The 57,136-nt window shown below is 74.5% G+C and carries 46 protein-coding genes; 15 read left to right on the top strand and 31 right to left on the bottom strand.

Annotated elements, in window-relative coordinates; genetic code table 11:
- Positions 1-153 precede the first annotated feature (153 nt).
- On the top strand, positions 154-633 hold the full coding sequence (gene bcp / locus ACT7CP_RS05105; protein WP_413963914.1) for a thioredoxin-dependent thiol peroxidase: 480 nt from the start codon (positions 154-156) through the stop codon (positions 631-633).
- Positions 634-697: 64 nt separating this feature from the next.
- Here bcp and ACT7CP_RS05100 read toward each other — a convergent pair whose 3' ends face one another.
- On the bottom strand, positions 698-1,129 hold the full coding sequence (locus tag ACT7CP_RS05100) for a hypothetical protein (protein WP_413963913.1): 432 nt from the start codon (positions 1,127-1,129) through the stop codon (positions 698-700).
- A 245-nt stretch (positions 1,130-1,374) separates the two neighbouring features.
- On the opposite strand from ACT7CP_RS05100, the gene ACT7CP_RS05095 reads away from it, so the two are divergent.
- Positions 1,375-1,623: a WhiB family transcriptional regulator gene (locus tag ACT7CP_RS05095; RefSeq protein ID WP_012037746.1), complete on the top strand. Its 249-nt coding sequence runs from the start codon at positions 1,375-1,377 to the stop codon at positions 1,621-1,623.
- 123 nt (positions 1,624-1,746) lie between these two features.
- Here the strand turns inward: ACT7CP_RS05095 and ACT7CP_RS05090 are convergent, their stop codons facing one another.
- Genes ACT7CP_RS05090 through ACT7CP_RS05075 form a run of 4 tightly spaced genes read right to left on the bottom strand, consistent with a single transcriptional unit; the run spans position 1,747 to position 6,142 of the window.
- The gene (locus ACT7CP_RS05090) at positions 1,747-3,249 is read right to left on the bottom strand and encodes a sensor histidine kinase (protein ID WP_413963912.1); all 1,503 of its coding nucleotides are present in this window, start codon (positions 3,247-3,249) and stop codon (positions 1,747-1,749) included.
- A 9-nt stretch (positions 3,250-3,258) separates the two neighbouring features.
- A complete protein-coding gene (locus ACT7CP_RS05085; protein ID WP_445443612.1) occupies positions 3,259-4,836 on the bottom strand; it encodes a CpaE/TadZ family protein in 1,578 nt (525 codons plus the stop codon).
- 2 nt (positions 4,837-4,838) lie between these two features.
- Positions 4,839-5,477: an SAF domain-containing protein gene (locus ACT7CP_RS05080; RefSeq protein ID WP_445443611.1), complete on the bottom strand. Its 639-nt coding sequence runs from the start codon at positions 5,475-5,477 to the stop codon at positions 4,839-4,841.
- A gap of 56 nt (positions 5,478-5,533) precedes the next feature.
- Positions 5,534-6,142, bottom strand: coding sequence for a hypothetical protein (locus ACT7CP_RS05075; protein WP_413963909.1), 609 nt, complete (start codon positions 6,140-6,142; stop codon positions 5,534-5,536).
- A 208-nt stretch (positions 6,143-6,350) separates the two neighbouring features.
- Here ACT7CP_RS05075 and ACT7CP_RS05070 point away from each other — a divergent pair, with 208 nt between their 5' ends.
- Complete coding sequence (locus tag ACT7CP_RS05070; protein WP_445443610.1) at positions 6,351-6,938, top strand: Rv3235 family protein; 588 nt, start codon at positions 6,351-6,353, stop codon at positions 6,936-6,938.
- Positions 6,939-7,055: 117 nt separating this feature from the next.
- Here the strand turns inward: ACT7CP_RS05070 and secA are convergent, their stop codons facing one another.
- The 6 genes from secA to mtrA all read right to left on the bottom strand — a co-directional run bounded on the left by secA (position 7,056) and on the right by mtrA (position 15,857).
- Positions 7,056-9,878 carry a preprotein translocase subunit SecA gene (gene secA / locus ACT7CP_RS05065; protein ID WP_445443609.1) on the bottom strand — a complete coding sequence of 941 codons (2,823 nt, stop codon included), beginning with the start codon at positions 9,876-9,878 and terminating at the stop codon, positions 7,056-7,058.
- Between the two features lie 201 nt (positions 9,879-10,079).
- Positions 10,080-10,769 (bottom strand): ribosome hibernation-promoting factor, HPF/YfiA family, encoded by a 690-nt coding sequence (gene hpf, locus ACT7CP_RS05060; RefSeq protein WP_445443608.1) that lies wholly within the window; start codon positions 10,767-10,769, stop codon positions 10,080-10,082.
- A 70-nt stretch (positions 10,770-10,839) separates the two neighbouring features.
- Complete coding sequence (locus tag ACT7CP_RS05055) at positions 10,840-11,760, bottom strand: ComF family protein (protein WP_445443607.1); 921 nt, start codon at positions 11,758-11,760, stop codon at positions 10,840-10,842.
- Positions 11,761-11,821: 61 nt separating this feature from the next.
- Positions 11,822-13,546 (bottom strand): lipoprotein LpqB, encoded by a 1,725-nt coding sequence (gene lpqB / locus ACT7CP_RS05050; protein ID WP_445443606.1) that lies wholly within the window; start codon positions 13,544-13,546, stop codon positions 11,822-11,824.
- The gene (gene mtrB / locus ACT7CP_RS05045) at positions 13,530-15,173 is read right to left on the bottom strand and encodes an MtrAB system histidine kinase MtrB (protein ID WP_413963903.1); all 1,644 of its coding nucleotides are present in this window, start codon (positions 15,171-15,173) and stop codon (positions 13,530-13,532) included. The genes lpqB and mtrB overlap by 17 nt, the downstream gene beginning before the upstream one ends.
- 3 nt (positions 15,174-15,176) lie before the next feature.
- Entirely contained in the window at positions 15,177-15,857 is a 681-nt protein-coding gene (gene mtrA / locus ACT7CP_RS05040; RefSeq protein WP_413963902.1) for an MtrAB system response regulator MtrA, read from the bottom strand.
- A 122-nt stretch (positions 15,858-15,979) separates the two neighbouring features.
- Between mtrA and ACT7CP_RS05035 the strand changes: the two genes are divergently transcribed.
- The 5 genes from ACT7CP_RS05035 to ACT7CP_RS05015 are packed head-to-tail and all read left to right on the top strand — an operon-like array spanning position 15,980 to position 21,470.
- A complete protein-coding gene (locus ACT7CP_RS05035) occupies positions 15,980-17,254 on the top strand; it encodes a DUF7847 domain-containing protein (protein ID WP_445443605.1) in 1,275 nt (424 codons plus the stop codon).
- On the top strand, positions 17,251-17,937 hold the full coding sequence (locus ACT7CP_RS05030; RefSeq protein WP_413963900.1) for a DUF4129 domain-containing protein: 687 nt from the start codon (positions 17,251-17,253) through the stop codon (positions 17,935-17,937). Before ACT7CP_RS05035 ends, ACT7CP_RS05030 begins: the two co-directional genes overlap by 4 nt.
- Complete coding sequence (locus ACT7CP_RS05025) at positions 17,934-19,181, top strand: DUF4350 domain-containing protein (protein ID WP_445443604.1); 1,248 nt, start codon at positions 17,934-17,936, stop codon at positions 19,179-19,181. Before ACT7CP_RS05030 ends, ACT7CP_RS05025 begins: the two co-directional genes overlap by 4 nt.
- A 12-nt stretch (positions 19,182-19,193) precedes the next feature.
- On the top strand, positions 19,194-20,147 hold the full coding sequence (locus ACT7CP_RS05020) for an AAA family ATPase (protein ID WP_307502697.1): 954 nt from the start codon (positions 19,194-19,196) through the stop codon (positions 20,145-20,147).
- A gap of 15 nt (positions 20,148-20,162) precedes the next feature.
- Positions 20,163-21,470, top strand: a complete 1,308-nt coding sequence (locus ACT7CP_RS05015; protein ID WP_413963898.1) for a DUF58 domain-containing protein — start codon at positions 20,163-20,165, stop codon at positions 21,468-21,470.
- Between the two features lie 36 nt (positions 21,471-21,506).
- Here the strand turns inward: ACT7CP_RS05015 and ACT7CP_RS05010 are convergent, their stop codons facing one another.
- The gene (locus ACT7CP_RS05010; RefSeq protein WP_445443603.1) at positions 21,507-22,142 is read right to left on the bottom strand and encodes a TetR/AcrR family transcriptional regulator; all 636 of its coding nucleotides are present in this window, start codon (positions 22,140-22,142) and stop codon (positions 21,507-21,509) included.
- 215 nt (positions 22,143-22,357) lie between these two features.
- Between ACT7CP_RS05010 and ACT7CP_RS05005 the strand changes: the two genes are divergently transcribed.
- Together ACT7CP_RS05005 and ACT7CP_RS05000 are read left to right on the top strand one after the other, a co-directional pair.
- Positions 22,358-23,533: an MFS transporter gene (locus ACT7CP_RS05005; protein ID WP_445443602.1), complete on the top strand. Its 1,176-nt coding sequence runs from the start codon at positions 22,358-22,360 to the stop codon at positions 23,531-23,533.
- A gap of 95 nt (positions 23,534-23,628) precedes the next feature.
- Entirely contained in the window at positions 23,629-26,139 is a 2,511-nt protein-coding gene (locus tag ACT7CP_RS05000) for a beta-glucosidase family protein (RefSeq protein ID WP_445443961.1), read from the top strand.
- Between the two features lie 48 nt (positions 26,140-26,187).
- Here the strand turns inward: ACT7CP_RS05000 and ACT7CP_RS04995 are convergent, their stop codons facing one another.
- A complete protein-coding gene (locus ACT7CP_RS04995; RefSeq protein ID WP_445443601.1) occupies positions 26,188-27,183 on the bottom strand; it encodes a stage II sporulation protein M in 996 nt (331 codons plus the stop codon).
- A 16-nt stretch (positions 27,184-27,199) separates the two neighbouring features.
- Between ACT7CP_RS04995 and ACT7CP_RS04990 the strand changes: the two genes are divergently transcribed.
- Positions 27,200-28,072: an RDD family protein gene (locus ACT7CP_RS04990; protein WP_445443600.1), complete on the top strand. Its 873-nt coding sequence runs from the start codon at positions 27,200-27,202 to the stop codon at positions 28,070-28,072.
- Between the two features lie 99 nt (positions 28,073-28,171).
- Here the strand turns inward: ACT7CP_RS04990 and ahcY are convergent, their stop codons facing one another.
- The 6 genes from ahcY to ACT7CP_RS04960 form a co-directional block, all read right to left on the bottom strand.
- Complete coding sequence (gene ahcY / locus ACT7CP_RS04985) at positions 28,172-29,656, bottom strand: adenosylhomocysteinase (RefSeq protein ID WP_445443599.1); 1,485 nt, start codon at positions 29,654-29,656, stop codon at positions 28,172-28,174.
- A gap of 63 nt (positions 29,657-29,719) precedes the next feature.
- Complete coding sequence (locus ACT7CP_RS04980) at positions 29,720-32,158, bottom strand: heavy metal translocating P-type ATPase (RefSeq protein WP_445443598.1); 2,439 nt, start codon at positions 32,156-32,158, stop codon at positions 29,720-29,722.
- A 1-nt stretch (position 32,159) separates the two neighbouring features.
- The gene (locus tag ACT7CP_RS04975) at positions 32,160-32,375 is read right to left on the bottom strand and encodes a heavy-metal-associated domain-containing protein (protein ID WP_445443597.1); all 216 of its coding nucleotides are present in this window, start codon (positions 32,373-32,375) and stop codon (positions 32,160-32,162) included.
- 43 nt (positions 32,376-32,418) lie between these two features.
- Complete coding sequence (locus ACT7CP_RS04970) at positions 32,419-32,700, bottom strand: metal-sensitive transcriptional regulator (RefSeq protein WP_307502723.1); 282 nt, start codon at positions 32,698-32,700, stop codon at positions 32,419-32,421.
- A gap of 156 nt (positions 32,701-32,856) precedes the next feature.
- Positions 32,857-34,284, bottom strand: coding sequence for a phosphomannomutase/phosphoglucomutase (locus ACT7CP_RS04965; RefSeq protein WP_445443596.1), 1,428 nt, complete (start codon positions 34,282-34,284; stop codon positions 32,857-32,859).
- A gap of 2 nt (positions 34,285-34,286) precedes the next feature.
- A complete protein-coding gene (locus ACT7CP_RS04960) occupies positions 34,287-34,502 on the bottom strand; it encodes a DUF3499 family protein (RefSeq protein ID WP_012037719.1) in 216 nt (71 codons plus the stop codon).
- 45 nt (positions 34,503-34,547) lie between these two features.
- On the opposite strand from ACT7CP_RS04960, the gene ACT7CP_RS04955 reads away from it, so the two are divergent.
- Positions 34,548-34,991, top strand: coding sequence for a metallopeptidase family protein (locus tag ACT7CP_RS04955; protein ID WP_413963889.1), 444 nt, complete (start codon positions 34,548-34,550; stop codon positions 34,989-34,991).
- A 117-nt stretch (positions 34,992-35,108) separates the two neighbouring features.
- Here ACT7CP_RS04955 and ACT7CP_RS04950 read toward each other — a convergent pair whose 3' ends face one another.
- The 5 genes from ACT7CP_RS04950 to manA form a co-directional block, all read right to left on the bottom strand.
- Positions 35,109-36,623, bottom strand: coding sequence for a DUF5719 family protein (locus tag ACT7CP_RS04950; RefSeq protein WP_445443595.1), 1,515 nt, complete (start codon positions 36,621-36,623; stop codon positions 35,109-35,111).
- Positions 36,610-39,678, bottom strand: a complete 3,069-nt coding sequence (locus ACT7CP_RS04945) for a glycosyltransferase (RefSeq protein ID WP_445443594.1) — start codon at positions 39,676-39,678, stop codon at positions 36,610-36,612. Before ACT7CP_RS04945 ends, ACT7CP_RS04950 begins: the two co-directional genes overlap by 14 nt.
- A gap of 95 nt (positions 39,679-39,773) precedes the next feature.
- Positions 39,774-40,091 carry a WhiB family transcriptional regulator gene (locus ACT7CP_RS04940; protein ID WP_445443593.1) on the bottom strand — a complete coding sequence of 106 codons (318 nt, stop codon included), beginning with the start codon at positions 40,089-40,091 and terminating at the stop codon, positions 39,774-39,776.
- A 149-nt stretch (positions 40,092-40,240) separates the two neighbouring features.
- Positions 40,241-41,209, bottom strand: a complete 969-nt coding sequence (gene galE, locus ACT7CP_RS04935) for a UDP-glucose 4-epimerase GalE (RefSeq protein WP_445443592.1) — start codon at positions 41,207-41,209, stop codon at positions 40,241-40,243.
- A 34-nt stretch (positions 41,210-41,243) separates the two neighbouring features.
- A complete protein-coding gene (manA, locus tag ACT7CP_RS04930; protein WP_445443591.1) occupies positions 41,244-42,557 on the bottom strand; it encodes a mannose-6-phosphate isomerase, class I in 1,314 nt (437 codons plus the stop codon).
- Positions 42,558-42,721: 164 nt separating this feature from the next.
- Here manA and ACT7CP_RS04925 point away from each other — a divergent pair, with 164 nt between their 5' ends.
- The 3 genes from ACT7CP_RS04925 to ACT7CP_RS04915 all read left to right on the top strand — a co-directional run bounded on the left by ACT7CP_RS04925 (position 42,722) and on the right by ACT7CP_RS04915 (position 46,829).
- A complete protein-coding gene (locus ACT7CP_RS04925) occupies positions 42,722-43,900 on the top strand; it encodes an acyl-CoA dehydrogenase family protein (protein WP_445443590.1) in 1,179 nt (392 codons plus the stop codon).
- A gap of 100 nt (positions 43,901-44,000) precedes the next feature.
- A complete protein-coding gene (locus ACT7CP_RS04920) occupies positions 44,001-45,488 on the top strand; it encodes an O-antigen ligase family protein (protein WP_445443589.1) in 1,488 nt (495 codons plus the stop codon).
- A 48-nt stretch (positions 45,489-45,536) separates the two neighbouring features.
- Positions 45,537-46,829 carry an O-antigen ligase family protein gene (locus ACT7CP_RS04915; RefSeq protein ID WP_445443588.1) on the top strand — a complete coding sequence of 431 codons (1,293 nt, stop codon included), beginning with the start codon at positions 45,537-45,539 and terminating at the stop codon, positions 46,827-46,829.
- A 30-nt stretch (positions 46,830-46,859) separates the two neighbouring features.
- Here the strand turns inward: ACT7CP_RS04915 and ACT7CP_RS04910 are convergent, their stop codons facing one another.
- The 7 genes from ACT7CP_RS04910 to ACT7CP_RS04880 form a co-directional block, all read right to left on the bottom strand.
- Positions 46,860-47,330: a GtrA family protein gene (locus ACT7CP_RS04910; RefSeq protein ID WP_445443587.1), complete on the bottom strand. Its 471-nt coding sequence runs from the start codon at positions 47,328-47,330 to the stop codon at positions 46,860-46,862.
- Between the two features lie 144 nt (positions 47,331-47,474).
- On the bottom strand, positions 47,475-49,313 hold the full coding sequence (locus ACT7CP_RS04905) for a hypothetical protein (RefSeq protein WP_445443586.1): 1,839 nt from the start codon (positions 49,311-49,313) through the stop codon (positions 47,475-47,477).
- Positions 49,314-49,447: 134 nt separating this feature from the next.
- The gene (locus ACT7CP_RS04900; protein ID WP_445443585.1) at positions 49,448-51,466 is read right to left on the bottom strand and encodes a glycosyltransferase; all 2,019 of its coding nucleotides are present in this window, start codon (positions 51,464-51,466) and stop codon (positions 49,448-49,450) included.
- On the bottom strand, positions 51,466-52,629 hold the full coding sequence (gene glf / locus ACT7CP_RS04895) for a UDP-galactopyranose mutase (RefSeq protein WP_413963878.1): 1,164 nt from the start codon (positions 52,627-52,629) through the stop codon (positions 51,466-51,468). Before glf ends, ACT7CP_RS04900 begins: the two co-directional genes overlap by 1 nt.
- 67 nt (positions 52,630-52,696) lie before the next feature.
- Complete coding sequence (locus tag ACT7CP_RS04890; protein WP_413963877.1) at positions 52,697-53,545, bottom strand: glycosyltransferase; 849 nt, start codon at positions 53,543-53,545, stop codon at positions 52,697-52,699.
- A gap of 181 nt (positions 53,546-53,726) precedes the next feature.
- Entirely contained in the window at positions 53,727-54,689 is a 963-nt protein-coding gene (locus tag ACT7CP_RS04885) for a glycosyltransferase (protein WP_445443584.1), read from the bottom strand.
- Positions 54,686-56,902 carry a hypothetical protein gene (locus ACT7CP_RS04880; RefSeq protein WP_445443583.1) on the bottom strand — a complete coding sequence of 739 codons (2,217 nt, stop codon included), beginning with the start codon at positions 56,900-56,902 and terminating at the stop codon, positions 54,686-54,688. The genes ACT7CP_RS04885 and ACT7CP_RS04880 overlap by 4 nt, the downstream gene beginning before the upstream one ends.
- Positions 56,903-57,136: the final 234 nt, after the last annotated feature.

Raw genomic sequence — 57,136 nt, 5'->3', positions numbered from 1 at the left:
AGGTGAGGACCCTGTCGAACGGGGTACCGGACCGAGAGATGACACTAGCACCACGTCGAGGGCCGGCGCCAATCGAGGCCGCGGAGCACGCGCCGGGGCCCCTCCCGCCCGGCCTAGCATGGAGGTCGATCCCGCCGACCGAGAGGCTCCCCCATGACCGAGACCGCCCGCCTCGAGAAGGGGCAGCCCGCCCCCGACTTCACCCTGCCGGACCAGGACGGCGCCCCCGTCACCCTGTCCGACCTCCGCGGCCAGGACGTCATCGTGTACTTCTACCCGGCGGCCGGCACCCCGGGGTGCACCACGCAGGCGTGCGACTTCCGGGACAGCATGGACTCGCTCCAGCGCGCGGGCTACCGCGTGCTCGGCGTCTCGAAGGACCCGCAGGAGGACCTGGCGCGCTTCCGCGAGGAGCAGGGCCTCGGCTTCACCCTGCTGTCCGACCCCGACCTCGAGGTGCACCGCGCGTACGCCGCGTACGGCGAGAAGTCGCTCTACGGCAAGAAGGTCACCGGCGTGATCCGCTCCACGATCGTGGTCGACGGCGAGGGCCGCGTCACCCTCCCCCTGTACAACGTGAAGGCGACGGGGCACGTGGCGTCGCTGCGGAAGAAGCTCGGCGTCGACGCCTGACGCGCGGGGACGGAGCCGCCCGAGGGCGAACAGCACGAGGCTGGAAGTCTCTCGGCGCCCCGTCTCAGTCGCGACGGCCCGTGGCGAGCAGCACGGAGCGCGTGAAGAGCAGCACCAGCACGACGGCCGAGGGGACGATGAGGCCCCAGCCGAGGTCCTGACGCGCGTCCGGCCCCTGGAGGCTGCCGACCCCGACCGCGATCTGCAGCACCTGCCAGGTGACGGCGGCCGGCCGGATCCAGCTGCGGCCGCGCAGGATGCCCCGGACGACGGCCCCGAGGAAGACGGCAGCGAGGGCGGCGAGGGCGATCAGCGCGACGGCGCCGGCCACCGACGCGGGCGACGACGTGAGCAGGTCGACCACGAGGAGCGCCGTGACCCCGGCCATGCCCGCCGCCTCGAGTCCGACGAGGACCGTGAGGAGGACGACCGCGGGTGATCGGCGCGATCCCCGGGGGACGTCGCGCGGATCGAGGGCATCACCGGTTCCGGTCACAGCACGTTCCCATACAAAGCTATTGATTGATCGTTGGCTCTATGCGACGATATTCGAGGTCGAGTTCGTTCACAGGGTGGTGAGCAGATCCGGAACCGAGCTTACAAGGGACGCATTCCCGAAGCTGAGCATCTCACGAGGAGGGGCAACGTGCCCCGTCCCGATGCGGTTCCCGGACGCCTCGCCCCATCCCCCATCCCGCGGCAGTCCGCCGTGCAACGAGTAACGACCTGAGGAGCACCCCTATGGATTGGCGTGACAAGGCAGCCTGCCTGACTGTGGACCCCGAGCTGTTCTTCCCCGTGGGGAACACGGGCCCGGCCGTCGACCAGATCGACAAGGCGAAGGCCGTCTGCGGTCGCTGCTCCGTCACCGAGATGTGCCTGCAGTACGCCCTCGAGACCGGACAGGACTCGGGCGTCTGGGGCGGCCTCAGCGAGGACGAGCGCCGCGCGCTCAAGCGCCGCGCGGCCCGCGCCCGCCGCGCCAGCTGACGCGAGGCGACACCGCACCACAGCACCACCGACGAGAGCCGGGCAGCCCAGTGGGCAGCCCGGCTCTCGTCGTCCCCGGCGTCCGACATCCCCGTCGTCCTCGCCGGATCACGTCACCGTGGCTCAGGCGGTGACGGGCGCCAACCACCGCAGGGGCACCTCGATGGTCACCTCGGTGCCGCTGCCCATGAGGGTGTGCCAGTCGATGGTCCCGCCGAGCTCCCCCTGGATGAGCGTGCGGACGATCTGCGTGCCCAGCCCGCTGCCGACCTTCCCCTCGGGCAGGCCCACCCCGTCGTCGCGCACGCTGACCGTGAGCGTCTCCTCCGTGCGAGCCGCCTCGATGGCCACCTCGCCCGAGCGCCCGGCCAGGCCGTGCTCGACCGCGTTCGTGACGAGCTCGGTCAGCGCGAGGGCGAGCGGCGTCGCGTAGGCGCTCGGCAGCACGCCGAAGCTGCCCAGGATCTTCGGGTGGACCCGGGTGTTGTGCGCCGACGCCACCTCGGCGATGAGGAGCAGCACCCGGTCGAACACCGCGTCGAAGTCCACGTTCTGGTTGAGGCCCTCGCTGAGGGTGTCGTGCACCACGGCGATGGCGCCCACGCGGCGCTGCGCGTGGCCGAGCGCCTCGCGGGCCTCCTCGGTGTGCGAACGCCGGGCCTGGATGCGCAGGAGGCTCGCGACGGTCTGCAGGTTGTTCTTCACCCGATGGTGGATCTCGCGGATGGTCGCGTCCTTGGTGATGAGCTCGCGCTCCTGGTGCCGGAGCTCGGTCACGTCGCGGCAGAGCACGACGGCGCCGACGCGCTCCCCGTGGCTGCGGATCGGGATCGCCCGCAGCGAGACGGTGACGCCCCGGGACTCGATGTCGGTCCGCCAGGGAGCGCGCCCGGCGACGATGAGCGGCAGCGACTCGTCGACCGTGAGCCGCTTGCCGGTGAGCAGGCTCGAGGTGGCGTCGGCGAGGGACTCCCCCTCGAGCTCCTCGGAGAAGCCCATGCGGTTGAAGGCGCTGAGCGCGTTAGGGCTCGCGAACGTGGTGATGCCGTCGACGTCGAGCCGCAGGAGCCCGTCGGAGGCCCGTGGGGCACCGCGGCGGGGTCCCGTCGGCGAGCCGAGGTCGGGGAAGTCGCCGTCCGCGATCATCGCGAACAGGTCGTTCGCGCACTCGTTGAACGTGAGCTCCTGGCGGCTCGGCGTGCGCGTCTCGCTGAGGTTCGTGTGCCGGGTGATCACGGCGATCGGGGTGTCGGTCACCTCGGGGCTGCCCTGCGCGAGGCGCCGGAGGACGGGCACCGCGCGCACGCGCGTCGGGGTCTCCTCGTACCAGTCGGGCGCGGACGAGTCGATGATGCGCGCGGTCTCGTGCGCGTCGGTCACCTGCTTCCGCCACTCGGCCTTGATGGGCTGACCGACGAAGTCGCGGTAGAAGAGCGTGGCCGAGCTCGACGGACGGGCGTGGGCGACCGCGACGAAGCTGCCGCTCACCGTCGGCACCCACAGGACGATGTCGGCGAAGGCCAGGTCCGCGAGGAGCTGCCAGTCGCCGACGAGGAGGTGCAGCCACTCGACATCCGCGTCGGAGGACAGACCCTGGGCATGCACGAGATCGCTGAGCGTGGACACGCCTACAGCCTAGGCGCGCCGCGCGCGCTCCTCCCCCGCCCCGGCGGCACCCGGGCGCCGGGTCACACCGGAGCGCTCCGCGCGACGCAGCCTCCGGGGTGCGTCCTCCACGGGCAGCAGCGTCGTGCGCGTGAACCGCGACCACTCCACGAGCGCCGGCGACCGCGGGGCGACGTCGCGCAGGGTGGCTCCGGCGAGCACCGCGGCGTCGAGCGCCTCGCGATCCTCGGGGACATAGGCGGCCGCCTCCACGTTGCCGAACCGGACGAGGGTGCGGCGGACCTGACCGGCCGCGTCCCATCCCCCGGCACTCGGGCGCACGCGGTTGACGAGCACGGAGACACGTGACGGATCCACGATCTCGAGCAGCTGCACGTAGGCGCGGAAGAAGCGCGACAGGCCCACGGTGTCCGCCGAGACGACGGCGACCACGTGGTCCGCTCCGCGCAGCACCGCGTGCGTGGCCGCGTTGCGACGGGGTGCGAACATGTCGCTCGAGATCTCCTCGTCGTCCTCCAGGTTGAAGGACGCGTCGACCACGGTGTAGTCCCGCCACGTCCGGCACGCCTGCAGCACCGCCGAGACGCGTCCCTCAGCGAGCTCCGGCCACCGGTCCGGACGCGAGATGCCCGTGAGCACCGAGAACCCGGGGGCCCGGGTCGACGGGTGGTCCTGAGCGATCCGATCGAGCTCCTCGACCGTGAGGCTGTCGGCCGCCGCGAGGCGGCACGCCGCAGCGAATCCGGGAGCCTCGTCCAGCAGCCCCAGGGTGGCCGCGACCGTGCCGCCGTGGACGTCCGCGTCCACGAGGACCGCCGAGTGCCCCGCCGCCGCCACCTCGCCGGCGACGGCCAGCGCCGTCGCGGTGCGACCTGGCGCTCCCTGGGGTCCCCATACCGCGATCACCCGCCCCGAGGCGCGCTCCCCGTCGCCGGCCTCGTCCCGGTCCCGAGCGACGGGAGCGGCCACGCGCGGACGCCGGACGAGGCCGAGACGCGCCAGCAGGGGCCGCCCCGGCTCCCGCTTCAGCCTCGTCGGGGACACGCCGACCCGGTCGGCTCGCGGCTCCACCTCGACGCCGGCGCCGCGCGCGGAACGCCGCGTGCGCGGCGGCACCTCGGCGAGCCGGGGCCGGTCCGGCCGATCCCCCTCTTCCACAGCCCCGGCGGCACTCGACTCGAGGTGGCCGGCGACGGCATCCGCACGGCGGACTCCGGACGCCGGCTCTCCGATCGACCCCAGGGGACGCACCGTGAGCAGCAGCTCCTCGATCTCGCGCCAGGTGGCGCCCTCGTCCACCACCTCGTGGTGCCCGAGCGCCTGCGCGTTGCGCCGGTCGGCTTCGCTCGAGGCGACCGCGACCGCCCGCGCTCCCCGCTCGTCGAGCACCGCGAGCACGTCGCGGTCGAGCGTCGTGGGCGAGGCCGCGATGACCAGGTGCAGGGGATCCGCCTCCGCGGCCCGCACGGCGGCGATCACCTCGGCCGCACCCGTCACGCGCGCGAGCACGACGTGCCCGGCCCCGACGACGTCACGGAGCAGCGCGTCCTCCACTCGAGGCGGGAGGGCGAGGACGAGGGACGCCACGCTCAGGCCCCCGCGTCGCCGACGGGCACGAGCGTGATCTGGTCGCGCGCGTCGGTCGACGCGAGGACCGCCGCGATGTCCTGGCGCGGGACGGTCAGCTCCACCTGCGTGCGTTCCTGGTCGGCGACGAAGCCCTGGGGTGGGATGACCTCCGCGACGGTCGCGCCCGACACGATCACCCGCGGAGGGTCGTACGCGTTCGTGCCGCTGCCCTTGGCGGCCGCCGCCCAGACGTCGACCACGGTGCCGGGCGCGACGAGATGGTCGGCACCCGAGGTCGCGGGCACGACGACGGAGGCGGTCGTGCGCGTGTCCGCCGACGACAGGGAGGACCGCGGGACGAGCTCGCCCGCCCCCACGAACCGGGTCACGACGAGGCCGTCCACGGCGTCCGGCGATGCGTAGAGGTCGGCGGCTCCGTCGAGGCGCACCCGCACCGGCACCAGGTCGGACGCGTGGACGGTGCTGCCGGCGTCGAGCGGGGAGGCGGCGGCCATGACGACGACGGACGAGTCCGCGGAGCGCAGGAGCGCGACGACCCCGCCCGTGGACGCGAGCACCAGGACGACCCCGGCGACGAAGCGGGGATCCGACCAGACGGGACGGCGCGCCGGACGCGCGGGACGAGGGGTGGGAGGCATGCCGGTCAATGTCGGGGACGACGTGCCGAGGCGTCGCGCGTTGTCCACATGCCGGCTCAGACCCGCACGAGCACGATCCCCGCGAGCGGCACGAGCCGGTACCCGGAGACCGAGGACTCCCGTCGCGGAGCGCCCGCCTCGTGCACGGCGACGTCGACGTGATCCCGTGCGACGCGATCCAGCGTGCCCCCCACGATCGTGTCGCGCAGCCGCAGCTCGACGCGCGCGCGACGCCGGCAGAGGTCGCGCAGGACGAACGGCAGGCCGATGCGGTCGACGATGCCCCGCTCGGGCGGCAGTTCCGACACCGGTGCGAGGCTCGACCTGACCTGCTCGCGGTCGAGGGCGAGCGCGTGGACCGAGGCGAGCGGCAGGATGCAGGCCCGCTCCTCCCGACCCGAGCTCACCTCACCCGGTACGACGAGGTCCCCGGACAGCCAGTCGCGACCGAGCACCTTCGCGCGGAGGTCGATCCACGTCCCGTCGGACAGGGACAGCCGCAGCGGCCTCGCGTCGCCGGATGCGGTGAGCGCACGGAGCCGGTCGCGCAGGACGGTGCGGGCGACGCGCATCCGCTCCTCCTCGGCGCGCTGGTCGCGCTCCTCGGCGAGCCGCGCGGTCTCCCACTGGCCCTCCAGGTCGTCGAAGAGGTTCTCCCACCTCATCGGGCGCCGTCCGGGCGGACGGGGAGGGCGCGGGGCGGAGGCGGGGACGGCTCGGACATCCGGGTCACCTTGGGTCGCTTCCTTGAGATCCGCTCTCAGTTCTCCACATCTTGTGGCCTGAGCGTGCGCTCGGCCTCCCGCGCTGTCACAGTTGACCCGTCATCGTGGTCCCCCCGATCGGGGGGGAGCACCGGGATGGGAGTGACGCATGAGTGAAGCAGTGCCACGGGAGGAGCTCCCCGACCGCGGGAGCACCGTCGCCGGCAGCGCCGACGGAGCATCCACACGCCGTACCGGTGCGCCGAAGCCTCCTCCCCCCACCGCCGGCGGTCCGGCTCCGTCGGCGGCCGGCCGGGCATCGAGCGCCACGGCACCGGCCGCGACGGTCCGCGGCACGGTCCGCAAGCGATTCGACGTCGACGACTTCTTCGGCCGGCAGCCGTGCAGCAGCCAGGACCTCCCTCCGTCCGGCCCGCTCCTCGAGAACCTCACCCGGTGCGTCATCGAGATCCTCGCGGGAGCCCGCGAGCTCGACCAGATCGCGCGCTGGGTCAGCGACGACGTCTACCGCCACCTCCTCAAGCGCGTGGTGCTCAGCGCCCGAGCCCGACGCACCAAGGGGCAGTCGGTGACCCGCCCGGTCTTCACGATCGGCACGGTCACGTCCTTCTCTCCCCGCGACGGCGTGATCGAGGCCGTCATCGTCGTCCACGGTCGCGCCCGTGCCCGCGCCGTCGCCATCCGGCTCGAGGGTCTCGACCGCCGCTGGCGGGCCACGGCCATCAACGTCCTCTAGCAGCCGGACGCACGAGAAGGGCGCACCTCCCGCGGGAGGTGCGCCCTTCTCATGTGCCCGGTCGTCATGCGCCCGGTCGACGCGCGCCGGCGACCGAGCCGCCGACGCGCGTCGGGATCACTTGCGGCGATCGGCCTTGCGGCGCTCCTCGCGGTTCTGCGGAGCGGAGGCCCCAGCGGTGCGCTGCCCGAACGCACCGCGCGCCGGCGGGCCCTGGGGCTCCTCGGGCTCGTCCTCACCGACCAGCACGGCGTCCTCCGCCTCCTGGTCCTTCTGCGCCTTCGCGGTGGCGGCCTTCTCGATCTGACCGCGCTGGTTGCGGACCTCGACACCGCCGTCGTCCGTCGGCGCCGTGTAGCGGAGCTTGTCCGCCGTCGCCTGGTTGGCGGCGAGCCCCTTGGCCTGGATGCGCGGGCCCACGGACTCGGCGTCCGCCGGGGCCTGCACCTCCACGTCCAGGTTGAAGAGGAAGCCGACCGTCTCCTCGCGGATGGCGCCCATCATCTGCTGGAAGAGCGCGAAGCCCTCACGCTGGTACTCGACCAGCGGATCGCGCTGCGCCATCGCGCGGAGGCCGATGCCGTCCTTCAGGTAGTCCATCTCGTAGAGGTGCTCGCGCCAGCGGCGGTCGATGACCGACAGCACGACGCGGCGCTCGAGCTCCCGCATGGCCGCCTCGCCGAGCTGCTCCTCGCGCTTCGAGTACGCGAGCTTGGCGTCGGAGAGGATCTCGCGGCGGACGAAGTCGCGGTTGACGCGGCCCTTGCTGCCGGCCTCGGTGATGACCTCGTCGATGGTGATGGAGATGGGGTAGAGCGTCCGGAGCTCGGTCCAGAGGGCGTCGAAGTCCCAGTCGTCGCCGTTGCCCTCGCCGATGTGCGAGTCGAGCACGTCGTCGATGACCGCCTCGAGGAAGCGCTGGGAGCGCTCCTGCAGGTCGTCGCCCTCGAGGATGTGGCGGCGGTCGCCGTAGATGGCCTCGCGCTGGCGGTTGAGGACGTCGTCGTACTTGAGGACATTCTTGCGGATCTCGGCGTTGCGCGCCTCGACCTGGCCCTGCGCGCTGCGGATGGCGCGGCTCACGACCTTCGACTCGATGGCCACGTCGTCCGGGACGCCGTCGCGGCCCATGAGGCTCGCGGCGGCGCCGTTGTTGAACAGGCGCATGAGGTCGTCGGTGAGCGACAGGTAGAAGCGGCTCTCGCCCGGGTCGCCCTGACGGCCGGAACGCCCGCGCAGCTGGTTGTCGATGCGGCGCGACTCGTGGCGCTCGGTGCCGAGCACGTAGAGGCCGCCGGCCGCGATGACCTTCTCGGCCTCCTGGTCGACATCGGCCTTGACGGCCGCGAACACGTCGTCCCACTCGGTCTCGTACTGCTCCGGGGTCTCGACCGGGCTGAGGCCCCGCGCGTTCATGGCGGCGACGGCCAGGAACTCGGCGTTGCCGCCGAGCATGATGTCGGTGCCGCGGCCGGCCATGTTCGTGGCGACCGTGACGGAGCCGAGGCGGCCGGCCTGGGCGACGATGGCGGCCTCGCGTGCGTGGTTCTTCGCGTTGAGGACCTCGTGGCGGACGCCCTTCTTGGCGAGGAGCTTGGAGAGGTACTCGCTCTTCTCGACGCTCGTGGTGCCGACGAGCACGGGCTGGCCGGCGGCGTGGCGCTCCGCGATGTCCTCGACGACCTGCTCGAACTTCGCCTTCTCGTTCTTGTAGATGAGGTCGGACTGGTCCTTGCGCTGCATGGGCCGGTTCGTGGGGATCGGGACGACGCCGAGCTTGTAGGTGCTCATGAACTCGGCGGCCTCGGTCTCGGCCGTGCCGGTCATGCCGGAGAGCTTCTTGTAGAGGCGGAAGTAGTTCTGCAGCGTGACGGTGGCGAGGGTCTGGTTCTCGGCCTTGACCGCGACGCCCTCCTTGGCCTCGATGGCCTGGTGGATGCCCTCGTTGTAGCGGCGGCCCATGAGGATGCGGCCGGTGTGCTCGTCGACGATGAGGACCTCGCCGTTCATGACGACGTAGTCCTTGTCCTTCTTGAACAGGGCCTTGGCCTTGATCGAGTTGTTGAGGAAGGAGATGAGCGGGGTGTTCGCGGACTCGTAGAGGTTGTCGATGCCGAGGTGGTCCTCGACCTTCTCGATGCCGGCCTCGAGGACGCCCACGGTGCGCTTCTTCTCGTCGACCTCGTAGTCGACGTCGGGGATGAGGCGCTTGGCGACGGTCGCGAACTCGGTGAACCAGCGGTTCGCGTCGCCGGCGGAGGGGCCGGAGATGATGAGCGGCGTGCGCGCCTCGTCGATGAGGATTGAGTCGACCTCGTCGACGACCGCGAAGAAGTGGCCGCGCTGGACCATGTCGGCGGCCTGCCACGCCATGTTGTCGCGGAGGTAGTCGAAGCCGAACTCGTTGTTCGTGCCGTAGGTGATGTCGGCCGCGTACTGCTCGCGGCGCTGCTGCGGGGTCTGGCCCGCGAGGATCACGCCGGTGGTCATGCCGAGGGCGCGGAACACGCGGCCCATGAGCTCGCTCTGGTAGCTGGCGAGGTAGTCGTTGACCGTGATGACGTGGACGCCGCGCGAGGCGATGGCGTTGAGGTACGCGGGGAGCGTGGCGACGAGGGTCTTGCCCTCGCCCGTCTTCATCTCGGCGATGTTGCCGAGGTGGAGGGCGGCGCCGCCCATGATCTGGACGTCGAAGTGGCGGAGGCCGAGGGTCCGGCGGGACGCCTCGCGGACCGCGGCGAAGGCCTCGGGCAGCAGGTCGTCGAGGGACTCGCCGTTGGCGTGGCGCTCACGCAGCTCGACGGTCTCGTTCTTGAGCTCCTCGTCGGTGAGGTGCGTGAAGTCCTCCTCGAGCTGGTTCACCGCCTTCGCGTAGTTCTGCAGCTTGCGGAGCGTGCGCCCCTCGCCGACGCGAAGGACCTTCTCGAGTACTGAGGCCATCGGTGTCTCCCTGCGTAGATGGGCGGGCGTCGGATGACGACGACCGCCGTGACGGCGCGCGGATGTCGCCGCCGACGAGCATCGCCATAGTACCGACTCGTCCGGGCCTCTTCCCGGGAGCGCCCTGACCCCGTGGGGGACGGCGGACGCACGAGGCCCCGCGCGCCGGAGCGCGCGGGGCCTCGTGGACCGCGGGAGGGATCAGCGGCGGAGGGAGCGGGACCCGGCGCCGGCCCCCGCGAGCTCCTGCTCGCCGTCGGCCAGGCCGATCACGCCGTAGTCCCAGCCCTTGCGGCGGTAGACGACGCTCGGGCGGTCGGTCTCCGCGTCGATGAAGAGGAAGAAGTCGTGGCCGACGAGCTCCATGTGCTCCAGCGCCTCGTCGACCGTCATCGACTGCGACGGGAAGACCTTCGTGCGGATGACCACCGGGCAGTAGTCGTCCTCCTCGACCGGCTGGTCGGCGGGGGCGACGCTCCTCCCGTTGACGCGCTCGATGAGGTCGGCGTCGGCGGGGTCGAGGTCGATGCTGGCGAAGCCCTCGGTGGTCGCCTCCTGGAGGGACACGGGCCGGTGGTTGCCACGGTGGATCTTCTTCTTGTCCTTCGCACGGCGCAAGCGCTCGAGCATCCGGCCGAGGGCCAGGTCGAAGGCCGCGAACTTGTCGGCGGCGCTGCTCTCGGCGCGGATCACGGGGCCGGGGCCCACGAGCGTGATCTCCACGCGGTCGTCCCCGGCGGAGCCGCCGGACTTCTCGCTGTGCCGCGAGACCCTGATGTCGAGCGAGATGGACTTCTCGGCGAGCTGGGCGATCTTGTCGACCTTCTCCGTGGCGTACACGCGGAACCGGTCCGTGATCTCGGCGTTGCGGCCGGTGATGTTGATGTCCATGACGTACCTCCAGATCATGACGCGCCGCCCGCTGGAAGAGGGCGATCACTTTCACGCCTTTCCGGCGAGCCTAGACCTGGTCCTCCTGTCGGTGCGAGGCATCCGGCGGGTGGACCGCGCGGGCATCGGAGATGCACAGGGAGCGACGGGCGGGTCCCGTCACGCGCGCTGCGGCGCGGCGCGGACGGCCGGGGACGGCGGTGAGCACCGCGCAGGCGACGACCTCGCCGCCCGCCGCGCGGACGGCGCGGCACGTCTCGCGGAGGGTGGCGCCGGTGGTGAGGACGTCGTCGACCACGAGGAACCGACGGCCCGCGAGGTCGACGCGGGCGCGGAGGCACCCGTCGACGTTGGCCGCGCGGGCGGCGACCCCGAGGCCCGCCTGGTCGGCCGGGCGGCGCGCGAAGCCGAGCGGATGTCGCCGGAGGCCCGGGACGCCCCCGAGGCGCAGGGGGCGGATGCCGGCGCGGGCGAGCAGGACCTCGACCGGCGCGTAGCCGCGGCGCCGGAGGGAGGCGCGGGGCGACGGGACGTCGAGCACGTGGATCGCGCCGGGCCCGGTGGGCTGGCGCTCGGGTGCCGGCCGTGCCTCCGGGTCCGCGGCGCGCTCGGCGGCGGCGACGGTCGCGCGGACGGCCCGGGCGAGCGTCGCCCCCATCGCGCGCGCGGCGTCCGTGCGGCCCTCCTCCTTGAGCGCGGACAGGAGCGCCGGCCACGGGGGCGCGTAGGAGCTGCCGCAGCCCACGGGCACGACGCGGGCCGGGATGCGCCCGTGCGCGCCGTCCACCGCGGGCAGCGCGAGCGGGCGCACGAGGGGCGCGGAGCGGAGCGCGGCGGCGCACGCGGCGCAGACGGCCCGGTCGGGCGCGCCGCATCCGGCGCAGGCGACGGGGAGCACCACGGCCAGGGCGTCGAGCACGGCCGCGCGCACGGCGGGATGGAGGCGGGAGCGCGGGGACGGGGAGGCGGGCGGCGGCGGGGCGGGGATCACGCGCGCAGGGTCGCAGGCGCCCGGAGCGGGGCGGGCGGCCAGGACGGATCCGTGGAGGGCGTCAGCGCTTGGTCGCGATGAAGGAGACGCCGGTGGCCGTCTGCTGCCACGTGCTGCCTCGCGGCGTGAGCAGGGCCCCCGCGCCCGTGAGGACGCGCAGGCCGCTCTCGTCGTTCGCCCCCGCGATGGCGATGCCGTCCGCGGCGGATCCCATGTCCTTGGACGGGCCGCCGACCTGGTGCAGCGTGACCTGGCGCTCGCCGTCGGGCGCGAGCGTGAGCGTGGCGACGTCGAGCTCGTCCACCCACGTCGCGTCGAGGGGCGTGCCGGGCGTCGCGAGGAGCTCGAGCGGCGTCGTGGTGAGGGACGTCGGCACGCCGTCGTCGCGCACGATGGACGAGACCAGCAGCTGCGGCCCGGCTCCGGTCTCGAGCTGCACGAGCACGCGGGCGCCGTCGCGCGCGACCTCCAGGGAGACGACGCGGCCGGTGCCGGTCCAGCTCACGGCGACGGGGTGGCCGACGCCGTCCGGGCCCCAGGCGACGAGTCCCCGCGGATCCGCGGCCGGGATCGACCAGACGTAGCCCTGCGCGTCGAGCGACGGCGCCGCGAGGCCCGGGCGCGCGTCGAGGAGGACGGCGTCCCGCTCGCCGTCGCCCACCGCCCACACTCCGGACCCGTTCCGCACCGCGGCCTGGCGGCCGTCGGCGCTGAGCGTCGCGGCGTCCGCGCCGAGGGCCGCCACGCGCGTGCCGAGCGTCCCGAGCGGGGCGACCTCCCCCCCGCCCAGGTAGCCGAACGCGCCCTGCGCGAGCACGAGCGGACGCGACTCCGCCTGCGGGTCCTTCACGGGGGCGCGGCCGCCGAGGTCGGAGACCGTGAGGGGCGTGCCGTCGACGAGCACCTGGACGTCGAGCACGGAGGGGATGGCGGAGAGGCTCTGCCGGAGCTGGAGCTTCATCCGCTGCTGCATCACGCCGTCGGCCGCGCGCGCCTCCGTCGAGAGGTCCACCTGCGGGGTGCCGGACGCCGTGGTGACGGCCGAGGACGCGAGGCGGGTCCCCTCGGGGAAGGCCGTGACGACCGCCGGCTGCGACAGCCACGGCGACGGTCCCTGCAGGAGCGACTTCACGATGCGCGTGCTGACGCTCTGCGACGCCCGCGTCACGAAGAAGCGCAGGTCGGGGACGAGGTAGGAGAACGTCGGGTCGAAGAAGTACAGGGCGTGGGCGCTGAAGATCTCGCGGAAGTAGGTCGAGCGGAGCGCGATCCCGTCCGGCGCCTTCGCGATGCGCCACTGGCCGCGCTCCTGCACGAGCTGGAAGGACAGGCGCGTCTCCTGGTCGCTGCCCACCTCGCGGTAGTGGCCCTGGCCGTCGACCGTCGCGATGGTCGTGACCGAGTAGCTGAAGGTGCCGTCGACCTCCTCGGAGGTCCGGGCCTGGCCCTCCCACACGACGACGCTCGCGAACGGGTCCCAGCGGGAGGCGAAGTCGGAGGAGAGGAACTGGCGGGCGACGCCGTACTGGTCCGCGGAGCTGGTGGCGGCGTCGACGAAGCCCGCGACGACGTCGTCCGGGCCGTCGCCGTCCTGCGGGCCGTCGGGCTGGTAGCTCACGCCGGACTCGTCCGCGACGACGGCCGGGCCGCCCGCGGCGACCGGGCCGCCGGAGGGGATCGAGACGCAGCCGGCGAGGAGGATCGCGCAGGCCGCGACGAGGGCGACGGCGGCGGCGCGCGCGGGGCGACGGACGCGGCGGGGGCGCGGATCAGGGCTGGTGGGCACGGGAGCGCTCCTCGTCGGCGTGGTCGCCCGCGGGATCGTCCGCGGGATCGTCGGGCGGCAGGGCGACGGGCGAGCTCTCCAGCGCGACGTCGGGGCGACGGGGCAGGGTCAGCCGGAAGCAGGATCCCTCGCCCGGCCGCGACCACAGCTGCAGCCAGCCGTGGTGCAGGTTCGCGTCCTCCAGGGAGATCGCGAGGCCGAGGCCCGTGCCGCCCGTGCTGCGCTGGCGCGACGGGTCCGCGCGCCAGAACCGGTCGAAGACGTGGCCCATCTCCTCGTGCGTCATGCCGACGCCGTAGTCGCGCACGGCGAGGGCGACGGCGTCGCGGTCGCTGTCCACCGTGATCACGATGGGCCGCCCCTCGCCGTGGTCGACGGCGTTGCCGACGAGGTTCGTGACGATGCGGCGGACCCGGCGGGCGTCCATCTCGGCGTCGAAGTAGCCGCCGGGGGCGACCAGCCGGAGCTCCGACCCCTTCTGCGCCGCGAGGCCCTCGAACTCGTCGATGGAGTCCTCGACGAGCCGGACCAGGTTGGTGGGCTCGGTGACGAGGTCGACGGCGCCCGCGTCGAACCGGCTGATCTCCAGCAGGTCGGCGAGCAGCGTCTCGAACCGCTCCACCTGCGTGTGCAGCAGCTCGGCGCTGCGGGCGGCCGGCGGGCTGAAGTCCTCGCGCAGGTCGTAGAGCACGCCGCCCGCGAGCCGGATGGTCGTGAGCGGCGTCCGCAGCTCGTGCGAGACGTCCGAGACGAAGCGCTGCTGCAGCTGCGAGAGGTCGGCGAGCTGCGTGATCTGCGACTGCAGCGAGTCCGCCATGCCGTTGAACGAGCGGGCCAGGGTCGCGATCACGTCCTCGCCCTTCACGGGCAGCCGCTCCTCGAGCTGCCCCGCCGCGAGCTTCTGGCTGGTGTCGGCCGCGACGCGGATGGGCGCCACGACCAGGCGCACGACGAGCCACGCGATCGCGCCGATGAGGACCACGAGGAGGAGGAACGCGAGGAGGATCGTGCCGGCCACGAAGTCGAGGGTCTGCTGGATGTCGCCCAGGTCGTAGACGAGGTACAGCTCGTACCGGCCCGCCGACGGGATGTCGATGCTCGAGCCGACGACGATGCCGGGGCTCGTGCCGCCCTGCTCGTCGGGGATCGCGACCGACTGCCACTGCTGCGTCCCCGTGCCCTCGCCCACGGCGCGGCGGAGGTCGGCGCTCAGGAGGCTGTCGACGTAGTCGGCGGTCGAGGCGTTCTGCAGGACGTTGCGCGCCTCCGTGCCGGGCGTGCGGCGGAACGCGAAGTCGGAGAGGTTGATGGCGCTGCCGCGGAGCTCGTCGAACACCTGCGTGCGGAGCTGCTCGAGCTCGGTCTGGTCGGAGGCGTCCGAGGACGTGAACTGCTCCTGCATCCGGCTCGTCGCGCTGTTCGACTGCTGCAGCACGGTGTCGAGGCGCTGGCGGAAGAGGTCGCTCGAGATGCTCTGCGTCATGAGCACGCCGATGAGGAGGACGGTAGCGCCGGAGAGGGCGACGGTGATGAGGACGGTGCGGAACTGGAGGGACACCGCCCAGATCCGGACGAGGCGGCGCGGCCACGATCTCCAGTCGACGAGCCACGCGGGCAGGGGGCGCATGGGCTAGGCCGCGGCCCCCGCGCGGTAGCCGACGCCGCGGACGGTCATGACGATGCGCGGGTTGTCCGGGTCGTCCTCGACCTTGGCCCGGAGGCGCTGCACGTGGACGTTGACGAGCCGCGTGTCGGCCTTGTACTGGTAGCCCCACACCTGCTCGAGCAGCATCTCGCGGGTGAAGACCTGCTGCGGGCGGCTGGCGAGCGCGTGGAGGAGGTCGAACTCGAGGGGCGTGAGGTTGATGCGCTCGTCGCCGCGGCGGACCTCGTGGCCCTCGACGTCGACCACGAGGTCGCCGACCTGCAGGAGGCCGGGCGACGCGGCGGCCGTGGGGCGCAGGCGCGTGCGGATGCGGGCGACGAGCTCCTTCGGGTTGAAGGGCTTGACGATGTAGTCGTCGGCGCCGGACTCGAGTCCCTTGACGACGTCGGCGGTGTCGGACTTCGCCGTGAGCATGATGATCGGCACGCCGGACTCCGCGCGGATGAGGTCGCACACCTGGATGCCGTCGAGGCCGGGGAGCATGAGGTCGAGCAGCACGAGGTCGGGCTTGCCCTCGTGGAACGCGGCGAGCGCCTGGCCGCCGTCCCCGCAGAAGGAGGGCTCGAAGCCCTCGGTGCGGAGGACGATGCCGATCATCTCGGCGAGCGCGGTGTCGTCGTCGACCACCAGGATCCGTGCTGTCATCTGCCCTGTGTTCCCTGTCCTCGGAACCCCCAGGGTAGCCGGTGGATCCCGGGGATCGCGGGGGCGCGCGCGGGCCGGCGGACGCGGGACTTCGCGGGGCGCCTGTGGGAGGCTGGGCGACTGTGACCGATGACCAGAGCTGGCAGGCCCCGGGCGGCGCGTCGTCCGGGCAGGGCGGATCCCCGGATCCCGATCGACGGGGCGCCGACGCCGGGCCCGCGGTCCCGCCGGCTCCCGCTCCCGGCTACGCACCGCCCCCCGGACTCGCCGCCGCTCCCGCCTACGCCCCCGTCCCCGGGTACCCGCCGCCTCCCGCCTGGGGCGCCGCCCCCGGCTGGACGCCGCCGCCCAAGCCCGGGCTCCTGCCGCTCCGGCCGCTCGGGCTCGGCGCGATCCTCGCCGGCTCGTTCCAGACGCTCCGCCGGAACCCCGGCCCCACGGTCGGCAGCGCCCTGCTGATCCAGGGGCTCGTCGGGGTCGTGACGCTCCTGATCGTGGGCGGCGTGACGGGCCTCGTGGTCACGCGCGTCCTCTCCGCCCGCGAGGCGGACCAGGGGCCGCTCATCGCGGGCGGCGTCGCGGCCGTCGTCATCGCGGCGGTCGTCACCCTCGTGCTGTCGCTGGTCGCGTCGGCGTTCCTCCAGGGCGTCGTCGCGAGCGAGGTCGCGCGCGGCACGCTCGGCGAGCGCCTCCGGATGCGCGCGCTCTGGCGCCTCGCCCGCCCGCGGCTCGGCGCGCTCGTGCTGTGGAGCCTCGTCCTCACCGGCGCGTGGACCCTGGCGTTCGCGGTGCTCGCGGGCGTCGTCGCGCTGCTGGTGCTCGCGGGCGGCGCGGGCATCGCGGTGGGGATCGTCGTGGGCGTCCTCGGGATCATGGGCCTCGTGGTGGTCGCCGCGTGGGTGTCGACGCGCCTGGCCCTCGTGCCGAGCGCCATCGTGATCGAGCGGCTGCGGCCGTTCGCGGCGGCCCGCCGGTCGTGGTCGCTCACGATCGGGTCGTTCTGGCGCGTGCTCGGGATCCTGCTGCTGACCGGCGTGATCGTGTCCGCCGCCGCGAACGTCGTGACCGTGCCGCTGACGCTCCTCACCTCGATCCTGCAGACGGTGCTCTTCCCGAACGGCGAGCTGGACTTCCAGTCCTTCGACGCCTCCGTCGCCTTCTACCTCGCGACGCAGCTGCTCACGATCGTCGTGAGCGTGGTGGTGGGCAGCATCGGCGCGATCGTCACGTCGGCGAACGCGGCCATCCTCTACATCGACCTGCGCATGCGGCGCGAGGGGCTCGACCTCGAGCTGGCGCGCTTCGTCGAGGAGCGCGCGGCGGGCGCGGGGTCGGCCACCGGCCCCGAGGCCCGGGACCCGTACGCCGCGCCCGCGCCCGCGCCGGGACGCGCGTGACCGGCTCCCCCCTCCTCACGGCGGTCGCGCGTGCGTCCGCCGTGCCGCTCGATCCCGACGCCGACGACGCGCGCCGGCTCCTCCTCGACGAGCTCGGGAGACCCGAGTACGAGGCCGCGCGCCCGAACGCGCTCGACCTCGCGGCGCAGGCGGTCGGCGACTGGCTCGCCGGGCTGCTCGACGGCGCCGGCGGCGGGCTCGCGGGGCTCGCGCCCGTCGTGATCGGCGTGCTCGTGCTCGCGGCGGTCGTCGTCGCGTTCCTCGTGTTCGGGGCCCCGCGGCGCGACCGCCGGCGTGCCGCGTCGGGCGGCGACGGGCTGTTCGGCTCCGACGACCGGCGCTCGGCCGACGAGCTGCGCCGCGCGGCCGAGGCGGCGCGCCGGGCCGGGGACCTCACGGCGGCCGTGTCCGACCTGTTCCGGGCCGTCGCGCGCGAGCAGGCCGAGCGCACGATCGTCGCGGTGGATCCGGGCACGACGGCCCGCGGGTTCGCCCGGCGCGCGGGATCCGCCCACCCGGACCACGCCGCGCGCCTCGCGGCCGCCGCGGACGACTTCGACGCCGTGCGCTACCTGGGCCGCGTCGGCACCGAGGAGATGGTCGACCGGCTCGTCGCGCTCGACCGGGATCTGCGGATCGCCGCGCCCGTCCTCCGCGAGCCCGTGGGCGCGGGGCCCGTGTGAGCGCGCCCGTTCCCGCCCCCGCCTCCGTCCGGGCGGACGCCGACGCCGACCTCGCGACCGCCGAGACGCGCACGCCCGGCCAGGCGCTCCGGCGGGCCGGCACGTGGATCGCGCTGGCCGCGCTCGCGGTCCTCGTCGCGCTGGCCTCGCTCGCGATCGGCGGGGCGGCGCGCCAGGGCGAGGCGCTCGCGCCCGACAACCCGGCGCCGGGCGGCACGCAGGCGCTCGCGCGCGTGCTCGCCGCCCAGGGCGTCGAGATCACGCTCGCCACGACGCTCGCCGAGGCGCGGGCGGCCGTCGGGGACGGCGACGACGTGACCCTCGTGCTCGGCCCGACCTCCGACCGCCTCGACGACGACCGGCTCGCGGAGGTCGGCCGCCTCGCCACGCGCACGGTCCTCCTCGCCCCCGACTTCCGGACCCTGCGGGCGATCGCGCCCGATGTCGCGGCGGGCGGGACGGCCGAGTCCGCCGACCGCGCCCTCGACGCCGCGTGCGCGCTCCCCGCCGCGCGAGCCGCGGGATCCGTGCCCGACGACGCGCCCGTGTTCCGCGCGATCGGCGACGACGCGTCCGCCGCGGCGACCTGCTTCCCCGACGACACGGGCGACGCCTTCGCGCTCCTCGAGGTGCCGGCCGCCCTCGCGCCCGGCAGCACCGTGATCGTGCTCGGGGCGGACCCGATCCTCACCAACGACCGCATCGCGGAGCAGGGATCCGCCGCCCTGGCGCTCGGCGTGCTCGGCGAGCGGCCTCGGCTCGTCTGGTACACGCCGTCGCCCGACGACGCCGCGGGCGACGCCCCGCCCACGCTCGGCGAGCTCACGCCCGGGTGGGTGACCCCGGCGATCCTGCTGCTCGGCGCCGCCGCCCTCGCCGCCGCCGTCTGGCGCGGCCGCCGCCTCGGCCCGCTCGTGGTGGAGCGGCTGCCCGTCGTGGTCCGCGCCGACGAGACCGCGGAGGGACGCGCCCGCCTGTACCAGCGGGCCGACGCGCGCGGCCACGCCCTCGACGCGCTGCGCGTCGGCACCGTCGACCGGCTCGCCGGGACGCTCGCGCTCGGCCGCCTCGCCTCCGTCGACGACGTCGCCGCCGCGTCCGCCGCCGCCCTCGGCGAGGATCCCGCCGGCGTCCGCGCCCTGCTCCTCGACGACCAGCCCCGCACCGACCGCGACCTCGTCGACCTCGCCGGGCGCCTCGCCGCGCTCGAGCGCCGGGTCGCTCGGGCCGTCGACCCCGCCTAGGAGAATGGACCCATGACCGACGACCTCCGCACCAGCCTGCTCGCCGTCCGGACCGAGGTCGGGAAGGCCGTCGTCGGCCAGGACGGCGCCGTGACCGGCATGATCATCGCCCTCCTCGCCCGCGGCCACGTGCTCCTCGAGGGCGTGCCCGGCGTCGCGAAGACGCTGCTCGTCCGCTCGCTCAGCCAGGCCCTCCGCCTCGACACGGCGCGCGTGCAGTTCACGCCCGACCTCATGCCGGGCGACATCACCGGGTCGCTCGTGTACGACTCCCGCGAGGGCGCGTTCTCGTTCCGCCGCGGGCCCGTCTTCACGAGCATCCTGCTGGCCGACGAGATCAACCGGACGCCGCCGAAGACGCAGTCGGCGCTGCTCGAGGCGATGGAGGAGCGGCAGGTCACGGTCGACGGCGAGAGCCACCCGCTGCCCGACCCGTTCCTCGTCGCGGCCACGCAGAACCCCGTGGAGTACGAGGGCACCTACACGCTGCCCGAGGCCCAGCTCGACCGCTTCCTGCTGAAGCTCGTGCTCGACCTCCCCGAGCGCGACGCCGAGGTCGAGGTGCTCCGCCGCCACGCCGCCGGCTTCGACCCGCGCGACCTCCGCGCCGCGGGCGTGCAGCCCGTGCTCGACGCCGACGGCCTCCGCCTGGCCCAGGCGGCCGTCCGCGAGGTGGGCGTCGGCGCCGACGTGCTCGCCTACATGGTCGACCTCGCCCGCGCGACCCGCCGCTCGCCGTCCGTGCAGCTCGGGGTCTCGCCGCGCGGATCCACGAGCCTCCTCGCCGCGAGCCGCGCCTGGGCGTGGCTGAGCGGCTTCGACGCCGTGACGCCCGACCACGTGCAGGAGATGGTGCTGCCGGTGCTCCGCCACCGCATCGCGCTCCGGCCCGAGGCGGAGCTCGAGGGCGTGTCCGTCGACGCCGTGCTCCGCGGCGTCATGTCGCAGGTGCAGGTGCCGATCTAGATGGCGCCCCGCTAGATGGCCCTCACCGGCCGCACCGTCGCACTGCTCCTCGCGGGGCTCGTGCCGCTCGTCGCGCTCGGCGACGGGTCGGACGCGGCGTACGCGCTCCTCGCGGGGTGGATCCTCCTGGTCGCCCTCCTCGTGGCGCTCGACCTGGCGCTGGCCGCGAGCCCCCGGGCCGTGGCGCTGGAGCGGAGCCTGCCCGCGCGGATCCGCCTCGACGAGACGGGCGAGTCCGTCCTGCTGGTGACGAACCGCGGTTCCCGCACGCTGCGCGCCCTCGTCCGCGACGCCTGGCAGCCCTCCGCGGGCGCGTCCTCCACGCGCGACCGGGTGCGGATCCCCGCGGGCGAGCGCCGCGCCGTCCGCCTCCGCCTCACGCCCACCCGCCGCGGCGAGCGCCGCACGGAGCGCGTCACGATCCGCTCGGCGGGCCCGCTCGGCCTCGCCGCGCGGCAGGCGACGCTCCTCTCCCCCGGCGCCGTCCGCGTCCTGCCGCCGTTCCGCTCGCGTCGCCACCTGCCGTCCCGCCTCGCCCGCATGCGCGAGCTCGACGGCCGGACCGCGCTCATGGTGCGCGGGCAGGGCACCGAGTTCGACAGCCTGCGCGACTACGTGCGCGGCGACGACGTGCGCTCCATCGACTGGCGCGCGACCGCCCGCCGACAGGACGTGGTCGTCCGCACCTGGCGCCCCGAGCGCGACCGGCGCGTGGTCCTCGTGCTCGACACGGGACGCACGGCGGCCGGCCGCATCCAGGACGAGACGCGGCTCGACACGGCGTTCGAGGCGTCGCTGCTCCTCGCGGCGCTCGCCACGCGGTCCGGCGACCGGGTGGACCTGGTGGCGCACGACCGCCGCGTCCGCGCCCGGGTGCGGGCGGGGTCCGGCGGCGACGTCGTCGCGCGCATGGTCGACGCGCTCGCGCCCGTGGACCCGGAGCTCCTCGAGACCGACTGGAGCACCGTGCCCGCGCTCGTGCGCCGCATCGTGTCCCAGCGCTCGCTCGTCGTGCTGCTGACGGCCATCGACTCCCCCGGCAGCTCGCGCGCGCTCCTGCAGGTGCTGCCGCAGCTGACGCGCACGCACCACGTGCTGGTCGCCGCGGTCGTGGATCCGGGACTCGTCGCGCGGGCCGCCGACCGCTCGGGGCGCGCCGCCGTCTACCGCGCCGCCGCCGCCGAGCGCGCGCTCCTCGACGTGGCGCGCGTCGAGGCCGCGGTGCGCCGGCTCGGGGCCGACGTCGTCACGGGCGCGCCCGCCGACCTGCCGCCCGCGCTCGCCGACCGCTACATCCGTCTGAAGGCCACCGGACGGCTCTGACCGCCGCCGCGCAGGCCGCAGGGACGCCCGGCCGGGTCAGGCGCGCGCCGTCGCCGACTCGGCGGCCGGCACGGGGAGCGCCCCGCCGCTGAGCGCCCGGATCGACCGCTCGAGCGCGTCCCGCATGTCCATGTCCGGGCGGTAGCTCCACTGCAGCTGCAGACCGTCGCTCACGGCGACCGCGATGCGGGCGAAGGAGTCCGGGTCGAGCCCCGCGGGCAGCTCGACGCCGAGGGCGCGGACCTGGTCGGCGACGGCGCCCACGACGCGCGCGTACCGGCGCGCGATGTACGCGTGCGCCGGGTGCTCGACGCCCGCCGCGTCCACCACGAGCCGCGAGTAGAGCGCGACGAGGCCGGGCGTCTCGGCGTTGCGGGCGCTGGCGCGCAGCAGCATGCCGACCATGTCCGTCGGATCCCCGTCGGGGACGGCCGCGCGGTAGTCGGCCTCCGAGTGCGCGTCGCGCTCCTCGAGGACGGCCGTGATGAGCGCCTCGCGCGACTCGAAGTAGTGCAGGACGCCGGCCTTGCTGATCCCCACGGCGTCGGCGATCTCCTGGAGCGACGACGCGGAGTACCCCCGCTCGGCGATGAGCGCGAGCGCCGCCTCGAGGATCTCGCGGCGCCGGGTCGCCCCCTTGGCGTACCGCCGCGGACCCTCTGCCCCTGCCATGCCTCGACCCTAGCGATCCGGGCCGTCCGGCAATACCTACCAGGGGTCGGTTTCACGTGCTACCGTCGTGCCGAGCCGCCGACGAGGGCGGCCGGGAACCTGGAGGCACCGTGGCCGACGCAGTCCGTGAGCAGCACATCGAGGGCGCGTCGCGCGTCCCAGGCGATGGACGGGAGGCGGGCCGACCACCCGGATCGCGCCGCGCGGAGATCGGGATGCCCATCGCGCTGCTCGGCCTCTTCGTCGCCCTGCTGCCGCCCATCATCGTGTCCCTCGCGCTCAAGGTCGCCGAGGTCGCCCCCGACGACACGGCCGGCACCCTGAGCCTCGTGCTGGGGCTCGGCGCGCTCGTGGCCCTCGTGGTCAACCCGCTCGCCGGCCGCCTCTCCGACCGGACCCCGGGCCGCCTCGGCATGCGCCGCCCGTGGATCGTCGGGGGCGTCGTCCTCGGCTACGGCGCGCTCGTCCTCCTCACGCAGGCGACCACCGTGCTGGCGCTCGTCGGGGCGTGGATGCTCGTGCAGGCGTGCTTCAACGCCGCGATCGCCGCGCTCATCGCCGTGATGGCCGACTCCGCCCGCCCCCGCAACCGCGGCCGCGTGGCCGCCGCCGTGGGCGTCGCGCAGAACGGGTCGCTCGTGGTCGGCACCTTCCTCGTGCAGCTGTTCACCACCACGACCCAGCAGGTGCTCGTGCCGGGCGCGGTCGGCGTCGCCGTCGTCGTCGCCTTCGCCCTGGTCTTCCGCGACCGCGTGCTCGTCGAGCGCCCGACCGCGCGCCTGGGCGTCCGCGAGCTCCTCGGCTCGTTCGTGTTCGACCCGCGCCGGAACCCCGACTTCGGCTGGGCGTGGCTCATGCGCTTCCTGCTCACCGCCTCCGCCGTGACCGCCACCAACTACCTCGCGCTCTACCTCATCGACGACCTCGGGGTCGCGGAGGCCGACGTGGCGAACGCCGTGTTCCTCGCCACCCTGTTCAACGTCATCGGCGTGGTCTCCACCACGTTCGTCGCAGGCTGGCTGAGCGACCGGCTCGGCCGCCGCAAGGTGTTCGTCGCCGCCGCGGCGCTCGTCGCGGTCGTCGGCCTCGTGATCCTCGCCCTCGCCCCCAGCCTCGCCGTCGTCTACGCGGCGCAGCTCGTGATCGGCGCGGGCATCGGCTCCTTCTACGCGGTCGACCTCGCGCTCATCACCGACGTGCTGCCGAGCGACTCCGACAACGGCAAGGACCTCGGCGTCGTCAACATCGCCCAGGCGCTGCCGCAGTCCCTCGTGCCCACCGCGGCGAGCGGCGTCGTCGCGATCGCCGGGTACCCGGGCCTCTTCCTCGCGGGCGCCGCGGCCGGCGTCCTCGGCGCGGCCGCCGCCTTCCGCGTGAAGGGCGTCCGATGAGCGCCCCCGACGCCCCCGCACCCCTCCCCCGTCCCGCGACCGCCGCCGCCCGCGAGCAGGATCGACGAGACGCCGACGTCACCCCAGGAGCACCCATGGACCCGCACGCGACCCCCGCCCCGCACGACCCGAGCGCGGCCACGCCGCTCGACCCCGACGCCGCCCGCCTCGAGGAGCTCGCGGCGCGCCTCACCCTGGAGGAGAAGGTGCGGCTCGTCACGGGCCGCGACTTCTGGACGACCTGGCCCCTCGAGGGGATCGGCCTCCGCCGCATGCTCGTCTCCGACGGCCCGAGCGGCGTGCGCGGCGAGGTCTGGGACGAGCGGTCGCCCTCGCTCAACCTGCCGTCGGCGTCCGCGCTGTCGTCCACCTGGGACACGGGGATCGCCGCCCGCTACGGCCGGGCGTCCGCCGTCGAGGCGCGCCGGAAGGGCGTCGACGTCGTGCTCGGCCCGACCATCAACCTGCACCGCTCCCCCTACGGCGGCCGGCACTTCGAGGCCTTCAGCGAGGATCCGCTGCTCACCGCCGACCTGGCCGCCGCGTACGTCCGCGGCGTGCAGGAGAACGGCGTCGGCGCGACCCCCAAGCACTACGTCGCCAACGAGTACGAGACCGACCGCTTCACCGCCGACAGCGTCGTGTCCGAGCGGGCGCTGCGCGAGCTGTACCTCGCCGCCTTCGAGAAGGCGGTCGTGGAGTCGCGGGCGTGGCTCGTGATGAGCTCGTACAACTCCATCAACGGCACGACCTCCACCGAGAACGACCTGCTCGAGACGCCGCTCAACTCGGAGTGGGGCTTCGACGGCGTGGTGGTGAGCGACTGGACGGGCGTCCGCAGCGTGGACGCCGCGCGCGCCTCCCAGGACCTCGAGATGCCGGGCCCGGACGGCGCCTGGGGCCGGGCGCTCCTCGAGGCCGTGCGCGACGGCCGGGTGCCGGAGGCGGACGTCGACCGCAAGGTGATCCGCCTCCTCCGCCTCGCGGCCCGCGTCGGCGCCCTCGAGGGGTTCGACGCCGTCGCATCGGAGCCCGTCGCGGTCGAGGACGGCGTGGCCTTCGCGCGCGCCGCGGCGGCCGCCGGCGCCGTGCTCGTGCGCAACGAGGCGGGCGCCCTCCCCCTCGACGCGTCCGCGCTCCGCTCGGTCGCGGTGATCGGGCACAACGCGGTCGACGCGCGCACGCAGGGCGGCGGCAGCGCGACCGTCATCCCCGAGCACGTGGTCACGCCGCTCGACGGGATCCGCGCCGCGCTCGGCGACGGCGTCGACGTGCGGTACGCGCGGGGCGCGGTCGTGCAGAAGGGGATCCAGGAGCTCCCGCTCGCCGAGATCCGGAACCCCCGCACGGGCGAGCCGGGCGCGCTCGTGCGCTTCCTCGACGCGGACGGCACCGAGGTGTTCGCCGAGGACCGCCGCGCGACGACGCTCATGTACTTCGGCGGCGACGCGCCCACGGGCACGGCCGCGGTGATCGAGATCACGACCCGCTGGACGCCGAGGACGACCGGCGAGGTGCTGTTCGGCTTCAGCGCCACGGGCCGCGGCCGCGTCCACGCGGACGGCGTGCTCCTCCGCGAGGACGGCGCCGCGCCCGTGGGCATGGACCTCGGCGCGAGCCTCCTCTCGCCGCCGTCGATCTCCGCGCCGCTCCGGGTCACCGCGGGCGAGCCGGTGGACCTCATGGTCGAGTTCGAGCTGACGAGCATGCCGGGCGGCCTCGCCGGCATCCTGGGGATCACGGTCGGCCTCGAGGCCGACGAGTCGGAGCCGGAGCGCCTGCTGGACGAGGCGGTCGCGGCCGCCGCCGGCGCGGACGTGGCGATCGTGGTGGTCGGCACGAACGCGCAGGTCGAGTCCGAGGGCTTCGACCGCGAGTCGCTCGCGCTGCCGGGCCGCCAGGACGAGCTGGTGCGCCGCGTCGCCGCCGCGAACCCGCGGACGGTCGTGGTCGTGAACGCGGGCTCCCCCGTGCTCCTCCCGTGGCGCGACGACGTGCAGGCCGTCCTCCTCGCCTGGTTCGGCGGCCAGGAGTTCGGCGACGCCCTCGCGGACGTGCTGCTCGGCGCCGTCGAGCCCGGCGGGCGCCTCCCCACCACCTGGCCCGCGACCGAGGAGGACGTGCCCGTCACGAGCGTCACGCCCGTCGACGGGCGGGTCGTCTACGACGAGGGGATCCACGTCGGCTACCGCGCCTGGCTCCGCTCGGGCGCGACACCGGCCTACGAGTTCGGCCACGGCCTCGGCTACACGACGCACGTCCTCGACGACCTGCGGGTCGTCGAGGACGGCGCCGGCGGGATCACCGCGACCGTCACGGTGACCGACACGGGCGACCGCGCCGGCAAGCAGGTCGTCCAGGCCTACCTGTCGCGGCCCGGATCCGCCGTCGACCGCCCCGTGCGCTGGCTCGCGGGCTTCGCGGCCGTCCAGCTGGAGGCGGGCGCGTCCGCCGAGGTGCGGATCCCCATCGGGGCGCGAACGTTCGCCCACTGGGACGGCGGCTGGCGCCGGGAGCCCGGCGCGTTCCGCCTGCACGTGGGCACCTCGGTGACGGCGACGCCGCTCGAGCGGGACGTCGATCCCGCGGGCGGCACCGCCGCCTGATCCGCACCGGCACGACCCGCGAGGCGGGCGGCGGCGGATCAGCGGGGCTCAGCCCGCCACGATCCGCCGGCCGCCCGCCTCGAACTCGTCCAGGTCGCCCGTCGCGCCGGCGCGCACGGCCCGGCCGCCGACCACGACCATGTAGAAGAGGAACGCCCCGAGCGCGACGGCGCCGATCGCGATCTTGAGCGGCACGGGCCACGGCTGCGGCGTGACGAAGCCCTCGATGATCCCCGACACCAGCAGCACGAGCACGAGCCCCATCGCGACCGTGATGAGCGCCCGGCCGTCCTCGGCGAGCGCCTGGCCCCGCGTGCGGGGGCCGGGCGCGATCCACGACCACGAGATGCGGAGGCCCGCGGCGGCCGCGACGAAGATCGCCGTCAGCTCCAGCAGGCCGTGCGGGAGGATGTACGAGAAGAAGGTGCCGCCCTCGCCGTAGGAGAACATCACCGCGGTGGTGGTCCCGAGGCCCTGCGCGTTCTGCAGGATCACGAACGGCACCCACAGCCCCGTGATTCCGAAGGCCACGCACTGCGCGGCGATCCACGCGTTGTTCGTCCAGACCTGGCCCGTGAACGAGGCCGCCGGGTTCGAGCTGTAGTAGTCGATGAAGTCGTCCTCGACGTACCTGCGGAGGTCGGCGTCGCTGCCGAGGCTCGCGATCATGGCGGGGTCGCGGAGGATCCACGTGGCGTAGAGCGCGACGATGCCGACGGTCACGAGCGCGACCGCGAGCGTCAGCCAGCGGATCCGGTAGAGGGCCGCGGGCAGGTCGACCGCGAAGAACGCGGGGATCCGCGACGCGACGTTCGTGCTCTGGCCGGTGAAGCGCATGCGCGCCCGCGAGAGGGCCACGGACAGCCGGTCGCCCTGCGCGGTGGATCCGGCCGCGGCCTGGATGGCGGACAGCTCGGCCGCGCCCGCCTGGTACCGGTCGACGAGCTCGTCGGCCTCGGGTCCGGTGAGCCGGCGCCGGCCCGCGAGGCGGGCGAGCCGGTCCCACGCGTCCCGGTGCGCGGCGGTGTAGGCGTCGAGGTCCATCTGCTTGACTATATGCATGGCGGCCGCCGACGCGCACGACCCGACATCCTCGGACGGCCCCGACGCGCTCGTGGTGGGCGAGGCCGTCGCCCTCGACGTCCGCCCCACGGGCTTCGTGCTGCGGGCCGCGGGCGCCGCGATCGACGTGCTCGCCTCCCTCGTCGTGGGCCTCCTGCTCCTCCTCCTCATCGGCCGCCTCGCCGCCGACGGCGTCCTCGACGAGGCGTCGGGCGCCGCGGCCGGCATCGCCGCCGTGGTGCTCGCGATCGTCGTGCTGCCCGTGGTGGTGGAGGTCGCGTCGCGCGGCCGGTCGCTCGGCCGGTGGGCCGTGGGCGCGCGCATCGTGCGGGCGGACGGCGGCGGCATCGGCTTCCGGCACGCGGTCGCCCGGGCGCTCGTCGGGATCCTGGAGCTGTACCTCACGCTCGGCGGGCTCGCGGCGCTCGTCGGCCTCCTGACCCCGCGCGCCCAGCGCCTCGGCGACCTCGTGGCCGGCACCCGGTCGCAGCACGAGCGCGTGCCCGCGTACCCCGCTCCCCTCCCGCCCGTGCCGCCGCACCTCGTCGCGTGGGCGTCCGAGGCCGACGTGGGCCGCCTGCCCGACGCGCTCGGCCGCCGGCTCGCGCGCTTCCTCGCGCAGCGCGACCGCCTGACGCCCGCCTCCCGCGCGCGCCTGGCCGCCCAGCTCGCGGACGAGGCCGCGGTGCACGTGTCGCCGCTCCCCGCGACGGATCCCGAGTCGTTCGTCACGGCCGTGGGCGCCGTCCGCCGCGAGCGCGAGCACCGGGCGCTGATGCTCGAGCGCGACCGCATGGCCGCGCTCGAGCCGGTCCTCGCGGGTCTGCCGAACGGGTTCCCCCGGCGCGACGGATCCTCCCCGGTCGCCTGAGGCCCCCGCTCCCGCGGACCCGCGCCGCCGCCTCCCGCACGCGACGACGCCGCCCGCCCCGCGAGGGGACGGACGGCGTCGGACGGGGAACCCTGCGGATCAGTACCGGTAGTGGTCCACCTTGTACGGGCCCTCGACGGCGACGCCGATGTAGGCGGCCTGCTCGGGGCGGAGCTCCGTGAGCTCCACGCCGAGCGCGTCGAGGTGCAGGCGCGCGACCTTCTCGTCGAGGTGCTTCGGCAGCACGTACACGCCGATCGGGTACTGGTCGTTCCGCACGTACAGCTCGATCTGCGCGAGCACCTGGTTCGTGAACGAGTTGCTCATCACGAACGACGGGTGGCCCGTGGCGTTGCCGAGGTTCATGAGGCGGCCCTCGGACAGCACGAGCACGCTGCGGCCGGACGGCAGGCGCCACTCGTGCACCTGCGGCTTGATCTCGACCTTCTCGACGCCCGGGAGGCGCTCGAGGCCGGCCATGTCGATCTCGTTGTCGAAGTGGCCGACGTTGGCGATGATCGCCTGGTGCTTCATCCGCTCGATGTGCTCGACGCGGACGACGTCGACGTTGCCCGTGCCGGTGACGAGGATGTCGACGTGCTCGATGACCGACTCGAGGCGCGCGACCTGGTAGCCGTCCATCGCCGCCTGCAGCGCGCAGATCGGGTCGACCTCGGAGACGATGACGCGCGCGCCCTGGCCGCGGAGGGCCTCGGCCGCGCCCTTGCCCACGTCGCCGTAGCCGACGACGAACGCGACCTTGCCGCCGATGAGCGTGTCGGTGGCGCGGTTGAGGCCGTCGGGCAGGGAGTGGCGGATGCCGTACTTGTTGTCGAACTTGCTCTTGGTGACCGAGTCGTTGACGTTGATGGCCGGGAACAGCAGCTCGCCGTCGCGCGCGAGCTCGTACAGGCGGTGGACGCCCGTGGTGGTCTCCTCGGTGACGCCCTGGATGTCGGCGGCGCGGCGGGTCCAGCGGTCGCCGGACGCGGCGAGGCTGCGGCGGAGCGTGTCGAGGATGACGCGGTACTCGTGGCTCGCGTCCTCGGGGGTCTCCGGCACGGCCTGCGCGAGCTCGTACTCGCGGCCCTTGTGCACCAGGAGCGAGGCGTCGCCGCCGTCGTCGAGGATCATGTTCGGGCCCGTCCAGTCGGCGTCGACGGCCTGCGCCTCACCCGACCAGTCGAAGATCTGCTCGGTGCACCACCAGTACTCCTCGAGCGTCTCGCCCTTCCAGGCGAAGACCGGCACGCCCGCGGGCGCCTCCGGGGTGCCCGCGCCGACCGCGACCGCCGCGGCGGCCTCGTCCTGGGTGGAGAAGATGTTGCAGCTCGCCCAGCGCACCTGCGCGCCGAGGGCGGTGAGGGTCTCGATGAGCACGGCCGTCTGCACGGTCATGTGGATGGATCCGGCGATGCGCGCGCCCGCGAGCGGCTGCGACGCGCCGAACTCCTCGCGGAGGGCCATGAGGCCGGGCATCTCGTTCTCGGCGAGGCGGATCTGGTGGCGGCCGGACTCCGCGAGGGAGAGGTCGGCGACGCGGAAGGGCAGAGCGGTGGACGTGGCGTCCGGCAGCAGGGTCATGCGTCCAGTCTCGCATCCGACGCGTGACGCCCGCCCGTGGATGACGGGCGGGCGCCGCGGCGGCTAGCGGAAGGACCGCAGGCGCAGGCTGTTCGTGACGACGAACACGGACGACAGCGCCATGGCGAGCCCCGCGACGAGCGGGTTGAGGAGGCCGAGCATGGCGACCGGTATCGCGGCGGCGTTGTAGGCGAAGGCCCAGAACAGGTTGCCGCGGATCGTGCCGAGGGTGCGGCGGGCGAGGCGCACGGCGTCGGCGACCAGCACGAGGTCGCCGCGGACGATCGTGATGTCGCCCGCCTCGATGGCCGCGTCGGTGCCGGTGCCCATCGCGATGCCGAGGTCGGCCTGCGCGAGCGCGGCGGCGTCGTTCACCCCGTCGCCGACCATCGCGACGACGCGCCCCTCGGACTGCAGGCGGCGGACCGCGTCGAGCTTGCCCTCGGGGAGGACGCCCGCGATGACCTCGTCGATCCCGACCTCGTCGGCGACGCGGCGGGCGGCGCCCGCGGTGTCGCCCGTGAGGAGGACCGGTCGGAGCCCGAGGGCGCGGATCCGGCGGACGGCCTCGGCGCTCGTGGGCTTCACGGTGTCGGCGACCTGGAGGATCCCGCGCACCGCGCCGTCCCACGCGACCGCGACCACGGTGGATCCCGCGGCCTCGGCCGCGCGCAGCGCCTCGGCGAGCGTCGCGTCGGGCTCGGCGGCCCACTGCTCGGCGAGCCAGGCGGGGCGGCCGATCGCGACCGCCCGGCCGTCGACCACGCCGTGGACGCCGAGGCCCGCGGTCGCGACGAAGCCCTCCACAGCGGGCAGGGATCCGGCCCCCGCCGCCTCGACGACGGCGCGCGCGACCGGGTGCTCGCTCCGCGCCTCGAGGGCGGCGGCGACGCGCACGAGCTCGTCGGCGTCGACGCCCGCCGCGGGCACGGCCCGGACGAGCGACATGACGCCCGTGGTCACGGTGCCCGTCTTGTCGAGCAGCACGGTGTCGATGCGCCGCGTCGACTCGAGCACCTGCGGGCCGGTGATGAGGATGCCGAGCTGCGCGCCGCGTCCCGTGCCCACGAGGAGCGCGGTCGGGGTCGCGAGCCCGAGGGCGCACGGGCAGGCGATGATGAGCGTCGCCACGGCCGCGGTGAACGCGGCCTCGGGCGGGAAGCCGAGCAGCAGCCAGCCGACGAGGGTGCCGAGCGCGAGCACGAGCACGACCGGCACGAAGACGGCCGAGACGCGGTCGGCGAGGCGCTGGATCCGGGCCTTGCCGGTCTGCGCCTCCTCCACGAGGGCGGCCATGCGGGCGAGGCGGGTCTCCTCCCCCACGCGCGTGGCGCGCACGAGCAGGCGGCCGCCGGCGTTCAGGGTCGCGCCCGTGACGTCGTCGCCGGGCCCGACCTCATCCGGCAGGGACTCGCCGGTGAGGAGCGAGCGGTCGACCGCGCTCGCGCCGTCGACGACCACGCCGTCCGTGGCGATCCGCTCGCCCGGGCGCACGACGAACTCCTCGCCGACGCGGAGCGCGCCGATGGGGATCCGCCGCTCGACGCCGTCGCGCACGACGGCCACGTCCTTCGCGGCGAGGTCGAGGAGCGCGGCGAGAGCGGCGCCCGACGCGCGGGCGGCCCGCGCCTCCAGGTAGCGGCCGCCGAGGAGGAAGACGGTGACGGCGGCGGCGACCTCCAGGTAGATGTCGCCGGATCCGCCGCCGGGCTCCCCGACGAGGCTCATGGTCATGCGCATGCCGGGCTCCCCGGCGTCGCCGAGGAAGAGCGCGTACAGCGACCACAGGAAGGCCGCCGCGACGCCGATGCTCACGAGCGTGTCCATGCCGACCCCGCCGTGGCGCGCGCTGACGGCCGCGGAGCGGTGGAACGGCCAGGCGCCCCAGACGGCGACGGGCGCCGCGAGCGCGAGGGACAGCCACTGCCAGTCGTCGAACTGGAGGGCGGGGATCATCGCCATGAGGAACACGGGCACCGTGAGCGCGGTCGAGACGACGAGCCGCTGCCGGAGCGCGAGCTCGTCGGCGTCGGGGCGGCGCGGGGCGACCGCGGCGCCGGGCGCGGGAGCCGGGGCGGCGGGTGCCGCGGGTGCCGCGGATGCGCGATCGGCGGCGGGAGCGGCGGCGGGAGCGTCGGCGGGTGCCGGCGACTCCGCGGGAGCCGCCGGGGTCGGGTCGAGGGCGGGCGCGTCGTACGCGACCTCCGCCCCGCTCCCCCACGCCGCCCGCTCGGACGCGCGGTACCCGGTCCGCTCGATGGTGCGGATCGCGTCCTCGACGCTCGTGCCCGCGGGCAGCTGCACGCGCGCGCGGTGGGTGGCGTAGTTCACGGCGGCCTCGACCCCGGGCATCCGGCCGAGCTTCCGCTCGATGCGCATGGCGCACGACGCGCACGTCATGCCCTGCACGTCGAGGTCGACGCGCGTGAGCACGGCGCCCTCCTCCGCGGCCGGAGCGACGTCCGGCGCGGCGGACGCCGGCGCGGTCACGGGGTCGGCCATGTCAGATCCCCGCGACGTAGCCGGCCTCGTCCACCGCGGCGCGGACGGCCGCGGGGTCGAGGGGGCCGTCGCTCTCGACGGTGACGGTGGAGTCGCCGCCGACGACGAGGTCGACGGCGACGGACGCGACGCCCGGCAGCTCGCCGACCTCCTCGGTGACGCTCGCGACGCAGTGCGCGCAGGTCATGCCGGTGACGGGGAATGCGGTGGTGGTCATGGGGTCTCCTTGTCGGTGGATGCGGATGCGGCGGCGGGGTGGATCAGGACCGGACGAGCCGCGCGATGGCCGCGGAGGCCTCGCGCACCTTGTCGTCCGCGACCTGGCCGCCCTCGCGCGCGGCCTCGGCGAGGCAGTGGGCGAGGTGGTCGTCGAGCAGCTTGAGGGCGACGGTCTCCATGGCGCGCGTGACGGCCGAGACCTGCGTGAGCACGTCGATGCAGTACGTGTCGGACTCGACCATGCGCTCGATGCCGCGCACCTGGCCCTCGGCCCGGCGGAGCCTCCGCAGGATGTCGTCCTTGCCCTCGCTGTACCCGACCATGGCGGCCACCTCCCTCTCGCGTCCATGGTACCCCCCAGGGGTATCCGTGTACACCCCCCGGGGGTATCAGCGCGGCCCGCACGCACGACGACGCCGCGCCCCTCGAGGAGGGACGCGGCGTCGGCGGTGGTGCGGGCGCCCGATCGGCGCGGGCGGTCAGCCCTGGCGGATCAGCCCCAGCAGCTCGTCGCGGAGGGCGGCCATGCGCTCCTCGGTGGACGCCTCGACGTTCAGGCGCAGGAGGGGCTCGGTGTTCGAGGGGCGGACGCTGAACCACCAGAAGGCGCCGTCCGCGCCCACGGGGCCGTCGACCGTGAGGCCGTCGAGCTCGTCGAACTCGCCACGGCCGCGGAAGGCCTCGACGATGCGCTCGTACGCGGCGGGCACGTCGTCGACCGTGCTGTTGATCTCGCCCGACAGCGCGTACGGCGTGTAGCGCGCGGACAGGTCCGACATGAGGCCCTCGCTCTGGCCGAACTCGGCGAGCAGGTGCATCGCGGCGAGCATGCCGTTGTCGGCGCCCCAGAAGTCGCGGAAGTAGTAGTGCGCGGAGTGCTCGCCGCCGAAGACGGCGCCCGTGGCGGCCATCTGGTCCTTGATGAGGGAGTGGCCGACGCGCGTGCGGACCGCCGTGGCGCCCGCCGCCTCGATCGTCTCGGGCACGATGCGCGAGGTGATGAGGTTGTGCAGCACGGTGACCTCGTCGTCGGGCGACTGGGCCTTCACGCGCGAGATCTCGCGGAGCGCGACGATGGCGGCGACGGCGCTGGGCGTGACCGCCTGGCCCTTCTCGTCCACCACGAAGCAGCGGTCGGCGTCGCCGTCGAACGCGAGGCCGAGGTCGGCGCCGTGCTCGACGACGGCCTTCTGCAGGTCGACGAGGTTCGCCGGCTCCAGCGGGTTCGCCTCGTGGTTCGGGAAGGTGCCGTCGAGCTCGAAGTAGAGCGGGATGATCTCGATGGGCAGCTCGGGGAGGCCGGCCGCGGTGCCGAGCACGGCGGGGACGGTCATGCCGCCCATGCCGTTGCCCGCGTCGACGACGACGCGGAGCGGGCGGATGCCGGAGAGGTCGACGAGCTGGCGCAGGTAGCCGGCGTAGTCGGCGAGCACGTCGCGCTCGCGCACCTCGCCCGCGGGCTCGACGGGGGCGATGCCGTCCGCCAGGAAGCCGATGGCGCGGTCGCGGATGGCGGCGAGGCCGGTGTCGAGGCTGATGCCCTGGGCGCCCGCGCGGGAGAACTTGAGGCCGTTGTACGTGGCCGGGTTGTGGCTGGCGGTGAACATGACGGCGGGGGCGTGGAGGGATCCGGAGGCGAAGTACGTCTCGTCCGTGGAGCAGAGCCCGATGAGCAGCACGTGCGCGCCGCGGGCCGTGGCCCCCTGGGCGAAGGCCTGCGCGAAGGACGGCGAGGAGTCGCGCATGTCGTGGCCCACGACGATCTCGCTGCCGGCGGCGCCCAGCTCGTCGACGAAGCCGGCGCCGAGGGCCGTGACGAGCTCCTCGGTCAGCTGACTCCCGACGAGACCTCTCACGTCGTAGGTCTTCACTATGGCGGTCAGCGTCTCGGCGGCAGTGGTCGTCATGCTCAGGAACCTACCTCACCGAGTACGCCGTGCCGGACGATCTGCCAGCCCTGCGGCGCCGACAGCCGCGCCGCGTGGCGGTCGCACAGGTCGTAGCTGTGGGGCTCGGAGTCGTGGCTGAGGGGACCGAGCACGGCCATGGAATCCGCGTAGACGTACGTGAGGGTGGTCGTGGCGCCGCCGGTGCAGCCGACGCGGGAGCAGGGCCTGTTCGTCATGTCGGGCCCACACTACCGCCGACGCCGGGGCCGTACGATGGGGCCATGCCACGATCGCGCCGCCGGGGAGGCCACGTCTCCATCCGCGGATCCTGGCGGGATCGGCACGGCCGCGGCCTCCGCTCCCCCGTCACCGGGCCGGAGCTCCCGGTCCTCCGCACGCGGGCCGACCTCTTCGACGACATCGTCGCCTCCACCGCCGAGTACCTGCGGGGCCTCTGGCCGGACGAGCTCGAGCGCGTGTCCTTCGAGGTCGCCGCTCTGCCCGCCGAGAACAGCGAGCGGGACGGCATCGACCGCTGGACGGTGCTGCCGGACGAGCGCCGGGTCATCTTCTACCGCCTGCCCATCGAGCGCCTGTCGCACCTGCACGAGGACGACGAGCACCACCAGCGCGCGCTCGTCGAGGGCTGCGTCTTCCGCGCGGTCGCCGAGCTGCTCGGCAAGGACCCGTGGGACCTCGCGCCCGACCGGTACGACCCGCACTAGCCGGGCGTCGCGGGCACCGGGCCGGGATCCCGAACGGGTGTCAGGCGTCCGCGCCGGGCCCGACCACCGTGCGCGCCGGTCGGCCCCGCGCATCGGGTCGACGCCGCGCGCGGACGCTCAGGGGTGGACGCGCAGCGGATCCGCGGCCGGCAGCACCGGCACCACGGGCAGCGCCGCCGAGCGACCGGGCTCGGCCAGGGTCACGGTCGCCGTGAGCCCCGTCGCGCCCTCGAGCAGGTAGGTGCGGCCCGCGGTCACGGCCACGGAGGCGGCGGATCCCGCGGGCACCTCGATCGCGACCGGCTCGGAGCCGTCGGTCGGCCGCGCCGTGACGGAGGCGGCGGCGTCCCCCGCGTTCCGCAGGTGCAGCAGGGGCGCGGGTCCCGCAGGCACCGACACGAGGGCGTCGCGCGTGAGCGGCTCCGCCGACGGCAGCCAGGCGAAGTCGGTCGCGCCGCCCTCGGCCGCGCCGGACACGCTGCGCACGGCGGCCGTGACGGGCACCGAGCTTTGGACCGTGACCGCGTAGCGGCCGTCCGGCAGGTCGGCGACGGGGAGGTCGGTGGTGCGGCCGGCGTCGACCTGCACCGTGAACGTGGTGCCGGTGCCGTCGGTGCCGTCCTCCGGCGCGATGCTCACGCTCACGTCGGCGTCCTCGGTCCCGGGGACGAGGACGCGCACGGCGGTCTCGCGGTCGGGGTCGGTGCCGGGGTCGGATCCCGCTCCGGGCGCGGATCCGCCGTCCTCCGCGGGAGCCGCCTCGCCCTCGACGGGCGCCACGGGCGCGGACTGCGAGTCGATGCGGAGGCCGGTCATGGTGAGGGCGGTGGCGGGGGCGGCGGCCGGCGCGATCCAGTCGACGCCGCCCGCGAGCAGGCCGCGGACCGTGCTCTGCTCGAGCCGCGCGACGATCTGGCCGCCGCGGCTCTGCACGTGCACGGCGGGCGACGCGAGGTCGGGCGCGAGGCCCGCGAGGCTGAGCACGCGACGGGTGCCGGCGGGCACCGTGATGCCGCTCGCCCCGGGGGCGCTCACGGCGCCCTCCTCGCCGGAGATGGCGAGGTCGACGGTGGAGGAGACGCCGGACGGGTTGTCGAGCACGACGAAGGTCGTGCGGCCCGTGGTGGTGGCGCCGCCCACGAGCCAGGACTCCGCGGTGGCCTCGGCGCAGGACGCCGCGGCGAGCCCCGCGAGGTCGGCCTCCGCGGCGATCTCGGACGTGGCGCCGGCGAGGTCCGCGGGCACGCCGTCGACCGCGCCGGCGACGGCGAGGACGGACGGCTCGGTGGAGGTCCCGCCCTGCACGTCGGGGGCCTGGACGCGGGAGGTGCGGATCCCGGGGCCGCCGGTCGCGGCGTCGGCGGTGGCGGATCCGCTCGTGGTCGCGGCGCCGCCCACGGCGACCGCCGTGGTGGTGGACGCGGCGTCGGCCTCCGGCGGGCGGAGGACCGCACCCGCGCAGACGCGCTGCTGGTCGGTCGCGACGGGGGTCACGAGCACGGAGGGCGCGCTCCGGTCGGCCGACGCGGGCGGGAGGAGGAGCGCGCCGGTCACGACGACCCCGAGCACGGCGACGCCGGCGATCCCGGTGGTCACGCGCGTCGCGATGCGCACGGCGTCACGCCTGGCCATCTGTCCTCCTGCGGTCGTCGTCGTCGGTGCTGCGGTCGTCGTCGCCGCTGTCGTCGGCGGGCGCGGTCACGACGGCGTCGTCGTCGCCCGCGCGGCGCTCGCCCGCCTGCGGGATGTCGCCGAAGGCCGCCTCCTCCACGCTCGAGCCGGTGGCCTCGTCGAGGTAGGCGGGGGTGCCGCGGTCGTCGTGCTCGGGGCGCGGCTCGTCCGCGTCCGCCGGACGGGCGTCGGGGGCGACGGCGGGCTCGCGGTAGGCGGGCAGCGGGCGGCTGCGCGCGGCGAGGCCGCCGGTCGGGATCGCGAGGAGCAGCGTGAGTGCGAAGACGAGCGCCTGGGCCGCGAGCACGGCGACGCGGCCCGGGTCGTCGAGGTTGCCGGGCGCGGGGACCTCGGCCGCGAGGTCGTCGCTGCCGACGAAGCGCCAGAGGAGCCCCGCCTCGGTCTGCCCGACCGCCGTGAACACGGGGTCGTCGTCGAGGGCGGAGCGTGCGCGGTCGTGGACGGCCGCGTCCCGCGCCCCGGCGGGCGGTGCGAGGAGGACGTAGCTGATCCCGAGGCGCCGCAGGTCGTCGGTGGCGTCGAGGCCGGAGCGCGAGGAGACGTTGCCGGCGAGCTCGGCGACGCGGGTCTGCGTGTCGGTGAGGGGTCCGGTGGCGGTGTCGACGGTCGAGACCTGCTCGAGCGTGCGGCCCGCGCCGCGCTCGACGTCGGCCGCGAGCGACCCGTCGTCCCCCGCGCGGAGCACGAGCGTCCCGACGGCGGGATCCGTCGCCGCCTCCGCGACGACGAGGCCGGGCAGCGAGCTGTCGCCGCCGGCCCGCACGGCGGTGACGCCGGCGACGGCGGCGGAGACGAGCGGGAGCGCGAGGACCACGAGGGTCGCCGTCGCCACGAGCCCGGGCACGACGGACCGGCGCCCGAGGGTGGCGAAGCAGAGGACGAGCGCGCCCGCGAGGCCGAGCCAGAGCAGGCTGAGGCCCGATCCCGGCCACACGGCCACCGCCTCCGCCCCGGTCGACTGCACCACGATGCGCGCGGCCAGGACCGCGGTCGCGAAGCCGAGCACCGTCACGCCGAGCGCGAGGGCGGCCCGGTGCGACCCGCGGAGGAAGAGCGACGCGACGGCGCCGAGCACGAGCGGCGCGACCAGCACCGCGACGACGACCAGGGGCACCGACGCGGGCAGCCCGAGGCCGAGGCCCTCGACGAAGGACGTCCAGCCGCCGAGCCCGGAGGTCGGGAAGCCGAGCGCGAGGCCGGGCACGTCGGCCGGGGTGAAGGCCGCCGGGACGGCCGGGTCGGCGAGGAGGGCGAGCGGCTGGCCCTGCATCACGCGGTGGACGACGAGCGGCGCGACGAGCGCGAGGAGCGGCACCGGGATCGTGACGAGGCGTCCGGCGCGGCGGCCGGCCCGGATCGTCGCGACGAGCCAGAGCACGAGCAGGGCGGGCACGAGCGAGGGCGCGCACGCGCCGACCGCGGCCAGCAGGATCCCCGCCACGGCGGAGGCCGACCACGAGCGCGGCGCGCGCAGCACGGCGAGCGCCAGCCACGGCAGGAGCAGGTGCGCGAGCACGGCCGGCAGGCGCCCGTCGCCGAGCGCGACGAGGAGGGTGGGCGCGAGGGTCCAGACGAGGGCCGCGAGCGCGCGCAGCCAGGCGTTGCGCGTGAGCTGCGCGGCGCAGAGCCACGCGGCGAGGGCGGCGAGCGGGAGGGCCGCCACGAACAGGCCGAGCACGGCGAGCGACGGCTCCCACGCGGTGACGCTGCCGAGCACGGCGAGCACGTAGGCGAACGGGTCGGAGGGCGCGACGGGCCCGGCGCCGGATCCGCGCACGCCGATTCCCACCTGAGCCCACAGCGCGCCCGCGCTCGGGCCGAGCGGCAGGAGCTGCCCGCCCGTCAGCGCGGTGCCCGCGAGCCGCGGGAGCCACATGACGGCGGCCAGCAGGAGCGCCGCGAGGACCGTCCAGCCGCCGCCCGTGGCGAGGAACTCGACGCCGTCGGAGACGCCCATGTGCTCGACGCGGTACTGCTCGCGGGCGAGGGAGCGTCGCCTGCGGCCGACCGCGAGCGGCTGGCGGAGGGACGCGACGCTCGACCACGGCGCGGTCCTGGCGACCGCGAGGCGGCGACGGCTGGCCCGGATCCGACCGGGCGCGACCGCGACCCGCACGGCGGCGCCGATCTCGCCGGGCGCGGCGGTCGGGCGCTTGCGGAGCAGCTGCAGCAGCGCGCGCAGGATCGCGAGCGGCACGAGTGAGAGCCAGTGGAAGGGGACGGCGGCCGGCGGCGCGTAGGCGAGCCGGCGGTGCAGCTGCGCCTGCCGGCGGAGCCGACGACGGCGACGGCGCGGCGTGCGCTTGCCGAGGAACGCGGTGCCGGGGGCGGCGTCGCCCGCGGAGGCCACGCGTGCGGCCGGCACGACCACGACGCGGTGGCCGGCGAGGCGGGCGCGGACGCAGAGGTCGAGCGCGTCGTCGATCACGGGCAGCGCGTCGTCGAAGCCGCCGAGCTCGTCCCACAGGCGGTGCCGCACGAGCATGCCGCCCGCGGCCACGCCGAGGACGTCGCTCATCTCGTCGTACTGGGCCTGGTCGAGCTCGACGTCGACGACGGGGACGGCCGCGCCGAGCGTGGTGAGCGTGCGGCCGAGCTCGTGGATGTAGCCCGGGTGGTCCCACTCCATGAGCTTGGGGCCGGCGACCGCGACGCTCGGCGACGCCTCGATCGCCGCGAGCAGGCGCTCGAGGGCGTCGGGCGCGGGGGCGTTGTCCGCGGAGAGGAGCCAGAGGAGCTCGTGGTCGCTCTCGGGCGCGGGGATCACGCGGACGGCCTGGTCGACGGCCTGCCCGAACGTCATCCGGGCGGGGGCCTGGACCATCCGGGTGGGCTCGGACGCGGCCAGCAGGGCGGCCGATGCGTCGCGGGAGCCGAGGTCGACCGCGACCACCTGGTCCGGCCGGCGGGTCTGCGCGGCGAGCGCCTGGAGGGTCCGGTCGAGGAACTGCGCGCCCTCGTGGGCGACGAGGATCGCGGTTACTCGTGGCTGCATGACAGGGGAGACCCTACGTGGTGGGCGGTGGGGATCCGCCGCAGCCCGACGGCGCGGCGGAAGGCCGGGGCCGGCCGCGCGGGCCGGCGGGCGGGTCAGACCGCGCGCTTGCGGAACTTGCGGCGCTCGCGCTCGGAGAGGCCGCCCCAGATGCCGAAGCGCTCGTCGTTCTCCAGCGCGTACTCGAGGCACTCGCTGCGCACCTCGCACGAGCCGCAGATCTTCTTGGCGTCGCGGGTGGATCCGCCCTTCTCCGGGAAGAAGGCCTCGGGGTCGGTCTGCGCGCAGAGCGAGTCGGCCTGCCAGGCGAGCGGGTTGCCGTCGTCGACGCTGCGGACCCCCGGGACCCCGAGTCGGACGGGGTCGACGAACCAGTCGTCGGGGACTCCGGCGTGGTACTCAGGTAGTGCCATGTCACGATCTCCCCACGCGGCCGAGGCGCCCGGCCGGCCCCAGCTCATCGTCATAATTACACCGGTGTAACTCCATCGAGTCAAGCTGCGGAGGGTAAACCCTCAGCCGCTCCTCGAGGGTTGCGACGCGCCGCCGCTCGCCGTGGGCGCTACTCCGCGAGGCCGGCCTGGCGGGCCGTCCACGCGCTCGTCACCATGTCGTCCAGGGTGTGGCGCATGGCCCAGTCGATGTCGCGCGCGGCCAGCTCCCCGGAGGCGACGATGCGGGCCGGGTCGCCCGGTCGGCGGTCGTGCATCTCCGGCTCGAACGCGATGCCGGTGGCCGACGCGATGGCCGTCATGATCTCGCGGACGCTGACGCCCGCGCCGCTGCCGAGGCAGTAGACGGGCTCGACCGACTCCCCCGCCTCGAGCCGGCGGGCCGCCGCGACGTGCGAGGCGGCGAGGTCGACGACGTCGATGTAGTCGCGCACGCACGTGCCGTCGGGCGTCGGGTAGTCGCCGCCGTTGATCCGCGGCGTGCGACCGTCGCGCAGCGCCTCGAAGACGAGCGGGAACAGGTTGTGGGGGCTCGTGTCGAAGTAGCCCTCCTCGCCGGATCCGACGACGTTGAAGTAGCGGAGCGACGCGTGGCGGAGGCCCGCGGCGACGCCCTGGTCGCGCAGCAGCCACTCGCCGATGAGCTTCGACTCGCCGTAGGGGGACTCGGGCGCCTTGGGCGTGCGCTCGTCGACGAGGTCGACGTCGGGCGTGCCGTAGACGGCCGCGGAGGACGAGAACACGATGCTGTCGACGCCGGCCCGCTCCATCTCCTCGAGGAGCACGGCCGTCGCGGTGACGTTCTGCTCGTACGTGTGCAGCGGGCGCTGCACGGAGACCCCGGCGTACTTGTAGCCGGCCACGTGCACGACGCCGCGGATGTCGCCCGAGCCCAGGATGCGCGCGAGGAGCTCCCGGTCGAGCACGGATCCGCGGTGGAACGGCACGCCCTCCGGCACGAACGACGCGTGGCCGCTCGAGAGGTCGTCCAGCACGACGGTGTCGATGCCGGCGCGGGCGAACGCGGAGACGATGTGCGAACCGATGTAGCCGGCGCCGCCGGTGACCAACCATGTCATGCGGCAACCCTATCGACGGCTCCGGGGCCTCCCGTCACGCGGCGGCGGCGCCGTCCTCGTCGTCGACCTCGGCGGCGGACGGCGCGGGCGTCGTCGCGAGGAACGCCTCGCCCTCCCCCGTGACGACGAGCCGGCCCTCGTCGGGCGTGACGAACACGGCGTCGCCGCGCACGAGCTCGACCGAGGAGGACCGGCCGCGGATCGCGACGGCACCCGCGGTGCAGAGCACGATGGCGGGGCCGTCGACCTCGACGACGCTCGCGCCCGCGTCGTCCGCGGTCGCCTCGCGGGTCGCCGGGGCGATGCGCGCGAGCAGGAAGTCGGGGACGTCGGGCCGGTACAGCTCGACGCCCGGCGCCGCGTGCTCGGGCTCGAGGTACGGCACGGGCAGCGCCTGGAACTCGAGCACGTCGAGCAGCTCGGGGACGTCCACGTGCTTGGGCGTGAGGCCGCCGCGCAGCACGTTGTCGGACGCGGCCATCAGCTCGATCCCGAGGCCGTCGAGGTAGGCGTGGATGTTGCCCGCGGGGAGGTAGAGCGCCTCGCCGCGGCGGAGGGTCACGCGGTTGAGGAGGAGCGACGTGACGATGCCCGCGTCGCCGGGGTAGGCCGCGGCGAGCTCGCGGACGGTGCGCATCTCGGTCGAGAACTCGCGGCACTGCCGGTCGGAGGCGAGGCTCGCGAGCAGCGTGACGCGATCGACCAGGCGGCGCACGTCGGATCCGCCGCCCATGAGGAACGCGAAGACGTCGCGCAGCACGTCCGCCTCGGAGCCCGTGAGGCGCGAGAGGACGGCGCGGATGACGCCCGGGTCTGAGTCCGGGCCCGACGCGTCGAGCGTGAGCAGCAGCGTGAAGACCTGCCGCACCTCCGCGAGCGGCCGGAAGCCGCAGAGCGCGTGGAACTCGTCGCTGAGCGCGTAGATCAGCTCGGGCTTGTGCAGCGGGTCCTTGTAGTTGCGGTGCGGGGCGTCGATGGGGACCCCGCGCTCCTCCTCGTCGCGGAAGCCGCGGCGGGCGCGGTGCAGGTCGGGGTGCGCCTGGAGCGAGAGGGGGCCGCCCGCGGCGAGCACCTTGAGGAGGAACGGGAGGCCCGGGCCGTCGCCCGGGCGGAGGCCGTCGGCGAGCGGGCCGAGCGTGGTGGCCGGGTCCGCCTGGATCCAGTCGGCGAGCGTCGCCGCGCCGCCCGCGGTCGCCGGGTCGACGACGCGCGTCGGGGACCCGCCGTGCGCACCCAGCCACAGCTCGGCCTCCGGTCCCCCGGACGGCTCGCGGCCGAGGAGCTCGGCGATGGCGGTGCGGGATCCCCAGGCGTAGTCGCGGGGGGAGTTGGCGAGGGACGTGAACACGGCTGATCCTGTCGGGCTTGGCGGCTACCTACAACGCCCGGAGGGGCGCGTCCTGTCCGGACGCGACCAAAGTACCAACCGATGCGGGCCCCTCCGGGACGCGCCCTAGGCTCGGCGGCAGGCGCCCGGCCCCGAGGGCGCCGACGAGACGCAATGGAGCGAACGTGTCCCTCACCCCTCTCATCGGCGACTTCTACGGCTACGAGTCCCGGCTCGGAGACCGGGAGAGGGAGGCGCTCGCGGAGCTGCGCGCGTACCTCGAGGAGGAGGTGCGGCCGCGGGTCAACGGGCTGTGGGCGCGCGCCGAGTTCCCGCGCGACGTGGTCGGCGGCCTCGCCCGGCTCGGCACCTTCGGCATGGCGTTCCCCGAGACGCGGCCCTTCGAGAACTCGGCCGTCTTCCGCGGCTGGGCGGCGCTCGAGCTCGGGCGCGTCGACGCGAGCATGGCCACCCTCGTCGGGATGCAGAGCGGCCTCGTGATGGGGAGCATCGCGGTCACCGGGTCCCCCGAGCAGCGCGCCGAGTGGCTGCCCCGCCTCGCCTCGGGCGAGATCCTCGGCTCCTTCGGCCTCACCGAGCCGCTGTCCGGATCCGACTCCGCGCGGGGGCTGCGCACGGTCGCGACCCGCCGCGGCGACGAGTGGAGCATCACGGGCGCCAAGCGCTGGATCGGCAACGGCACCATCAGCGACGTCACCGTGATCTGGGCCAAGGACGCGGACGACGGCCAGGTGAAGGGCTTCCTCGTCCCCAACGACTCCCCCGGCTTCCGCGCGACCCGCATCGAGGACAAGCAGGCGCTCCGGATCGTGCAGAACGCCGACATCGAGCTCGACGGCGTCATCGTGCCGGAGCGGAACCGCCTGCAGCAGGCGCGCTCGTTCGCCGACACCGCCAAGGTGCTGCGCCTCACGCGCGCCGAGGTGGCGTGGGCCGCCGTCGGGATCTCGGTCGGCGCGTACGAGGCCGCCGTCGCGTACACGGGCGAGCGGCAGCAGTTCGGCAAGCCGCTCGGCGCGCACCAGCTGATCCAGGACCTCCTGGTCCGCAGCCTCGGCAACATCACGGCGTCCATCGGCCTGGTGACGCGCGCGTCGGAGATGGTGGACGAGGGCACGCAGTCCGACGAGCACTCGGCGCTCGCGAAGGCGTACGCCACGAGCCGCATGCGCGAGACCGTCGCCTGGTGCCGCGAGGCGTTCGGCGGCAACGGCATCGTGCTCGACTACGACGTGGCGCGCTTCTTCGCCGACGCGGAGGCCATCTACTCCTACGAGGGCACGCGCGAGATGAACACGCTCATCGTCGGCCGCGCCATCACCGGCCACGCCGCCTTCGTCTGAGGGACACCGGAGCGGGCGGCGCGCCGGTGTCCGGGCGCGTCCGCGACCGGTCCCCCTCAGGCGGCAGGCGAGGCGGGCAAGGCCGGATACCCTGATGGGCATGCCCACCGACAGCCGCCGAGCCCTCCGGAGCTTCGCGACCTTCGTCCTCGTCACGACGTTCGCCGGTGACATGTGGCGCAACGGCCTGAGCTGGTGGGGCTTCGGCGCCATCGCGCTCGCGGTGCTCGTGACGTGCATCACCCTGCTGGTCCGCTCCCAGCCCCTGCCCCGCCTGCGCGTCGTGCCGATCCCGCTGCTCGCGTTCACGGGGATCGCGGTGCTGTCGATCGCGTGGTCGGAGTACCGGCCGGAGTCCGCCATCGGCGTGGTGATCCAGCTGTCCACGACCATCGCCGCGCTGACGCTCGTCGTGTTGCTGTCGTGGGCGGAGATCGTGCAGGCGCTCGGGCGGGCGCTCCGGATCGTCCTCGGGCTGTCGCTCGCCTTCGAGCTGGTGGTCGCCGTCGTCGTGCGGCAGCCGGTCATGCCGTTCTTCACCGACTACGGCCCCGACGCGCCCGCGGCCTTCGCGTGGACCCGCGGAGAGCTGCTCACGGGCGGCCGGATCCAGGGCGTCGTGGGCAACGCGAACCTGCTCGCGATGGTGGCGCTCCTCGGGCTCATCGTCTTCTCGCTGCAGTACGCGGCGCGCACCGTCAGCCGCCGTCGCGCGGGGGCCTGGATCGCGGTGGCCCTCCTCACGCTCGCCCTCACCGGCAGCTCCACGGTCCTCGTCGCGCTCGTCATGACGGGCGTGGTCGCGGCGCTCGCCCTGGTGGCGCGGCGGGTGGGCCTCCGCGGCCGGCTCGTGCTGGCGAGCGGCGTCGTCGTGGCCGCGGTCGCCGGCGCGGTCGTCATGGCCACGCGCACGGCCGAGGTCTTCGAGCTCCTCGGCCGCTCCCCCGACCTGACCGGCCGGTTCCAGATCTGGGAGTCCGTGCTCGGGCTCGCGCAGCAGCACCCCGTCGTCGGCTGGGGCTGGATCGGCTACTGGGCGCCCTGGGTGCACCCCTTCGAGGGCCTCGCGGTCCGCAGCGGCGTCACGTACCTGCAGGCGCACGACGCGTACCTCGACGTCCTGCTGCAGGTGGGCGCCGTGGGCCTCCTCGTCTTCGCCTGCTTCATCGTCACCACCTATGTCCGGTCCTGGTGGGCCGCGATCGACCGCCCGCAGCACCGCCGCGACCGCGTCGAGCCGTACTCCGTGCTCGCGCTGGCGCCGCTCCTGCTGATGACCGCCCTCGTCGTGCAGAGCCTCGCGGAGAGCCGGCTCCTCTACGAGGGCAACTGGCTCCTCCTGGTGGTCGTCGCCGTCGCCACCCGCTCGCGCATGGTCGAGCGCGAGGACGTCCCCGGGCCGGTCGACTCGCGCCGCACCGCGGTCCTGCCCGCGCGGGCGGGCACCCCCGTCGAGCACGTGCCGTCGCCCCTCGTGGGCGCGGCACCCGCGGTACCCGCCCGCTCCGCGTCCCCGGCCGCAGCGCCCGCGCCCGCCGCCGCCTCCGCACCGACGCGCACCGCGCCCGCCGATCCCGGCGTCGCCTGATCCCGGCGGCCGACCGGTGCCCCGCCGACCGCCCGTGATCCCCGGCGCATGACGCTCCCCGCCCGCCTCCCGCTGCCCGCGCGCCTCCCCGACCTCCTCGGGTCGGCGCGCTTCTCCGCCGCGCTCACCCACTGCATCCTCGGCACGGCGATCCTGTCGCACGCCATCCGGGCCACGGCGGGCTGGGCCGGGCTGATCGGGATCGTGACCGCGCTGGTGGTCATGGCCGCCGGATCGCTCGCGGCGAAGCGCGGCGACTGGGAGTGGCGCGGCCTCCTGCCCATCTCGCTGCTGCTCCTCGTGGGCTGGTGCGCCGCGACCCTGCTCTGGACGGCCTACCAGCCGGACGCCGTCGGCGGCGTGCTGTACCTCGCGGCCTCCGCCTTCCTCGCGGTGTACGTCGGCGTCGTGCGCGACCTCATCCAGATCGTGCGCGCCGCCGGGGACGTCCTCCGGCTGGTGCTCGTGGCCTCCCTCGCCCTCGAGGTGCTGGCCGGGCTGCTCATCGACGGCCCGATCCCCTTCCTCGGGATCCGCGGTGCGCTCGACCGCCTCGGCCCCGTCCAGGGGCTGCTCGGCGAGCGGAACGCCCTCGGCATCCTCGCGCTCGTCGCCGCCGTGACCTTCGCCGTCGAGCTGCTCACGCGGTCGGTGCCGCGCGGGCGCGGGCTCGCCTCCCTCACCACGGCGCTCCTGGTGGCCTCGCTCACGCGCTCGTCGGTGATCCTCGGCACGTTCCTCGTCCTCGGCGTCGCCGCCCTCGCGATCCTCGGCCTCCGCCACCTCGCCCGCCAGGCCCGGCCGCTCGCGAACAGCGCGGTCCTCGTGCTCGCGGCGGTGGTGGCCGTGCTCGTCGTGGCGTTCCGCTCCCCCGTCCTGCAGGTCCTGCAGGCGCGCCCCGACTACCTCCAGCGGGTCGCCCTGTGGCGCGAGATGCTCCGCCTCATCGACCTCAACACGATCGAGGGCTGGGGGTTCGTCGGCTTCTGGCGGCGCGACGCCTACCCGTACACGGCCCTCGACCTCGTGAGCCGCGGCGCGCAGGAATCGGGCCGCAACGCCTACCTCGACCTCTACCTGCAGGCGGGCCTCGTCGGCCTCGCCCTGTTCGCCGCGTTCTGCGCCCTCGCGCTCGGGCGCTCCTGGGCCCTCGCGACCACCAAGCGCGGGCTCGGGCACGTGTGGACGGCCCTCGTGCTCGTGGTGCTCCTCGTCGCGTCCCTCGCCGAGAGCGTCACGCTCGTGGAGTGGGGCTGGATCCTGCTCGTGATCTGCGCGGTCAAGGCCGCCCAGGGCCGGAGCTGGCGGCACGGCCTGCCGGAGCATCGCCAGGCCGAGTGACGCCCGCCGGGCGGACGCCCGGCGCGGAGATCAGCGGACGGCCTCGTCGCGCGGCCGACGGAACGAGAAGAACTTGTGGCCCGTGTACGTCGCCACGGTGATCACGATGGTCACGAGCACCTGCGCCACGATCGGCTCGAGCGGCGTGGTCTCCACCACGAGCGGCAGGAGCAGCATGTTGGCGAACAGCGGCATGAGGTTCACGAGCGTGTAGCGGGAGAAGTCGGGGACCAGGTTGCCGCTGACCTTGAACACGAGCTTCCGGTGCAGCGTGAACGCGATCGGCAGCTGCACCGCCCACGCGATGACCAGCACGAGCGGGTACGGGATCTCGTGGCCCCACAGCAGGTAGAACAGGGCGAACCAGGCCGTGCCGAGCACGGTGTTGAAGCCGCCGACGAGAAGGAACGCGACGCGCTCGTCCTTGATCAGCCGGAGGAGGATGCCGGGAGCCGGCGCCTCCTCGCGGGGTGCCTCGACGCCGTCGGTGTGCTCGTCCATGGGGTCTCCTCGCCGCGCCGGAGCGGACGCGGTGGACGGCCGGCGGGCCGCGCCGTGGTCGTCCGGTGCGGGCCCCACTGTATCCGCTGCGTCCCGGGCGAGCGCCGCCCGCCGTCCGGTCGGGCGGCGGGAGGGCGACGCGGGTCAGTACGCGGCGCCGACGGGGATGCGGGCGAGCGCCGCGGTGCCCATCGGGGTGATGGTCGGCGATGGCGTGCCCGCCAGCGCGACGAGTCGCGCCCAGCTCGAGACCGGCCGCGCCTGGCCGCCCTGGAGGACGTAGACGCTCGGGTCCGCGGATCCCTTCACGAGCACGGCCCCCGTGACGGTCGCACCGGTCGCGTCGAGCGTGCGGCAGGTCGTGGGGACGAGGTCGGTGACCGGCAGTCCCGTCGAGCCCGGGTCGCGGAGGGCCACGATGCGGCCCTGGGTGGCGAGGTAGGACGTGCTCCCGCAGCGCACGGCGAGCGAGAGGACCGACTGCGACCGCGCGTAGCCGTCGAGGGTGCGCTGCTGCACGGTGCTGTAGGCCTGGCCGAAGCCGAGCTCGCGCGTGACGGCGAAGTCCGGCACGCCGATCCTCCGGTTCAGCCCGTCGACGACGTAGACGTCCGCGCTGCTCGCCGACTTGACGAGCGTGCCGGGCTCCAGCGCGACGTGACCCGTGGCGTACCGGGATCCCACGGACGCCCGCATCCCCGCGACGTACGCCGGGGCACCGCCGTTGAGCGCGACCAGGGCGGACCAGCTGGACACCGGGTACTTGACCCCGCCGTCGAGGAGGTACGCCGTGCCGTCGCCGGGGAGCGTGAAGAAGGCGCTCATGGCGCCGGCCTGCGGGAGCGCGCGCAGCTGGCCCGGGTCCAGGGGCACGGCCGCCGAGCAGCTGTAGCCGTAGGACGCCACGAGGTCGCAGGACGCGAAGTCGTGCCGGCGGTCGCCCTGCACCAGGCTGATCGTGCCGTCCGCGGGATCGCGCACGAGCTCCGACGCCGGGATCCCGGTCGCGAGCGCGTCGAGGTAGGACCGGCCGACGGTGCTGATGCCGCCGAGCGCGTCGAGCGCCTGATACACGCTGAAGTCGGTCACGGGGTGCTTCTGGCCGCCGCTCACCAGGTAGACGCTGTCGTCCGTGGCGACCTTGACGAACGAGGACACCGGTCCGTCGCTCGTGCTGCCGAACCAGTCCGTGTAGAGGCGCCAGAAGTTGCGGTTGCCGTAGGAGGAGCAGGAGTCGCCCGTGCCGTAGACGTTGCGCAGGGCCGCCTGGTTCGGCTGGTACGGCGTGTAGATGTAGAGCCCGGCCGTCGCCTGGTTGCGGATGGTGACCTGCGAGGACCCGCAGTCGGCGTTCGGGTGCCAGAGGATCCGGTTGCTCCGGCCGGCCTGGTAGTTCCAGCGCGTGGGGGTCGACTGGTACACCCTGAACTGGTGCGCCGCGTTGTAGACCTGGTTGAAGAAGCCGTAGTAGGTCGAGTCGCAGGCCGCGGTGTCCGGGCAGCCGTAGCCGGTGGCGCTGCGGAACTGGCGGTCGCTCGGCGTGCTGTCGGTGACGAGCCCCTGCTCCTTCTCGAGGAGGACGAGGAGCGCGGCCTGGCTGACGCCGCACGCGCGGCCCACCCAGTAGACGATGTCGGCGCCGCTGAGGCGCGACGCCTGCAGGCTCGAGCACCGGCTGTCGGCGGCGCGGGCGGGCGTGCTCTGCACGTAGTCCCGGAGGCACACGTAGCCCGACGCGCAGCTGGGCACGCGGGCCCGGAGGAAGGACTGGACGTCGCCCGCGGACATGGCGTCGCCGTCGTAGAACTTGGCGTCGCTGATGATCATGCCGGGGTCGAAGTCCGCGCCCGATGCGGCCCGCGCGGGCTCCGCGCCGGAGCCGAGCGTGCCGGTGCCCACCAGGCCGACCCCCAGGGCGACGACCCACACGGCCAGGCAGGCGATCAGCCGCGAGCGTCGGCGCGCACGCCGGACATGGTCCACCCCGTCATCGAACAATGCATCCCCCTGCGTCCCCGTGCCGTGAGATGCGATTCTCACACACGAGGGGGCGGCCGCCGCACCGTGGTGCGGATCGGCCGCCCCCTCGTCGGGTGCGGGACCGTGGTCGGCGGGAGCTAGCGCTTCCCGCGACCGGCCGGCGGCTGGTCGACGCCGAAGGTGCGCGCCCATGTCTCCGGGCTCGTGACCGTCGGCAGCGCGGCGCGGTACGCCGCCTTCAGCTGGGGCCAGCGCGCGAGGATCCGCCAGCGGAGCACGATGCTCGTCCACAGCATGCGGCGGAACATCGCGGGATCGCGGCGGTGCAGGAGCGCCGCCGATCCCTCGGCGTTCGACACCAGCACGCTGTCGAACTCCGGCACGACCCACCAGCGGGCGTCCTCGAACGCGAGGTGCGCCTCCGGGCCGCGCTGCGCGGCCGAGCTGAGCGGCGAGAACGCGTGCCGGCCCACGGTGCGGGCGAGCCAGGCGAAGCGCGCGATGCCGGCGGGCGCGCCTCCCCCGCGACGTCGCTGCGGCTTGTCCGGCGCGATGATCTCGGGCAGGGCGGCGCGGTCCTTGATGGGGACGCCGTCCGAGAAGCCCTTCGCGAGCTCGCGGGTGCGGGCGAGGCGCGTGACCATGTCCTGGTGCAGGCCGCGCGGCCCGCGGAGGATGTTCCGGTACGCCTCGTGGCGCGCGGCGAGCGCGAAGTACTGCATCGAGACGAGGTGCCGGACGTCCGTGGCGAGGTTGGCCGTGAGGAACCGGCCCCCGCGCTCGTACGGCGAGTGCAGCAGCGCCGCGATGAGGCGGTTGCGCGCGTGGAAGAAGGCCTGCCAGTCCTGCGAGTCGTCCTTGTCGACCCACGAGACGTGCCACACGGCCGCGCCCGGCAGGGTGACGGTCGGCACGCCGACCTCCTTGGCGCGGAGCGCGTACTCGGCGTCGTCCCACTTGATGAAGACGGGCAGCGAGAGCCCGATCTGCTTGATGGTGGAGACGGGGATGAGGCACATCCACCAGCCGTTGTACTCGGCGTCGACGCGGCGGTGCATCCACCGGGTCTGGCGGAGGTTCGACGCGCTGAAGTCGTGGCGCGTCGGCGTGACGGGGCCCCACATGAAGTTCCACATGTCGAAGCCCTCGGCATACGCGTGGAGCTTGCTCTTGTCGTACATGTCGAACATGTGGCCGCCCACGATGGTAGGCGTGCGGGAGTAGTCCGCGAACTTCACCGCGCGGCGGATGCTCTCGGGCTCGAGCGTGATGTCGTCGTCCATGACGAGGACGTAGTCGCTCGCGCCCTCCTTGAGCGTCTCGTACATGCCGCGGGAGAAGCCGCCGGATCCGCCCAGGTTCGCCTGGTCGATGACCCGCAGCTTCTCGCCGAGCAGCTCCTGCGCCCGGGGGAAGGCGGGCTGGTCCGCGACCTTCTGCGTGCCCTGGTCGGTGACGTAGACGTGGTCGAGGAGCGCCGCGACGTCGGGCTTCTCGCCGATGTCGGTGAGGAGCTTCACGCAGTACTCGGCGCGGTTGAGCGTCGTGATGGCGATGCTGACCGAGCCGGTGGCGCCCGACGTGGGGGCGGATCCCGCGGGCGCGTACCAGCCGGCCTCGACGAGCGCGAAGTCGGCCTCCTCGCCCATCAGGTCGAACCAGTACCAGCCGCCGTCGGCGAAGTAGGTGAAGGGGAGCTCGAAGCGGGAGGTGGCGGAACCGGAGACGGCGGCGCCGTCGACCTTCTGGATCACGCCGCGCGCGTTGGAGCGGTAGACGATGACCTGGCCCTCGCCGCTGGTCTCGACCTCGAGCACGACGCCGTCGAGCGTGGTGCTCGCGCGCCAGTAGGAGGCGGGGAACGCGTTGAAGTACGTGCCGAACGACACCTTGCGACGGTGGGGCACCTGGAAGCCGCGGTCGCCCCGGATGGCGCTGATGATGCCCATGTCGCTGAGGCGCACGACCGCGTTGTGCGTGTCCGAGTCGACGACGCGCAGCGGCGAGCGGCGGCGCTTCTCGGGCGCGACGGGGATGCTCGTCCAGTAGTCGGCGTCCACGTAGAGCGGGACGATGTCCGGGTCGTGCTCGGACGGCAGGATGACGCGCTGGATGAGGTCGAGCTCGGCGGGAGCGCCCGCGAGGTCGGCGGCCATCAGGAGGCGTCCTTCACGAGGACGGGCTTGAGCTTGTTCTCGTACATCGAGAGGGCCGCTCCGATCGCCATGTGCATGTCGAGGTACTGGTACGTGCCGAGGCGGCCGCCGAAGAAGACGCCCTCCTCCTGCTTCGCGAGCTCGCGGTACTTCAGCAGGCCCTCCCGGTCGGCCGCCGTGTTCACCGGGTAGTACGGCTCGTCGTCGCCCTCGGCGAAGCGCGAGTACTCGCGCATGATCACCGTCTTGTCGGCCGGGGCGTCGCGCTCCGGGTGGAAGTGGCGGAACTCGTGGATGCGCGTGTACGGCACGTCGGAGTCGGCGTAGTTCATGACGGGCGTGCCCTGGAAGTCGCCGACCGGGAGCACCTCGCGCTCGAAGTCGAGCGTGCGCCACGAGAGCGCGCCCTCCGAGTAGCCGAAGTAGCGGTCGATGGCGCCCGTGTAGACGACGGGCACCTTCCCGACGACCGAGGCCCGGTTGACCTCCTGGGTCTCGTCGAAGAAGTCGGTCTCGAGGCGGACCTCGATGTTCGGGTGGTCGGCCATGCGCTCGAGCCATGCCGTGTAGCCCTGGACGGGCAGGCCCTCGTGCGTGTCGTTGAAGTAGCGGTTGTCGTACGTGTAGCGGACGGGGAGGCGGCTGATGACCTCGGCCGGCAGGTCCGTGGGATCCGTCTGCCACTGCTTCGCGGTGTAGTCGCGGATGAACGCCTCGTAGAGCGGGCGCCCGATGAGGGAGACGCCCTTCTCCTCGAGGTTGCGCGCCTCGCCGGCGTCGAGCTCGGAGGCCTGCTCGGCGATGAGGTCGCGCGCCGCCTGCGGGCCGTGCGCCGAGCGGAAGAACTGGTTGATCGTGCCGAGGTTGATCGGCAGCGGGAAGACCTCGCCCTTGTGCTCGGTGTAGACGCGGTGCACGTAGGGCGTGAAGTCCGTGAAGCGGTTGACGTACTCCCAGACCGTCTCGTTGGAGGTGTGGAAGAGGTGCGCTCCGTAGCGGTGCACCTCGATCCCGGTCTCCGGGTCCTTCTCGCTGTACGCGTTGCCGCCGATGTGGTCGCGACGATCGATGACGAGGACCTTGAGGCCCAGCTCCTCGGCGACGCGCTCCGCGATCGTGAGTCCGAAGAAACCGGATCCGACCACTACGAGATCAGGGCTCATGGCACATTCCTTTGCTGGGGTGGCGCCCGACGGGCGCTCGACGGGACTGGTCAAGGGTAACGGGGGATCAGGCGCGGGCCTGCGGGACGGTCCGGTCGCGCGTGATCAGGCGGCGGTACAGCCCGCGGCGCACGGCCTCGGGGATGAGGCGGTAGCTGCCGCGCACCAGGACGTTGCGCCCCGCCTGCCCGATCGACGTGAAGCGCCGCCGGCGGAACTCGCGCTGCAGGCGGAGCTCGGCCCGCAGCTGGGCGACGCCGCCGCGCCGAGCGTAGGCACCCGCGCTGACGCGGTACATGACGAGCGGATCCGGCAGGTTCTCCACGCGCGCGCCCGACTGGATCATGCGGGCGAAGAGGTAGTAGTCCTCCATGAGCCCGAGCGGCAGGTAGCCGCCCGCCCGCTGGACCGCGGCACGCCGGTAGACGACGGTCGGGTGGTTGAAGGGATCGTGGAAGCGCGCGTAGCGGGAGATGGCGTCGGCGCCGACGGGCGGGGTGCGGCGCCCCACGATGGTGCCCACCTCGTCCGTGAACTCGTACATTCCGGTGCCCACGAGGTCGAGGCCGCCGGAGATGAGCGCCAGCTGGCGGGCGAAGCGCTCGGGGAGGCTGATGTCGTCGGCGTCCATGCGCGCCACGACGTCGTGCGCGCAGGCCTCGAGGCCGCGCTCGAGCGCGTAGGCGAGGCCCATGTTGCGCGGGAGCTCGACCGTGACGACGGGGACCGGGGACGACTCCGCGAGCTCGGCCATCGTGCGGGCGAGGTCGGCCGAGACCGGGCCGTCGCGCACGACGACGACCTCGTCGGGCCGGAGCGCCTGGTCGTCGACGCTGCTGCGGAACGCCCGACGGAGGAACTCGGGGCGGTCGCCGCGGTACACGGGGAGGAGGAGCGAGAAGGCCTCGGTGGGCACGGGTCCTCCATCTGTGATCCTCGGTGCGTGGGCAGCTGGGCCGTCGACGCCTGAGCGGACGGCCGCGCGGGCAGCCGCCCGCCGAGCACCCGAGTCTACCGGGCACCCGCCTGAGGGGCCCGGCGCCTCGCCACAGGCGGGCGGTGCGCACGCGGGCGCGCGGCGCGCGGCGCGGGGCGGGCTAGGCCCGGCCGGCTGCGCGCTCGATGCGGCAGACGCCCTCGGTGACGTCGCCGAGGCCGGCGAGCACCTCCGCGGCGGGACGCGGTCGTCGCCCGAGGCCCTGGCGCACCCCGTCGACGAGGCCGCGCAGGAGCAGGGGGCGGTCCGCCGAGCGGGCGATCGTGCGGGTCCAGCCGACGAGCGCAGCCCCGGCGTAGAGGACGCGCTCGGCGGGAGCGAGCGCGTGGGAGAGCCGGAGCATCCAGAGCTTGTTGCGCACCTCGAAGACGAAGCGCGCGCCGGGATCCACGTCGGTCGACCCGAACGTCCGCGTCCGGTGCTCGACCGTGCTCCCGTGCACGAGGTAGCCGCGGCCGTGACGCAGCAGGCGGGCCGAGTACTCGAAGTCGTCGTTCCAGAGGAAGTAGTCGGCCATCGGCAGCCCGTGCGCGCGGATGGCGTCGGCCTCGACCAGGAGGGAGACGAACGACGCCGTGCGGACGGGCGTGCAGCCGTGCCGGGCCGCCCGCGCGACGCTCGCGCGGGAGGCGCCGGGCCGGGTGCGCGGCGTGTTCATGGGATGCGGACGGCCATCGGTCCAGCGGACCGCCGAGGCCAGCACGACCGTGCCGCGGGGCGCGGCGGCCCGGGCGCGCAGGAGCTCCGCGAGCGCCGTGGGATCCGGCACGGTGTCGTCGTCCATGAGCCAGACCAGCTCGGCGCCGTGCACGGTGAGCGCGCGCTCGATGCCGGCGGTGAAGCCGCCGGCTCCGCCCGTGTTGGTGGGGAGACGGGTCAGCGCCACGTCCGGGAAGCGCTCCCGGACGACGTCGCCGGAGCCGTCGGTGGAGGCGTTGTCGATCACCACGACCTCGTGCAGCGGCACCGTCTGGGCGGCGAGCGCCGCCAGGGTCTCGACCACGAGCTCGCGCCGGTTCCACGCGACGACGACCGCGACCACGCGGGGCGGCACGCCGCTCATCGCGCGGTCACCCGACGGCGACGGCGCACCACGAGGCGGCCGACGGCCCACGCGGCCGTGAGGAGGATCACGAGGGCGGCGGACGCGACCTGCACCTGCCAGCCCGGGCTCCAGAACGCGACCGTCACGGTCTTCCCGACGTCCGCGGCGGAGACGTCCACGCCGAGGAGGAAGCCGTCGACCGGCTCCTCGCGCAGCTGGGCGCCGGAGACCTCGTACCCGGGCCACGGGATGAGGGCGAGGGCGACCGTGCCGCCGTCGGCGGGGGCGGCGTCGACGCGGAAGGTCGACCCCATCGGGTCGTCGTGGAGGAGGGTCACGCGGGTGCCGTCGGAGGTCCACGCGACGCCGCCGGCGCCCTGCAGCGGGTCGTCGCGGACGATGGTGCGCGTGATCGGCGTGTCCTCGACGACGGTCCAGCCGTCCGGGACGACCTGCCACTCCCGGCGCGGGACGGTCTTCGCGGGATCGCCCCCCCGCTGGGCCTTGATGACCTGCACGGTGCTCGCGCCGATGAGGTCGACGAGGTCGACGCCCGTGTCGGACCCCTTGACCGGCTCGAACAGGCGCTCGTACAGCGCGCCGCAGGTGAGCCCGTTGAACTGCATGCAGACCTTGTTGCCGTAGCCCGGGTAGTAGACGGAGGAGTACGCGTTCTGCACGGGCTTGCCCGTGACGTACCAGGAGTTGCCGAGGAGCGTCTCCGCGTAGTCGGTGGTCTGCGGGAAGCCGACGACGAGGATGTCGCCCTCCGCGCGCGGCAGCTGCGTGCTGTACGCGCTCACGTCCGCGGGCAGGTCGTAGGTCTCGAGCGGGGACTTCGGCGAGCGGTAGTGCTGCGGCACCAGGAGCGCCACGGTGCCGACGATGGCGACCACGGCCATGGCCGCCGAGCGGGAGCGCGGGGTCGCCCGGGCGCGGTCGGCGACGCGGCCGAGGACGGCGGGGCCGCGCCCGGGACGCCAGCCGACGGCGAGTGCGTAGACGAGGAGGACCAGGGCGCCGACGAGGACGATCGCGACGGCGGCGGGCTTGACGGCGCGCGGATCCTGCGTGAGGAGGAGGAGGCCGTTGACGGCGACGATGGCCCACGCCGTGTAGAGGTGCCGCCGCGTGAGGACCCGGCGCATGCTGCGCGAGAGGCCGAGGGCGAGGACCAGCAGGATCACCGCGGTGAGGTACGGCACGACGCGCACCGGGTAGCGGAGGGGGCCGATCTCGGACGGGGCGAGGACGCCGGTCAGCGCCGCAGCGCCGATGATCAGCAGCGAGGGACGTCGACGCAGGAGCGCCCACAGGCGGCGCCAGTCGATGAGCACCAGCAGCGGGACGAGCCACGAGATGTAGGTGATGGGGGCGCCCGGGATGTTGCCCTCGTAGTAGTCCATGAAGGGGCTGCCCATGGGCATGCCCGAGATGGCGAGGTCGCTGAGGTCGACCGTGAGGAAGCCGTCGTTGCCGATGGAGTTCGAGCGGCCCGAGACCGAGGAGGTGAGCACGCCCGGGAGGTGCACCAGCACGGCGAAGAGGCCGGAGATCAGCGAGAGGCCGAGGGCGCGGAGCACCTCGGGGCGCCGGCGGCGGATGAGCGCCTCGATGAGGAGCGCGCCGAGCGCGGCGGCCAGCATGAGGGTGGCGGCGGCGTAGCCGATCCCCACCACCGTGACGGCGGCGAGGACCGCGCCCACGGGGTTGGCCCGGGCGCGGATCACGCGGCGCGAGAGGCCGACGGCGAGCGGCCAGAACGTCCAGGCCATGAGCCCGTTGACCCAGGAGGGGGCGTCGAAGTAGAGGGTGAAGCCGGCGAGCGGGACCGCCGTCGCGACGACCGCGGCCCACGGGCGGGTCACGGAGTAGGCGCGGGCCAGCACGTAGAGGCCGGCCGACGCGATGGCGAGGCACGCGATCTTCACGATGGACGAGTAGAGGGCCGCGTTCGACATGAGCTGCGAGCCGAGCCCGACCACCCAGAGGAGGGGGCTGTAGATGCCCCACGCGCCCTCGGCCTGGTAGTTGCCGCTCTGCCACACCGTGGGGTTCAGCAGCGACCAGTTGCCGTCGAGGATGCGGCGGCCGATCTCGTACCACTGCCCGTAGGCGCCGGCCTCCGTGTCGTTCACGAAGTAGTACCCCGTGAAGAAGAGCATCGGGATGATCGCGCCGACCACCGTGGCGGCGACGGCGGCGGTCGGCCACAGGAGCTTGCTGCGCATCGTGAGAGGGGTCCGTTCGTCGAGTGCCGCCCGGACCGGCTGGGTCGGCGCGGGCGGGACTCACCCTAACGCCTGGGTCCTCCGCGCCCCGTGACCCGCTCCCGGGTGCCCGTCGCAGCCTCCCGGTCGCGGGCGGACGCCGTGAGAGGATGGCCCCCGTCCGCACGCGCACCGCGGTCGCCCACGGTCTCCGTCGCACGTCGCACGATGACGTGCACGGGTGGGCAGCGACCC

Source organism: Clavibacter rahimiani (assembly GCF_052654495.1).
The sequence above is the reverse complement of the archived record's forward strand: the minus strand, read 5'-3'. Positions and strand labels throughout refer to the sequence as shown.

What these genes read in the sequence shown, in the direction of transcription:
- bcp (WP_413963914.1), top strand. Translation starts at nt 154, where the DNA reads ATGACCGAGACCGCCCGCCTCGAGAAGGGGCAGCCCGCCCCCGACTTC.
- ACT7CP_RS05095 (WP_012037746.1), top strand. Translation starts at nt 1,375, where the DNA reads ATGGATTGGCGTGACAAGGCAGCCTGCCTGACTGTGGACCCCGAGCTG.
- ACT7CP_RS05080 (WP_445443611.1), bottom strand. Translation starts at nt 5,477, where the DNA reads ATGCCTCCCACCCCTCGTCCCGCGCGTCCGGCGCGCCGTCCCGTCTGG.
- ACT7CP_RS05075 (WP_413963909.1), bottom strand. Translation starts at nt 6,142, where the DNA reads ATGAGGTGGGAGAACCTCTTCGACGACCTGGAGGGCCAGTGGGAGACC.
- ACT7CP_RS05070 (WP_445443610.1), top strand. Translation starts at nt 6,351, where the DNA reads ATGAGTGAAGCAGTGCCACGGGAGGAGCTCCCCGACCGCGGGAGCACC.
- secA (WP_445443609.1), bottom strand. Translation starts at nt 9,878, where the DNA reads ATGGCCTCAGTACTCGAGAAGGTCCTTCGCGTCGGCGAGGGGCGCACG.
- hpf (WP_445443608.1), bottom strand. Translation starts at nt 10,769, where the DNA reads ATGGACATCAACATCACCGGCCGCAACGCCGAGATCACGGACCGGTTC.
- mtrB (WP_413963903.1), bottom strand. Translation starts at nt 15,173, where the DNA reads ATGCGCCCCCTGCCCGCGTGGCTCGTCGACTGGAGATCGTGGCCGCGC.
- mtrA (WP_413963902.1), bottom strand. Translation starts at nt 15,857, where the DNA reads ATGACAGCACGGATCCTGGTGGTCGACGACGACACCGCGCTCGCCGAG.
- ACT7CP_RS05020 (WP_307502697.1), top strand. Translation starts at nt 19,194, where the DNA reads ATGACCGACGACCTCCGCACCAGCCTGCTCGCCGTCCGGACCGAGGTC.
- ACT7CP_RS05015 (WP_413963898.1), top strand. Translation starts at nt 20,163, where the DNA reads ATGGCCCTCACCGGCCGCACCGTCGCACTGCTCCTCGCGGGGCTCGTG.
- ACT7CP_RS05010 (WP_445443603.1), bottom strand. Translation starts at nt 22,142, where the DNA reads ATGGCAGGGGCAGAGGGTCCGCGGCGGTACGCCAAGGGGGCGACCCGG.
- ACT7CP_RS05005 (WP_445443602.1), top strand. Translation starts at nt 22,358, where the DNA reads ATGCCCATCGCGCTGCTCGGCCTCTTCGTCGCCCTGCTGCCGCCCATC.
- ACT7CP_RS05000 (WP_445443961.1), top strand. Translation starts at nt 23,629, where the DNA reads ATGGACCCGCACGCGACCCCCGCCCCGCACGACCCGAGCGCGGCCACG.
- ACT7CP_RS04995 (WP_445443601.1), bottom strand. Translation starts at nt 27,183, where the DNA reads ATGGACCTCGACGCCTACACCGCCGCGCACCGGGACGCGTGGGACCGG.
- ACT7CP_RS04990 (WP_445443600.1), top strand. Translation starts at nt 27,200, where the DNA reads ATGGCGGCCGCCGACGCGCACGACCCGACATCCTCGGACGGCCCCGAC.
- ahcY (WP_445443599.1), bottom strand. Translation starts at nt 29,656, where the DNA reads ATGACCCTGCTGCCGGACGCCACGTCCACCGCTCTGCCCTTCCGCGTC.
- ACT7CP_RS04980 (WP_445443598.1), bottom strand. Translation starts at nt 32,158, where the DNA reads ATGGCCGACCCCGTGACCGCGCCGGCGTCCGCCGCGCCGGACGTCGCT.
- ACT7CP_RS04975 (WP_445443597.1), bottom strand. Translation starts at nt 32,375, where the DNA reads ATGACCACCACCGCATTCCCCGTCACCGGCATGACCTGCGCGCACTGC.
- ACT7CP_RS04970 (WP_307502723.1), bottom strand. Translation starts at nt 32,700, where the DNA reads ATGGTCGGGTACAGCGAGGGCAAGGACGACATCCTGCGGAGGCTCCGC.
- ACT7CP_RS04965 (WP_445443596.1), bottom strand. Translation starts at nt 34,284, where the DNA reads ATGACGACCACTGCCGCCGAGACGCTGACCGCCATAGTGAAGACCTAC.
- ACT7CP_RS04960 (WP_012037719.1), bottom strand. Translation starts at nt 34,502, where the DNA reads ATGACGAACAGGCCCTGCTCCCGCGTCGGCTGCACCGGCGGCGCCACG.
- ACT7CP_RS04955 (WP_413963889.1), top strand. Translation starts at nt 34,548, where the DNA reads ATGCCACGATCGCGCCGCCGGGGAGGCCACGTCTCCATCCGCGGATCC.
- ACT7CP_RS04950 (WP_445443595.1), bottom strand. Translation starts at nt 36,623, where the DNA reads ATGGCCAGGCGTGACGCCGTGCGCATCGCGACGCGCGTGACCACCGGG.
- ACT7CP_RS04945 (WP_445443594.1), bottom strand. Translation starts at nt 39,678, where the DNA reads ATGCAGCCACGAGTAACCGCGATCCTCGTCGCCCACGAGGGCGCGCAG.
- ACT7CP_RS04940 (WP_445443593.1), bottom strand. Translation starts at nt 40,091, where the DNA reads ATGGCACTACCTGAGTACCACGCCGGAGTCCCCGACGACTGGTTCGTC.
- galE (WP_445443592.1), bottom strand. Translation starts at nt 41,209, where the DNA reads ATGACATGGTTGGTCACCGGCGGCGCCGGCTACATCGGTTCGCACATC.
- ACT7CP_RS04920 (WP_445443589.1), top strand. Translation starts at nt 44,001, where the DNA reads ATGCCCACCGACAGCCGCCGAGCCCTCCGGAGCTTCGCGACCTTCGTC.
- ACT7CP_RS04915 (WP_445443588.1), top strand. Translation starts at nt 45,537, where the DNA reads ATGACGCTCCCCGCCCGCCTCCCGCTGCCCGCGCGCCTCCCCGACCTC.
- ACT7CP_RS04910 (WP_445443587.1), bottom strand. Translation starts at nt 47,330, where the DNA reads ATGGACGAGCACACCGACGGCGTCGAGGCACCCCGCGAGGAGGCGCCG.
- ACT7CP_RS04900 (WP_445443585.1), bottom strand. Translation starts at nt 51,466, where the DNA reads ATGGCCGCCGACCTCGCGGGCGCTCCCGCCGAGCTCGACCTCATCCAG.
- glf (WP_413963878.1), bottom strand. Translation starts at nt 52,629, where the DNA reads ATGAGCCCTGATCTCGTAGTGGTCGGATCCGGTTTCTTCGGACTCACG.
- ACT7CP_RS04885 (WP_445443584.1), bottom strand. Translation starts at nt 54,689, where the DNA reads ATGAGCGGCGTGCCGCCCCGCGTGGTCGCGGTCGTCGTCGCGTGGAAC.
- ACT7CP_RS04880 (WP_445443583.1), bottom strand. Translation starts at nt 56,902, where the DNA reads ATGCGCAGCAAGCTCCTGTGGCCGACCGCCGCCGTCGCCGCCACGGTG.